General features: G+C 44.5%; 60 protein-coding genes, 1 tRNA gene and 1 riboswitch (1 of these 62 running past the window's edge). Of the genes, 37 read left to right on the forward strand and 24 right to left on the reverse strand.

Going from position 1 to position 56595, the window contains the following annotated elements:
• Positions 1 to 586, reverse strand: partial view of a sugar-binding transcriptional regulator gene (locus tag HC026_RS04240; RefSeq protein ID WP_168924746.1) — the 5' portion only. It extends 365 nt beyond the left edge of the window; the window shows 586 of its 951 coding nt (coding positions 1–586); it begins with the start codon at positions 584 to 586; its stop codon lies beyond the left edge, outside the window.
• 221 nt (positions 587 to 807) lie between these two features.
• Between HC026_RS04240 and HC026_RS04245 the strand changes: the two genes are divergently transcribed.
• Genes HC026_RS04245 through citG form a run of 7 tightly spaced genes read left to right on the forward strand, consistent with a single transcriptional unit; the run spans position 808 to position 7237 of the window.
• On the forward strand, positions 808 to 1998 hold the full coding sequence (locus HC026_RS04245) for an NAD(P)-dependent malic enzyme (protein ID WP_168924808.1): 1191 nt from the start codon (positions 808 to 810) through the stop codon (positions 1996 to 1998).
• 1 nt (position 1999) lies between these two features.
• Complete coding sequence (gene citC / locus HC026_RS04250; RefSeq protein ID WP_168924747.1) at positions 2000 to 3064, forward strand: [citrate (pro-3S)-lyase] ligase; 1065 nt, start codon at positions 2000 to 2002, stop codon at positions 3062 to 3064.
• Positions 3054 to 3347, forward strand: coding sequence for a citrate lyase acyl carrier protein (gene citD, locus HC026_RS04255; RefSeq protein WP_168924748.1), 294 nt, complete (start codon positions 3054 to 3056; stop codon positions 3345 to 3347). The genes citC and citD overlap by 11 nt, the downstream gene beginning before the upstream one ends.
• 1 nt (position 3348) lies before the next feature.
• Positions 3349 to 4263 carry a citrate (pro-3S)-lyase subunit beta gene (gene citE, locus HC026_RS04260; RefSeq protein ID WP_168924749.1) on the forward strand — a complete coding sequence of 305 codons (915 nt, stop codon included), beginning with the start codon at positions 3349 to 3351 and terminating at the stop codon, positions 4261 to 4263.
• Complete coding sequence (gene citF / locus HC026_RS04265) at positions 4253 to 5791, forward strand: citrate lyase subunit alpha (RefSeq protein ID WP_168924750.1); 1539 nt, start codon at positions 4253 to 4255, stop codon at positions 5789 to 5791. The genes citE and citF overlap by 11 nt, the downstream gene beginning before the upstream one ends.
• Positions 5792 to 5831: 40 nt before the next feature.
• Entirely contained in the window at positions 5832 to 6386 is a 555-nt protein-coding gene (citX, locus tag HC026_RS04270; RefSeq protein WP_168924751.1) for a citrate lyase holo-[acyl-carrier protein] synthase, read from the forward strand.
• A 2-nt stretch (positions 6387 to 6388) separates the two neighbouring features.
• Positions 6389 to 7237, forward strand: coding sequence for a triphosphoribosyl-dephospho-CoA synthase CitG (gene citG, locus HC026_RS04275; protein ID WP_168924752.1), 849 nt, complete (start codon positions 6389 to 6391; stop codon positions 7235 to 7237).
• A gap of 59 nt (positions 7238 to 7296) precedes the next feature.
• On the opposite strand, the gene HC026_RS04280 is transcribed toward citG, so the two are convergent.
• Both HC026_RS04280 and HC026_RS04285 read right to left on the reverse strand, forming a co-directional pair.
• On the reverse strand, positions 7297 to 9216 hold the full coding sequence (locus HC026_RS04280; protein ID WP_168924753.1) for a M13 family metallopeptidase: 1920 nt from the start codon (positions 9214 to 9216) through the stop codon (positions 7297 to 7299).
• A 441-nt stretch (positions 9217 to 9657) separates the two neighbouring features.
• Positions 9658 to 9882: a hypothetical protein gene (locus HC026_RS04285; RefSeq protein ID WP_168924754.1), complete on the reverse strand. Its 225-nt coding sequence runs from the start codon at positions 9880 to 9882 to the stop codon at positions 9658 to 9660.
• A 246-nt stretch (positions 9883 to 10128) separates the two neighbouring features.
• Between HC026_RS04285 and HC026_RS04290 the strand changes: the two genes are divergently transcribed.
• The 3 genes from HC026_RS04290 to HC026_RS04300 all read left to right on the forward strand — a co-directional run bounded on the left by HC026_RS04290 (position 10129) and on the right by HC026_RS04300 (position 14239).
• Positions 10129 to 10557, forward strand: a complete 429-nt coding sequence (locus HC026_RS04290) for a universal stress protein (protein ID WP_168924755.1) — start codon at positions 10129 to 10131, stop codon at positions 10555 to 10557.
• Between the two features lie 150 nt (positions 10558 to 10707).
• Positions 10708 to 12444, forward strand: a complete 1737-nt coding sequence (locus tag HC026_RS04295) for an ABC transporter ATP-binding protein (protein WP_168924756.1) — start codon at positions 10708 to 10710, stop codon at positions 12442 to 12444.
• On the forward strand, positions 12437 to 14239 hold the full coding sequence (locus HC026_RS04300) for an ABC transporter ATP-binding protein (RefSeq protein ID WP_168924757.1): 1803 nt from the start codon (positions 12437 to 12439) through the stop codon (positions 14237 to 14239). The genes HC026_RS04295 and HC026_RS04300 overlap by 8 nt, the downstream gene beginning before the upstream one ends.
• Before the next feature lie 78 nt (positions 14240 to 14317).
• Here HC026_RS04300 and HC026_RS12885 read toward each other — a convergent pair whose 3' ends face one another.
• The gene (locus tag HC026_RS12885) at positions 14318 to 14440 is read right to left on the reverse strand and encodes a hypothetical protein (RefSeq protein ID WP_263850118.1); all 123 of its coding nucleotides are present in this window, start codon (positions 14438 to 14440) and stop codon (positions 14318 to 14320) included.
• A gap of 183 nt (positions 14441 to 14623) precedes the next feature.
• Between HC026_RS12885 and HC026_RS04305 the strand changes: the two genes are divergently transcribed.
• Together HC026_RS04305 and HC026_RS04310 are read left to right on the forward strand one after the other, a co-directional pair.
• Entirely contained in the window at positions 14624 to 15760 is a 1137-nt protein-coding gene (locus HC026_RS04305) for a YibE/F family protein (protein WP_168924758.1), read from the forward strand.
• Positions 15739 to 16506: a YibE/F family protein gene (locus HC026_RS04310; protein ID WP_168924759.1), complete on the forward strand. Its 768-nt coding sequence runs from the start codon at positions 15739 to 15741 to the stop codon at positions 16504 to 16506. Before HC026_RS04305 ends, HC026_RS04310 begins: the two co-directional genes overlap by 22 nt.
• Before the next feature lie 47 nt (positions 16507 to 16553).
• Here the strand turns inward: HC026_RS04310 and HC026_RS04315 are convergent, their stop codons facing one another.
• From HC026_RS04315 to HC026_RS04325, 3 genes are all read right to left on the reverse strand, one after another.
• Positions 16554 to 17555, reverse strand: a complete 1002-nt coding sequence (locus HC026_RS04315; RefSeq protein ID WP_240891013.1) for a peptidoglycan recognition protein family protein — start codon at positions 17553 to 17555, stop codon at positions 16554 to 16556.
• Between the two features lie 290 nt (positions 17556 to 17845).
• A complete protein-coding gene (locus HC026_RS04320; RefSeq protein WP_168924761.1) occupies positions 17846 to 18310 on the reverse strand; it encodes a Fur family transcriptional regulator in 465 nt (154 codons plus the stop codon).
• Positions 18311 to 18390: 80 nt separating this feature from the next.
• Positions 18391 to 18780 (reverse strand): GNAT family N-acetyltransferase, encoded by a 390-nt coding sequence (locus HC026_RS04325; protein WP_168924762.1) that lies wholly within the window; start codon positions 18778 to 18780, stop codon positions 18391 to 18393.
• A gap of 178 nt (positions 18781 to 18958) precedes the next feature.
• Here HC026_RS04325 and HC026_RS04330 point away from each other — a divergent pair, with 178 nt between their 5' ends.
• The 3 genes from HC026_RS04330 (at position 18959) to HC026_RS04340 (ending at position 21492) form a co-directional block, all read left to right on the forward strand.
• Positions 18959 to 20002: a lactonase family protein gene (locus HC026_RS04330; protein ID WP_168924763.1), complete on the forward strand. Its 1044-nt coding sequence runs from the start codon at positions 18959 to 18961 to the stop codon at positions 20000 to 20002.
• 195 nt (positions 20003 to 20197) lie between these two features.
• The gene (locus HC026_RS04335; RefSeq protein ID WP_168924764.1) at positions 20198 to 20479 is read left to right on the forward strand and encodes a hypothetical protein; all 282 of its coding nucleotides are present in this window, start codon (positions 20198 to 20200) and stop codon (positions 20477 to 20479) included.
• Between the two features lie 314 nt (positions 20480 to 20793).
• Positions 20794 to 21492: an SGNH/GDSL hydrolase family protein gene (locus HC026_RS04340; RefSeq protein WP_168924765.1), complete on the forward strand. Its 699-nt coding sequence runs from the start codon at positions 20794 to 20796 to the stop codon at positions 21490 to 21492.
• A gap of 130 nt (positions 21493 to 21622) precedes the next feature.
• Here HC026_RS04340 and HC026_RS04345 read toward each other — a convergent pair whose 3' ends face one another.
• Genes HC026_RS04345 through HC026_RS04355 form a run of 3 tightly spaced genes read right to left on the reverse strand, consistent with a single transcriptional unit; the run spans position 21623 to position 25592 of the window.
• Complete coding sequence (locus HC026_RS04345; RefSeq protein ID WP_168924766.1) at positions 21623 to 22510, reverse strand: sce7725 family protein; 888 nt, start codon at positions 22508 to 22510, stop codon at positions 21623 to 21625.
• Positions 22507 to 23202, reverse strand: coding sequence for a hypothetical protein (locus tag HC026_RS04350; protein WP_168924767.1), 696 nt, complete (start codon positions 23200 to 23202; stop codon positions 22507 to 22509). The genes HC026_RS04345 and HC026_RS04350 overlap by 4 nt, the downstream gene beginning before the upstream one ends.
• Positions 23199 to 25592, reverse strand: coding sequence for an ATP-dependent DNA helicase (locus HC026_RS04355; RefSeq protein ID WP_168924768.1), 2394 nt, complete (start codon positions 25590 to 25592; stop codon positions 23199 to 23201). The genes HC026_RS04350 and HC026_RS04355 overlap by 4 nt, the downstream gene beginning before the upstream one ends.
• A gap of 349 nt (positions 25593 to 25941) precedes the next feature.
• Between HC026_RS04355 and HC026_RS04360 the strand changes: the two genes are divergently transcribed.
• The 4 genes from HC026_RS04360 to HC026_RS04375 all read left to right on the forward strand — a co-directional run bounded on the left by HC026_RS04360 (position 25942) and on the right by HC026_RS04375 (position 28969).
• Positions 25942 to 26886: an aspartate carbamoyltransferase catalytic subunit gene (locus tag HC026_RS04360; RefSeq protein ID WP_168924769.1), complete on the forward strand. Its 945-nt coding sequence runs from the start codon at positions 25942 to 25944 to the stop codon at positions 26884 to 26886.
• A gap of 2 nt (positions 26887 to 26888) precedes the next feature.
• Entirely contained in the window at positions 26889 to 28169 is a 1281-nt protein-coding gene (locus HC026_RS04365) for a dihydroorotase (protein WP_168924809.1), read from the forward strand.
• 67 nt (positions 28170 to 28236) lie between these two features.
• Positions 28237 to 28446, forward strand: a complete 210-nt coding sequence (locus HC026_RS04370; RefSeq protein WP_168924770.1) for a hypothetical protein — start codon at positions 28237 to 28239, stop codon at positions 28444 to 28446.
• A gap of 133 nt (positions 28447 to 28579) precedes the next feature.
• Positions 28580 to 28969 (forward strand): hypothetical protein, encoded by a 390-nt coding sequence (locus HC026_RS04375; RefSeq protein ID WP_168924771.1) that lies wholly within the window; start codon positions 28580 to 28582, stop codon positions 28967 to 28969.
• A 70-nt stretch (positions 28970 to 29039) separates the two neighbouring features.
• Here the strand turns inward: HC026_RS04375 and HC026_RS04380 are convergent, their stop codons facing one another.
• On the reverse strand, positions 29040 to 29378 hold the full coding sequence (locus HC026_RS04380; protein ID WP_168924772.1) for a hypothetical protein: 339 nt from the start codon (positions 29376 to 29378) through the stop codon (positions 29040 to 29042).
• 170 nt (positions 29379 to 29548) lie between these two features.
• On the opposite strand from HC026_RS04380, the gene HC026_RS04385 reads away from it, so the two are divergent.
• The 3 genes from HC026_RS04385 (at position 29549) to HC026_RS04395 (ending at position 31273) form a co-directional block, all read left to right on the forward strand.
• Positions 29549 to 30229, forward strand: coding sequence for a Crp/Fnr family transcriptional regulator (locus tag HC026_RS04385; RefSeq protein WP_168924773.1), 681 nt, complete (start codon positions 29549 to 29551; stop codon positions 30227 to 30229).
• Positions 30230 to 30283: 54 nt separating this feature from the next.
• Positions 30284 to 30356, forward strand: a tRNA-Ala gene (locus HC026_RS04390).
• A 104-nt stretch (positions 30357 to 30460) separates the two neighbouring features.
• Entirely contained in the window at positions 30461 to 31273 is an 813-nt protein-coding gene (locus HC026_RS04395) for a hypothetical protein (RefSeq protein ID WP_168924774.1), read from the forward strand.
• A gap of 74 nt (positions 31274 to 31347) precedes the next feature.
• Here HC026_RS04395 and HC026_RS04400 read toward each other — a convergent pair whose 3' ends face one another.
• Both HC026_RS04400 and HC026_RS04405 read right to left on the reverse strand, forming a co-directional pair.
• On the reverse strand, positions 31348 to 32055 hold the full coding sequence (locus tag HC026_RS04400) for an MIP/aquaporin family protein (RefSeq protein ID WP_168924775.1): 708 nt from the start codon (positions 32053 to 32055) through the stop codon (positions 31348 to 31350).
• Positions 32056 to 32146: 91 nt separating this feature from the next.
• Positions 32147 to 32515 carry a hypothetical protein gene (locus HC026_RS04405; protein ID WP_168924776.1) on the reverse strand — a complete coding sequence of 123 codons (369 nt, stop codon included), beginning with the start codon at positions 32513 to 32515 and terminating at the stop codon, positions 32147 to 32149.
• 159 nt (positions 32516 to 32674) lie between these two features.
• On the opposite strand from HC026_RS04405, the gene HC026_RS04410 reads away from it, so the two are divergent.
• Together HC026_RS04410 and HC026_RS04415 are read left to right on the forward strand one after the other, a co-directional pair.
• Positions 32675 to 34126 (forward strand): MFS transporter, encoded by a 1452-nt coding sequence (locus HC026_RS04410; RefSeq protein WP_240891011.1) that lies wholly within the window; start codon positions 32675 to 32677, stop codon positions 34124 to 34126.
• Positions 34127 to 34813 (forward strand): YjjG family noncanonical pyrimidine nucleotidase, encoded by a 687-nt coding sequence (locus HC026_RS04415; protein ID WP_168924777.1) that lies wholly within the window; start codon positions 34127 to 34129, stop codon positions 34811 to 34813. It abuts the gene before it with no gap.
• 125 nt (positions 34814 to 34938) lie between these two features.
• Here HC026_RS04415 and HC026_RS04420 read toward each other — a convergent pair whose 3' ends face one another.
• Both HC026_RS04420 and HC026_RS04425 read right to left on the reverse strand, forming a co-directional pair.
• Entirely contained in the window at positions 34939 to 36216 is a 1278-nt protein-coding gene (locus HC026_RS04420; RefSeq protein WP_168924778.1) for an O-acetylhomoserine aminocarboxypropyltransferase/cysteine synthase family protein, read from the reverse strand.
• A 369-nt stretch (positions 36217 to 36585) separates the two neighbouring features.
• Positions 36586 to 36738 carry a hypothetical protein gene (locus HC026_RS04425; RefSeq protein WP_168924779.1) on the reverse strand — a complete coding sequence of 51 codons (153 nt, stop codon included), beginning with the start codon at positions 36736 to 36738 and terminating at the stop codon, positions 36586 to 36588.
• A 131-nt stretch (positions 36739 to 36869) separates the two neighbouring features.
• On the opposite strand from HC026_RS04425, the gene HC026_RS04430 reads away from it, so the two are divergent.
• Together HC026_RS04430 and HC026_RS04435 are read left to right on the forward strand one after the other, a co-directional pair.
• On the forward strand, positions 36870 to 38036 hold the full coding sequence (locus HC026_RS04430; RefSeq protein WP_168924780.1) for a hypothetical protein: 1167 nt from the start codon (positions 36870 to 36872) through the stop codon (positions 38034 to 38036).
• Positions 38037 to 38055: 19 nt separating this feature from the next.
• Entirely contained in the window at positions 38056 to 38391 is a 336-nt protein-coding gene (locus tag HC026_RS04435; protein WP_168924781.1) for a hypothetical protein, read from the forward strand.
• Positions 38392 to 38478: 87 nt separating this feature from the next.
• On the opposite strand, the gene HC026_RS04440 is transcribed toward HC026_RS04435, so the two are convergent.
• Positions 38479 to 39318, reverse strand: coding sequence for a DegV family protein (locus tag HC026_RS04440; RefSeq protein WP_168924782.1), 840 nt, complete (start codon positions 39316 to 39318; stop codon positions 38479 to 38481).
• A gap of 142 nt (positions 39319 to 39460) precedes the next feature.
• Between HC026_RS04440 and HC026_RS04445 the strand changes: the two genes are divergently transcribed.
• The gene (locus tag HC026_RS04445; protein ID WP_168924783.1) at positions 39461 to 39637 is read left to right on the forward strand and encodes a hypothetical protein; all 177 of its coding nucleotides are present in this window, start codon (positions 39461 to 39463) and stop codon (positions 39635 to 39637) included.
• A 9-nt stretch (positions 39638 to 39646) separates the two neighbouring features.
• Positions 39647 to 40141, forward strand: a complete 495-nt coding sequence (locus HC026_RS04450; RefSeq protein ID WP_168924784.1) for an O-acetyl-ADP-ribose deacetylase — start codon at positions 39647 to 39649, stop codon at positions 40139 to 40141.
• Positions 40142 to 40217: 76 nt separating this feature from the next.
• On the opposite strand, the gene HC026_RS04455 is transcribed toward HC026_RS04450, so the two are convergent.
• Positions 40218 to 40406 (reverse strand): LBP_cg2779 family protein, encoded by a 189-nt coding sequence (locus tag HC026_RS04455; RefSeq protein ID WP_168924785.1) that lies wholly within the window; start codon positions 40404 to 40406, stop codon positions 40218 to 40220.
• 290 nt (positions 40407 to 40696) lie between these two features.
• Between HC026_RS04455 and HC026_RS04460 the strand changes: the two genes are divergently transcribed.
• Entirely contained in the window at positions 40697 to 41293 is a 597-nt protein-coding gene (locus HC026_RS04460; protein ID WP_232843620.1) for a C40 family peptidase, read from the forward strand.
• A 104-nt stretch (positions 41294 to 41397) separates the two neighbouring features.
• Positions 41398 to 41958 carry a hypothetical protein gene (locus tag HC026_RS04465; RefSeq protein WP_168924786.1) on the forward strand — a complete coding sequence of 187 codons (561 nt, stop codon included), beginning with the start codon at positions 41398 to 41400 and terminating at the stop codon, positions 41956 to 41958.
• 80 nt (positions 41959 to 42038) lie between these two features.
• Here HC026_RS04465 and HC026_RS04470 read toward each other — a convergent pair whose 3' ends face one another.
• The 5 genes from HC026_RS04470 to HC026_RS04490 all read right to left on the reverse strand — a co-directional run bounded on the left by HC026_RS04470 (position 42039) and on the right by HC026_RS04490 (position 46602).
• Positions 42039 to 42389 carry a hypothetical protein gene (locus tag HC026_RS04470; RefSeq protein ID WP_168924787.1) on the reverse strand — a complete coding sequence of 117 codons (351 nt, stop codon included), beginning with the start codon at positions 42387 to 42389 and terminating at the stop codon, positions 42039 to 42041.
• A gap of 58 nt (positions 42390 to 42447) precedes the next feature.
• Positions 42448 to 43104 (reverse strand): energy-coupling factor transporter transmembrane component T family protein, encoded by a 657-nt coding sequence (locus HC026_RS04475; RefSeq protein ID WP_168924788.1) that lies wholly within the window; start codon positions 43102 to 43104, stop codon positions 42448 to 42450.
• On the reverse strand, positions 43101 to 44540 hold the full coding sequence (locus HC026_RS04480) for an ABC transporter ATP-binding protein (RefSeq protein WP_168924789.1): 1440 nt from the start codon (positions 44538 to 44540) through the stop codon (positions 43101 to 43103). The genes HC026_RS04475 and HC026_RS04480 overlap by 4 nt, the downstream gene beginning before the upstream one ends.
• Before the next feature lie 15 nt (positions 44541 to 44555).
• Positions 44556 to 45128 (reverse strand): ECF transporter S component, encoded by a 573-nt coding sequence (locus tag HC026_RS04485; protein ID WP_168924790.1) that lies wholly within the window; start codon positions 45126 to 45128, stop codon positions 44556 to 44558.
• A gap of 103 nt (positions 45129 to 45231) precedes the next feature.
• Positions 45232 to 45322: riboswitch (TPP riboswitch) on the reverse strand.
• Between the two features lie 56 nt (positions 45323 to 45378).
• Positions 45379 to 46602, reverse strand: coding sequence for an MFS transporter (locus tag HC026_RS04490; RefSeq protein WP_168924791.1), 1224 nt, complete (start codon positions 46600 to 46602; stop codon positions 45379 to 45381).
• Between the two features lie 268 nt (positions 46603 to 46870).
• Here HC026_RS04490 and pyrF point away from each other — a divergent pair, with 268 nt between their 5' ends.
• From pyrF to HC026_RS04510, 4 genes are read left to right on the forward strand one after another with little or no spacing between them, the layout of a single operon-like run.
• A complete protein-coding gene (gene pyrF, locus HC026_RS04495; protein ID WP_168924792.1) occupies positions 46871 to 47581 on the forward strand; it encodes an orotidine-5'-phosphate decarboxylase in 711 nt (236 codons plus the stop codon).
• 2 nt (positions 47582 to 47583) lie between these two features.
• Positions 47584 to 48228, forward strand: a complete 645-nt coding sequence (gene pyrE, locus HC026_RS04500; protein WP_211089405.1) for an orotate phosphoribosyltransferase — start codon at positions 47584 to 47586, stop codon at positions 48226 to 48228.
• A 17-nt stretch (positions 48229 to 48245) separates the two neighbouring features.
• Positions 48246 to 49052, forward strand: coding sequence for a Cof-type HAD-IIB family hydrolase (locus tag HC026_RS04505; protein ID WP_168924793.1), 807 nt, complete (start codon positions 48246 to 48248; stop codon positions 49050 to 49052).
• Between the two features lie 52 nt (positions 49053 to 49104).
• Positions 49105 to 49908, forward strand: coding sequence for a Cof-type HAD-IIB family hydrolase (locus HC026_RS04510; RefSeq protein WP_168924813.1), 804 nt, complete (start codon positions 49105 to 49107; stop codon positions 49906 to 49908).
• Between the two features lie 117 nt (positions 49909 to 50025).
• On the opposite strand, the gene HC026_RS04515 is transcribed toward HC026_RS04510, so the two are convergent.
• The gene (locus HC026_RS04515; RefSeq protein WP_168924794.1) at positions 50026 to 50985 is read right to left on the reverse strand and encodes a nucleoside hydrolase; all 960 of its coding nucleotides are present in this window, start codon (positions 50983 to 50985) and stop codon (positions 50026 to 50028) included.
• A 253-nt stretch (positions 50986 to 51238) separates the two neighbouring features.
• On the opposite strand from HC026_RS04515, the gene HC026_RS04520 reads away from it, so the two are divergent.
• Both HC026_RS04520 and HC026_RS04525 read left to right on the forward strand, forming a co-directional pair.
• Positions 51239 to 52258, forward strand: a complete 1020-nt coding sequence (locus HC026_RS04520; protein WP_168924795.1) for a PrsW family intramembrane metalloprotease — start codon at positions 51239 to 51241, stop codon at positions 52256 to 52258.
• 1 nt (position 52259) lies between these two features.
• Entirely contained in the window at positions 52260 to 53273 is a 1014-nt protein-coding gene (locus HC026_RS04525; RefSeq protein ID WP_168924796.1) for an NAD(P)/FAD-dependent oxidoreductase, read from the forward strand.
• A gap of 229 nt (positions 53274 to 53502) precedes the next feature.
• Here the strand turns inward: HC026_RS04525 and HC026_RS04530 are convergent, their stop codons facing one another.
• Complete coding sequence (locus HC026_RS04530; protein WP_168924797.1) at positions 53503 to 55671, reverse strand: LTA synthase family protein; 2169 nt, start codon at positions 55669 to 55671, stop codon at positions 53503 to 53505.
• A gap of 168 nt (positions 55672 to 55839) precedes the next feature.
• On the opposite strand from HC026_RS04530, the gene HC026_RS04535 reads away from it, so the two are divergent.
• A complete protein-coding gene (locus HC026_RS04535) occupies positions 55840 to 56496 on the forward strand; it encodes a histidine phosphatase family protein (RefSeq protein ID WP_168924798.1) in 657 nt (218 codons plus the stop codon).
• The last annotated feature ends 99 nt before the right edge of the window (positions 56497 to 56595 follow it).

Below are 56595 nucleotides of genomic sequence, written 5' to 3' on the forward strand. Positions count from 1 at the left end.
AGGCTGATACCAATGCTGGTTCCTGTTTTAGGGCAGTCCGGGTGGAATCGTTGATGATGTATAAAGGTGCTGGAATCGTTCTGAAACTTGCACTGAACTTAGTCGCAGCCTTTTGAACTAACGGCGTCGCTCCAAGGGTTGAGTTGTATTTTAAATTATCACCCATGAACTGAGTAAAGACGAGATCATCCATGATTTCAGACTGGAAATGGTTGATGACGTTGGCTACGGTACCACCCCAACCAACGCCAATCACCGTACTGCGGTGCAGCATGTCCTGAATTTCTTCAGCGGCAAATTCGACAACGTTTTCATAGTCTTCATTGGTATTATCGGCGTCTTTGAGAATGAAGGCGTTTTGAAGGTCAAACTGTTTCTTAAACCGTGCTTCCATCTCCATGTTTCGGTCAATGGGAGCATTGATTGAGATTTTAACTAAGCCATTGTTTAAGGCGTCATCTAATGACTTAGTGATCAGATAACGGCTGAGATTGTATTTTTTAGATATTTGCGAAATGGTGAGTTTAGATAGGTAGTAATCACGGGCAATGTTCGCCAGTTGCTCGCGAGATTTCATGTTATCCAACGGGGTTCCTCCTTTAAAATCGGACATAAAAATCACTTCACCACTATCATATCATGTTCAAACCAAAATGCTCACTTTTTTAAACAGTTTTATCAGAACAGAAATTGTTATTTTAAAAATATAAAAAATCTGATTTATATTTGAAAAAGTTAAAAAGACGGAGTAAACTATAAGTGTAGTGGAGTTTGATAATAATATCACAAGTGTTTATTTTGGAAGGAATGGTGCGATTGACTGATAATAATGAAATTTTGAGAGTGCATGAGGATCATACTGGTGTCTTGGATATCCAATCCGACCTTGGTGTACATAATAAAACCGATTTAGGCAAAGCATATACGCCTGGAGTTGCAGTTCTTTCCAAGCTGATTGCCAAGCATCCGGAACTCAAAAACAAATATACGGTTAGCGGTAAATTAGTTGCGTTGATTACAGATGGTTCAGCTGTTTTGGGCTTAGGAAACATTGGCCCAGCTGGTGGTTTACCCGTTATCGAAGGTAAAGCCTTACTGTACAAGGATTTGGCTAATATTAATGCTATTCCAATTGCAGTTAACCAAGTATCGACTGACGAAATCGTCAAGACCATTCAGAATATGTCGCAGTCATTTGCAGGTATTCATTTGGAAGACATTGCGGCACCAAAGTGTTTTGAGATTGAAGAAGCACTGAGTCAATCTCTGGATATTCCCGTGTATCACGATGACCAAGAAGGCACAGCCATTGTTGTTCTAGCAGGGCTGATCAATGCTGCCAAAGTTGTCGCTAAAAAATTAGAATACCTCCACGTGGTTATTAATGGAATCGGTGCGTCCGGTTTAGCTACTGCTAAGTTATTGTATGCAGCTGGTATCACACACTTGACACTCGTTGATGTCTACGGGGTAGTTACACCTGATGACACTCGGTATAATAAGTACCAGCGCGAGTTTGCAGCCAAGATCAAGGCAAATAATGACCAAAAGAACCTGAAGCTGACAGACGTTATGGATGACCAGGATGTTTTCGTTGGTCTGTCTGATCAGCACTTGTTATCTGGTCATGATGTGCAACGGATGGCTAAGGATCCAATCGTCTTTGCGTTGGCTAATCCGGTACCCGAAATCGAACCTGATGAAGCTGCCAAAGCTGGTGCAAAGGTTATCGCTACTGGTTCAAGTCAGCACCCTAACCAAGTGAATAACATTTTGGCATTCCCTGGTTTATTTAAGGGCTTGCTTGCTAGCGGGATTACCCACGTTGATGCAAAGTTGCAGTTAGTGGTCGCTAAAGCATTAGCTAGCGTCGTTGAAACACCAACAGCTGAAGAAGTCGTTCCGGGTGTCTTCAATGAACGAGTAGTTGAAATGGTAAGCCAAGCTGTCGTTGATTACAGCGATGGTGAGAAAGAAGAATTGATTACGGAGGCCTGATATGGACAATCAAATTGTCGATCTGTATCTTAGCAACCCCAAAGTAAAAGCGGACTGGGAAGCTTTCTTAACGAGTTTGAATATCACTAATTTCTCAGCTAATGAGGTCGATCAAATCGACTATACGATTGGTATTTATAACGGTGATGACCTTGTTGCCACCGGCTCCGTTGCTGGCAATGTGCTGAAATACATTGGCGTCTGCAACAAGGGCGTGACCACGGGTTCCAGATTCAATGCGATTGTTTCGGAACTAGTGAACCGTCAATTTGCGCAGCACGTTTATCACTTATTTGTGTTCACCAAACTCAAATATAGTGAGAGCTTCCAGCACATTGGTTTCAGCGAGCTGGCACATTCAGACGAGGCGGCGTTCTTAGAAACGGGAAGTCCGGATGTTCACGACTTTCTGGCTGAGATTCCGCGCGTTGATGGTCAGGACGACAAACAAGTCGCTGGTATTGTCATGAACGCTAATCCGTTTACCCGCGGCCATCGTTACTTGGTGGAGCAGGCTGCAAGTCAAAACGACCTAGTCTACGTGTTCGTCGTGAATACGGATGCTTCGTTATTTACCACCGCAGAACGGTTCCAATTAGTAAAGGATGGTACGGCTGACTTGGACAACGTCATCGTGGTTAATGGTGGCGACTACATGGTTAGCTACGCCACGTTCCCAGCCTATTTCTTAGCGTCACCGAATCAGGCAGTGACATACCAAACGACCTTGGACGCCCGCATCTTTCGGAACGTCATCGCTCCGGCATTGAACATCAAGGCCCGTTACGTTGGTTCCGAGCCGTTATCGCGGACAACCAATATTTACAACGAAGTGCTGAAACGGGAATTACCACCTGCAGTTGAGGTGAAGGTAATTGATCGTAATCAGGCACTCACAAGTGATCAGCAAGTGATCACTGCAACACAAGTTAGACAGCTCATCAAAAATGGTGAGACAAGCAGTTTAGCGGCCCTTGTGCCGGAGACGACTGCTTCGTTTATCCAGCATCATTTAACAACCCTACAAAAACGGATTCAGGAAGGAATGAACATTGATGGAAATTAAGGATACAGCCGTTGCTGGTACTTTGGAGTCATCAGATATTCAGATTATGATCTCTAAAGCTGCCGACGGAATTCAGATTGATTTACAGTCCGATGTTGAAAAACAGTTCGGCGACCAAATTCGTCAGGTCATTACAACAACGCTTAATAACTTAGGCATTAACGCAGCTAAGGTAAAAGCGGTAGACAAAGGTGCGCTTGACTGTGTGATCAAGGCCCGTACGATTGCGGCAGCGCAACGTGCTAGTCAGACCACCGATCAACCAGCATGGGAGGTATTATAAAATGGCTGAAAATGAAGAACGTTTACGTCGGACAATGATGTTTGTTCCGGGTAATAACCCAGCAATGGTGAAGGATGCCGGTATCTATGGCGCCGACTCCATCATGTTTGACCTTGAAGATTCCGTTTCACTGTCAGAAAAGGATGCTGCGCGTGTCTTAGTATACGAAGCACTTCAGACCCAAGATTACGGCAATGCTGAATTAGTTGTCCGTGTTAACGGCCAAGATACTGAATTCTACGCCAACGATGTTAAGGCAATGGTTAAAGCCGGAATTGACGTTATTCGTCTCCCGAAGGCTGAATCTGCAGACATGGTAAAACAGCTTGAAGCTGATATTTTAGCTGCTGAAAAAGAATTTGGCAGAGAAGTCGGTTCAACTCATCTGATGGCGGCGATTGAAAGTGCAAAGGGTGTGCTTAATGCACCTCAAATTGCTGCAGCTTCAGACCGGATGATTGGGATCGCTTTATCAGCTGAAGATTACACCACTGATATGAAGACCCACCGTTATCCAGATGGCGCCGAACTTGAATTCGCCCGTAACATGGTGCTTCATGCTGCCCGTGCGGCAGGTGTGGCTGCTTTTGATACCGTCTTTACCAACATGGACGATACAGAAGGCTTCTACCGCGAGACAGAATACATTCACCAACTTGGTTTCGACGGCAAGTCACTGGTTAACCCTCGTCAAATCGAAATGGTTAACAAAGTCTACGAACCAACGCAAAAGGAAATTTTGAACGCTAAGAACGTGATCAACGCCATTGAAGAAGCCCGCCTTAAGGGTTCGGGTGTTATTTCAATGAACGGTCAAATGGTTGACCGGCCAGTTGTTCTACGTGCGCAACGTGTAATGGGGCTCGCTAAGGCGTCCAACCTAGTTGATGAGGAGGGTAATTACATTGAAAAATAGTGTTAATCGCGACTTACCAGAAGATGTTATGAAGGATTTAAATTATCAACCATTTGAATCCACCGAAATTGGTCACCCAGAGATTCAGCGGGTTGCCCCTAAAGTGCACGTTTCTACCGGAGACGACAAGGTTGTGACCTCAATCAAGCAAGTCATTAAGGATACGTTAAAAGATGGTATGACCATCTCTTTCCATCACCACTTCCGAAACGGTGACTTTGTATTCAATATGGTGATGCGTGAAATTATCGATGCTGGTTACAAGGACTTAACCTTAGCACCCTCATCACTGACTGGTGTCATGAATGATTTAGTGATTGAAGCCATTAAGGCTGGTACCATTACTCACATCACCAGTTCAGGGATGCGCGGTTCACTGGGTGATTTCGTGTCACACGGCGGTTTAAAGAACCCAGTTATTTTCCGTTCACACGGTAACCGTGCCCGGGCAATCGAACACGGCGACATTAAGATTGACGTTGCCTTCTTGGGTGTGCCTAACGCGGATGCACTTGGTAACGCTAACGGTATGGAAGGTGACGCTGTCTTTGGTTCATTGGGTTATGCTTTAATGGATGCCCAATACGCCGACAAAGTCGTTTTATTGACTGATAACATTGTGAGCTACCCAAACACACCAGCTTCAATCAAGCAGACCCAAGTGGACTACGTGGTTAAAGTTGATAAGGTCGGGGACCCTGATAAGATTGGTTCTGGCGCTACTCGTTTCACTAAGGACCCTAAGGAATTAAAGATCGCCGCTACGGTTAACGACGTCATTGTTAACTCACCATACTTCAAGGACGGCTTCTCGTTCCAAACTGGTTCAGGTGGTGCTGCCTTAGCTGTTACCCGTTACCTGCGTCAATCAATGATCGACAACCAGATCAAAGCATCATTTGCCTTGGGTGGGATTACTAAGCCAACTACCGATCTGTTAAAAGAAGGTTTGGTCGACAAGGTCATGGATGTGCAAGACTTTGACAAGGGCGCTGCCGATTCCATGCACACCAGTGCCAACCAACAAGAAATCGATGCTTCATGGTACGCTGATCCTGATAACAAGGGTGCCATGGTTGATCAATTGGACGTTGTGATCTTGAGTGCCTTAGAAATTGACACCAAGTTCAATGTCAACGTCATGTCTGGCTCCGATGGCGTGATTCGTGGTGCTATTGGTGGTCACCAAGATGCCGCAACGGCTAAATTGACCATCATTTCCGCACCACTAGTTCGTGGTCGGATCGCAACCATCGTGCCAGATGTCACGACTGTTGTGACACCAGGTGATTCTGTTGACGTTTTGGTTACTGAATACGGGATTGCAATCAACCCTAAGCGCAAAGATCTTCAAAAGGCGCTTGGCAACTTGCCTGGTGTGCCGGTTTACAAGATTGAAGACCTCCAAAAGTTGGCTGAACAAAAAGTGGGTAAGCCAAAGCCGCTTGAATTCACTGACCGTACCGTTGCTATGATTGAATACCGTGATGGCTCAATCATTGACACCATTAAAGAAGTTAAGGATTAATATCGTTTAAGAACTGTTATTCCCTGAAAGGACTGAGTTGATGACCGCCATTTTCCAAACTGGTCAGCCGCAAGAAATCACTGATGTGCTTGAGAACCGTGACGCACGGGTGGCACTGCAGCAGCAATTGCTGACACGTTACCCAGACGAAACGTTGCTTGCCATCAAACTGAATATTCCTGGGCCAATTAAAAACAACCAACAAATCAAGCGGTTATTTACCGCTGGTATGCAACGCTTTTATGACCAGCTAGGGGCGCAGACTCGCCACTTTCATACGTTGACGCAATGGGACAAGCCAACTGGAAATGAGCTATTCATTACCGTTGAGCTTGATCCAACGGCAGCCAAACAGTTAGCCGTTGATTTTGAAGATCACGATCATCTGGGGCGTCTATTCGACGTGGATGTTTTGCGAGCTGGTCGGGAGCGGGCATTATCCCGTTCGGATTTTAATTTGCCAGTGCGAAAGTGCTTAATCTGCAATCGTGAAGCAAAGGATTGTGCGCGCTCTAGACGTCATTCTGTAACTGAATTACAGGCTCGAATCAGTGAGATTTACACTACTGAATTTGAGCCTACAGGAGGACGTTAGGCATGAATGACACTGAAAAAGACACGTTGGTTGGCGATGCTTTACGTGCGTTACTGTATGAAGTTAGCGTCAATCCGAAACCGGGGCTAGTTGACCCGGTGTCTAGCGGCCCCCATCCCGATATGGATGTGTTTACCTTTATTGATAGTGCCATGAGTCTACGATTGTATTTCAACCAGTGCGTGACGCAGGGGACCACTTTTCAAGGCAATGATCTGAAAGAACTGTTCTTAGCTATTCGCCCCGCTGGAGTTGAGGCGGAAAAGACTATGTTCCAGGCTACTAAAGGCGTTAACACGCATAAGGGTGCAATCTTTTCTCTAGGTGTTCTAGTGACAGCTGATGCATATCAGAGTGCTCATAGCGAGTTCTCAACGCAGCAAATTGTTCAGTTAATGCTAAAGAATCTGACTGCTAACGACTTTAAGGGATTGGCTGATAAAGCGCCTGAAGCGTTAACAGCTGGTGAGAAAGAATATTTAACCTATGGTATTAAAGGTATTCGCGGTGAAGCTGAAGCGGGTTTTCCAACGGTCATGACCGTTGGGTTGCCAGCCTTGCGCAAACACCAAGGAACAATTAATCAGCGGCTGCTAGACACACTGATGACCATCGTGGGCAACAGTGTAGACACTAACTTAGTGAAGCGTGCTCAAACCAACGATATCGTCCACTGGGCGCATCAGCAGTCAGAACAGTACTTCGCTCTAGGTGGCAGTCGAACGGCTCAGGGAATGGTATTTCTTAACGAATTAAACGAGATTTTTACTGCCCGCAACCTCAGTTTGGGTGGGTCAGCGGATTTACTGATTCTCACCATTTTTATGGGATTACGTGAGGGCATCATCTGAAGACCGAAAAGAAGGGTCAACGTTCATCGTGAACGTTGACCCTTCTTTGTTGTCTTAAATTACCAAATTTTAACGCGGTCTTCAGGTGCTTTGTACATCTTATCTCCTGGTTGAATATCAAAAGTACTAAAGAAATCATCCAGGTTTTGGACTTGAACGTTGGCCCGCAGTTTAGCTGGGGCGTGAACGTCGATGGACAGTAGCAGCTGTTCGCGTTCCGGAGTAGCTTTTTGGCGCCAAATCTTGGCCCAGTTCAGGAAGAAGGCGTTCAGATCGACATCGGGTTCACCCTTAGCGGCCTCTAACGCACAGCTCAGACCACCACCGTCAGCAATGTTTTCGGATACAGTGAGCTTACCATTCACTTTTTGACCAGCGTATGGCAGACCATCAAACTCCTTGATCATGTTTTCGGCTAATTTGTGGAAATGTTCGTTATCTTCTTTGGTCCACCAGTTGTTCAGACTGCCGTTTTCATCAAATAACGATCCGTTGTTATCAAAGGCGTGCGAAATTTCGTGGGCGATAACTGCCCCGATGCCGCCAAAGTTTTCACTGGAAGACTGTTTGAGACTGTAGAATGGTGCTTGAAGAATTGCAGCTGGGAAGACGATGATGTTATAGAACGGATGGAAGTAGGCGTTCACGGTTGAGGCACTCATTTCCCAACGAGTACGATCGACTGGTTGGTTCCAGCGGGCAAAATCGTCCTCATTCCGGATGCGAGTAAAGGCCATCACGTTCGATAAGACACTGCCGCCTTCACTTGCAGGCGTTACTTTAAACTTACTGTAAAGCGGGTCAATTTTGTCTGGATAGCCAACTTGAATACCCAACTTGTCAAGCTTTAAGACGGCCTTTTCACGTGTGGCCTTGCCTAACCAAGTATTGTTAGCCAAACGCTTTTTGTAGACGTTGACCATTTTAACAACCATGTCATGAACATCTTGTTTAGCAGCTTCACCAAAGTATTTACGGCCATAATAGTCACCAACGACTTGATCGAAAACTCCGGTAGCTAAGTCGTAAGCAGCTTTTTCTTGACTACGGGCTTCTTTTCGGCCACTCATTGCTCTGCCATATATGGTACTGGTTTGCCGCTGTTCTTCAGTTAAGTAGCTAGAAAGTCCCATCACTGTTTTGAACAGTAACCAGCTCTTCATCATCTCGAAGTTGTCATCGGTTAATAAATCACCCAATGCGTCAAAATAGGCAGGTTCGGTTGCAATGATCTTTTCTGGGGTACCGTTGACCAAAGAGGTAATGGCGGTACGTAAGTCGAGCTTATCAGTGCTACCAGCGATTTGATCGAGTGTCCGAGGGTTGTACATTTTACTGTAATCGGCGCCCTCTTCCGCAGACTTAACGTGGGGTGCGATTAATTTATCAAATGCAGTTGCCTGTTCAATAATGGTTTGAGCTTCGGCTTCTTCATAACCAGCCTGCTGGAATAATTGAGCCATCATCTTTTGCAGGACGGGCATTAATTGTTTAGCAGCCTGATTGTCCTTATCATAATAGGTTTTATCGGGCAAGAACAGGCGCGGACCACTAGCAAATAAAGCGTACTTAGTGGAGTCTTTCATGTCAGAATCAATATCAAGTGAAAATGGGGTTGGCAGACCGCTTAAAATCCAATCAGCCAACTGATCACTAAGGTCATGATAGTTCTTGAGGGCTTCGATGCGGTCAAGGTAAGGCTTTAAAGGTGCGCTGCCATCTTTTTCACGCTTATTGAAGTCACTAACCAGTTCATAAAACTGCTTAAATTCGCTCATTTCAGCATTTTCAGGTTTTAACTTGCCGGCTAATAAGTCCTTAAAGTCAGCCATTAAGGTTTTCTCAATCCCGTCTGAAAGGTCAGTAAAACCACCAGTAGTGGAGTGATCACCAGGAATCGTAGCTGTTTTAAGCCACTCGCCATTTACCGCGTCGTATAGATCCGTTTTGATTAAACTCTGATCAATTTTATCTGCCATTTGATAACCTCCATCTTGTATGTAAACTGTTTTCATTATACTGCTACGCTGACTAGTTTGACACCAAATGTAATGGTGAATTACCCGCCGCTAAAGTCACCAGCGTTTAACTGCGATATTGCTTTTAGAATATCACTAGCAAACGTATGTTCTCATTATACTATATCTCAACCAGATTACCAGCTCACGATGCAAGAAAAAGCAATTCATGACTTCCTCGACTTCAATATAGCCTAATCGAGCGTCAAAACTCAGATTCCGGCCATGCAATACAAATAAGACTAATCCCGACAAAGTACAACGGGATTAGTCTTATTTGTGTTACACTCTGGAATCAACCGAGTTTTGTCACTCACTCTGCCAATTTATTATTCACGCGCGACTTCAGTTTGGTAACAACCCAACGAATCGTAAGTTGAGCTTCAGAAAGTTGGTTTCTGTTTAAATTTTCCACCAGTTTTTTTCGATCACAGTGACGTCGCTTAGTTCATCTAAGTCAAATTTTTCGATGTCCCCGTTGTGTGTCAGATAAAATACACCGTGATTTGGTGACGTGTTGACCATTCCAGTGATTGCTTTAGAAGGGCTTAAGCTCAGCTTGATGACCCAGTTATGGTGGTAGGCTTCTTTAATAGTTGATAATAAATTGTTAGTTGTTTCTTGCATTGATAATCCCCCCGATTTGAAAACTCATGATTCATTATAGGGAGCTAAAATTTGGAATTCAATCTTGACATTTCGACCAGGTAAAGTGACGTACTGTTGCGTTAGGATTTACAAGCAGAAAAAAATTTGACCACAATTTTCATGAAAACGGGGCTGAAAATTATTGGTTGATTTGAGTACGTATTTCTACGTTAGCGCTTTCAAATGTGGTAGCATAAAACTAAATAAGTAGTGGAGGTGTCGCTTATGTTTGAGAAAATTTTGGTGCCTGTTGATGGTAGTGAAAATGCTTACCGGGCACTTGATGCAGCGGTTGACATTGCTAAACATTATGAGTCCAAAATCACGGTAGTTGCAGTGGCCAATGACCAGAGCTACACCCAGTACGGCGCGATTTTTGGTGACGACATTATGGCACATATGAAGCAACAGGCTGAGGAGACGTTGAAGACTGCCAAGGCCCGAGCGAAGGATGCCGGCGTAGACGTTGAGACGGACTTCGAGGTTGGAATCCCCAAACAAGCCATTTCCGAAACATTACCAGACTTGCTTGATACCACTTTGACGGTGATTGGCAAGTCAGGTGTTCACGGCTTGAATCGAGCAATCATGGGCTCGACCACCGGGTATGTTGTTCGCCGCTCCATCACACCGGTACTGGTTGTGGGCGAGTAAACTTATTTAACAGTCAGATAAAGAAGCATGCACTTTGTGAGTTTAGACAGCGCATGCTTTTTGCTTGTAAATAGCAAGTGTTTCTACCATCAAATTAGTCGGACTCGTGATAAACTTACGGTAATTTCAATACGTGGGGGTGTGTCAGCAATGCTACACACGTTATTAAAATCGGTTCGTGAGTACCGGCTGCAAACAATTATATCGCCGTTGATCGTCGTGTCAGAGTCCGCCATTGAGACGCTGATTCCGTTTTTGATGGCCGCTATTATTGATCAGGGAATTCGCCCTGGTCATTTGTCAGTGGTCATTCGAGTTGGTGTTTTGCTATTATTGATGTCTTTACTCTCACTGACGTTAGGTGCCAGTGCAAGTTGGTTTTCAAGTCAGGCAGCTGCCGGTTTTGCTAAGAATCTTAGGCACGATATCTTCAGCAAAATTCAAACCTTTTCTTTTCAAAATCTGGATCACTTTGCTACTTCCAGTCTAGTGACCCGGCTGACCACTGATATTACTAACATCCAGACCGCATATCAAATGCTGATCCGGGTGGCGGTCCGGGCGCCTTCCATGCTGTTATTTTCAATCATCATGGCTTTTTTGGTAAGTCGTCAGGCCGGGTGGCTGTTCGTTTGCGTTGTACCAGTGCTCGCGATTGGGCTGTTCTTCATTGTAAAAAAATCGCGACCGTTATTTCGGCAGGTTTTTAGACAATACGACAAACTAAACAGGGTCGTTCGAGAAAACCTTCGGGGAATTCGAGTGGTCAAAACTTATGGTCAACAAGGGGCTGAAATTTCAAAGTTTCGTCAGTCGGCCAAAGAAATTGCCCAAGTTTTTGCTAAGGCACAACGGATCGTTGCCCTTAATATGCCCCTGATGCAGTTCGTCATTAGTACCACTATGCTGATTCTATCGTGGCTGGGCGCTAAACTGATTGTTGGGAAGGCCCTAGAGATTGGCCAGTTTGTGAGTTTATTTACCTATAGTATTTCCATTCTGTATAGTTTGAACATGCTGGCAATGATTTTCTCCCAACTTTCAGTTTCGCAGGCTTCCGCAGAGCGAGCAGTGGAGGTGCTAGAAACCGCCCCTGATATTGTGGCGGTAGCCAATGCTGAAACTGAAGTACCTGATGGCAACATTGATTTTGAGCATGTGAGCTTTAGTTACCCTGGGACGGATGATGATCAGCTTAGCGACGTTAATTTGCACATTAATAGCGGTGCAGTGGTTGGCATTATTGGTGAGACCGGTACCTCAAAAACCACTTTAGTTTCACTAATTCCACGGCTATACGACGCTGCCAGCGGTGTTGTTCGCGTTGGCGGTAAAAACGTCCGCCAGTATGCACTGAAAACCTTGCGTGACCAAGTGGCCATGGTACTGCAAAATACCATTTTGTTTTCCGGCACGATTCGCGAAAATCTCAAATGGGGCAATCCAACCGCAACGGATGAACAGTTAAATCACGTACTTGAACAAGCCCAAGCTAAGAGCTTTGTAGACGGGTTGCCAGATGGATTGGATACCCAAATTGAACAGACGGGTCAAAACGTTTCGGGTGGACAGCGACAGCGGCTGACGATTGCCCGAGCACTGCTGAAACAACCTAAAATCTTGATTTTAGATAATGCGACCAGTGCCACTGATACGCAGACTGAGGCGCGGATTCGACAAGCGTTTAAACGTGAGCTACCAAACGTCACTAAGCTGATGATCACACAACGGGTCGCCAGTATTATTGACGCGGATCAGATTATTATCATGAAGCGTGGTGGCATTGAGGCAGTTGGTACACACGCTGAACTGATGGCAAGTAACCAGTGGTACCGGCAACTCTACCAGGCACAGCAGAAGCAGACCGGGGGTGACCACCATGAATAAGCGACGTAGGACACTCTGGCGGCTTCTAAAATTACTTGTGAGAGATTATAAGGGTTGGCTAACGATCAGTCTAATAGCGATCATTTTAAGCGCTTTATCGGGTGTGGCAGGCTCGTTGTTCATTCAGCAACTGATTGATCATTATATTATGCCGCTGACCCGCGCGGCAAATCCAGACTTTAGATCCTTATTATTTGCAATTGGTGTGATGGCACTGATCTTCTATGCAGGGGTGATTGCCACTGTGATCTATTCGCAGATTATGGCGGTCATTGGTCAGCGAATTCAAGAAGCCATTCGAGACCAGATGTTTGAAAAAATGCAGACACTTTCGCTGCGTTACTTTGATCAAAATGACTATGGCAACGTGATGAGTCGCTATACTAACGATGTGGACACGCTGATGCAGCTGATCACACAAAGTTTTCCTCAGTTCGTGGTGGCACTTTTCAACGTAACCTTTGCGTTAGCCGCGATGTTACTGTTAAGTCCCGTTTTGACTGTGGTTTCACTGGTGATTTTTGCGACCAGTATTGTTATTGTTCGCTGGTTAACCCACCATAGTGCTAAGTATTTCCGTGCTCAGCAGGCTTCTTTGGGACAGTTGGACGCGTTTGTTGAAGAAATGCTGAACGGCGAGCGGGTCATCAAGGTATTTTCACACGAAAAGCAGGTGCAAGCAGAATTCGAGACGTACAATGAGACACTTCGTAATGATGCTCGATACGCTAATGGATTTGCCACCATGCTGTTTCCAATCATGGGTAATATGGGTAATCTCCTATATGTACTGATTGCTGTATTGGGTGGAGGTTTGGCCATTATGCACCCAACACTGATCACCTTGGGGACCATCGCAGCATTTCTGCAACTTAGTCGTTCTTTCAGCCAGCCAATCGCACAGATTTCTCAACAATTAAATTCAATCGTACAGGCCATGGCTGGTGCCGGTCGGATTTTCCAATTATTGGATGAGACACCGGAAGATGATCAGGGAACAACCACCTTGGTCAAGGAGGGTGAAAGTTGGTTCTGGCAGCCAGCTGATGCTTCGCGGCCACGGGTACCAGTAAAGGGTCATATTCAATTTACCCACGTTAACTTTACTTATCCGCAATCTCATGCAGGGTTACATGACTTAAATTTCGACGCACAGGCAGGTGCTAAAATTGCCCTAGTCGGCGAGACTGGGGCAGGGAAGACAACGACCACCAATATGTTAAATCGGTTCTACGATATTGATAGCGGTCAAATTATGTATGATGGTGTGGACATCTCAACGATTAAAAAGGCCGATTTACGTCGGGCGTTGGCGATTGTCTTACAGGATACGCATTTGTTTACAGGAACGATTAGAGACAACATTCGGTATGGGATTCCAGAGGCGGATGATTCGGCGGTGATTGCTGCAGCACAATTAGCTCGAGCAGACGTTTTTATTAAGGACTTACCAGCAGGTTATGATACTGAAATCTCTGGTGATGGTGAGGAATTGTCTTCCGGGCAGCGTCAGATGCTCGCCATAGCCCGGGCAGCCATTGTGGATCCACCGGTGATGATCTTAGATGAAGCGACTTCCAACATTGACACGCGAACAGAACGGTTGGTCCAAGCTGGGATGGACAATCTCATGGCCAACCGGACAACGTTTGTGATTGCTCATCGGTTGTCCACGGTCTTTAATGCTGATTTGATACTAGTCATCGATAACGGCCGAATCATTGAACGGGGGACTCACGAGGAATTGTTGAAACTTCATGGGCGGTACTATGAACTCTATCAAGGATTAGCATGAAAAAAGTCTCATTTAAGTGACCATGCATAGTCGCTTAAATGAGACTTTTTTACCTGCAATGCTTGCGATTAACAAGAATTACTTCTTGTTTTCGCTCTTAAGCCATTGTTGCAAGTTTGAAATTTCTTTTTGGCGCTTGGCGTCCTTCTTTTGGTTCACTGGACGGCGGCCTTGTACGCCATGTGGATGTGCTTTTCTCATGTGTCTAACCCTCACTTTTTGAATATGGTGTAATCAATCACTCGACCATTCTACCCTATATACCCACCCAATTGCAAGAATAGTTGTTAAAAAATAAAACTAACGGTTAGTTTAAATCTGCAAGGACAGTTAATTCAGTCATGGTCATTATGATATGATGGTTTGTGACAAGGTGGTAGTGAAATGATAGATGAAGCAGACAAGCAGCATTCATTTTGGCGGCGCTGGTGGCCCTATTTTGTGGTCATTTTAGGTGGCTTATTAGTATTGGGTGTCGCCCATGATGATGGATTGTACCAGACCCCGATTTTAAGCATCCAATCGGTGAAAAAAATGAGTTCGCAAAAGCAGTCCGATCAATTCAATAATGAAGATCAGCAAGTCGAACAACAACTCCGTGGTGTGATTACGAATGGTCAGCACAAAGGCCGACAGCTGACAATTGATAATACCTATTTAAAGTCACAGGCGACAACCTTAGGCTATCACACAGGGCAAAAAGTTTTTTTGACGGTTCACCACAATCACGGGAACCTTTCAGCGACTATCAGTAATCTTAAACGGGATACAGCTTTGGCATTTACCGCGTGGTTGACAGTTAGTCTACTATTAGTATTGATGCGCTTTAGTGGCTTAATGGCGCTGACCAGCGTGATTGTGAATGGCGTGCTTTTCTGGTTGGCTGTGAATTGGAATACGAACACTCAAGGCGGCATCGTACTCGTGATATTCGGTGGCTTGGCCATTGTCTTTGCGGCACTCACGTTATTGATTGTGATTGGTTTCAACCGGCAGATGCTCATGACGCTGTTGGCAACGATTGGTGGGACTGCGCTGTCAATCATTGTGGCGTTGGTCGTTTTTGCGTTAACGCATGAACGTGGCGTGTATTACGAATCAATGCAGTACGTGACACAGCTACCGCGACCGCTATTTTTAGCAGAAACGATTCTTGGCTCGTTAGGGGCCGTGATGGATGAATCCACCGATATCATTGCGTCGCTAATGGCGCTGAAAGCCGAAAAACCGGATATTTCAGCCAAACAAATTTTTAAGTCAGGCAGGCAAATTGGGGGCGAGATAATGGGGCCGTTAGTTAACGTGTTATTCTTTATCTTCGTCGCTGAAACGTTGCCCTTAGCGCTACTATTTCTGAAAAACGCCAATTCGTGGGGATATACCTTTAACATGACCATGTCTCTTGGCGTCGTTCAGAGTCTCATCAGTGGGATTGGGATCGTGTTAACGATTCCGCTGGCTTGTGGGATTACAAGTTTAATGATTGGAGGTCATCAGTCATGGGGACGATTACGGCATTAGGATTATTATTATTGATTTGCATGGTAGTTGTGGGCGGTACTCAGGGATTACAGGCGTGGATCAGTTTAATCTTTAATTTTGCGGCGCTGTTCTTTGCTATGGTGCTGATGGCCTTTCACTTGTCGCCGGTTTTGGTGACCTTAGTGACTGGAGTCATCGTACTTGCCATGACTATTTTTCTTGGTGGTAATGATTCAAATAGTACCATGGTGGCCTTCTATGCTTCCGTGGCAGTTTTGATTCTACTGGTGATTTTAATTATTCCAATTGAACACTGGGCTCAGATTCAAGGCTTCGGTCAGGAAGACAGTGAAGATCTTGAAGGGATGTCGACGATATTAGGTATCAGCTATTTAAACGTGGCGGTCTCCACGGCAATTCTAAGTACTTTAGGCGCGATTGCTGAAGCGGCGATTGCCATTGCAGCTGGACTAGCAGAAATTCTCGAACAGCACCCTAAAATTACGTTGAAGAACTTGCAAGGGGCTGGCTTCAAAGTTGGTTCGCAAATCATTGGGACCACTTTTAACACGTTGTTCTTCGGTTTCTTCGGTGGTTTCTTGGCATTATTCATTTGGTTCGCTGGGGTCCACTATTCGCTGGGTGAGATTTTAAATGATAAAATTCTGGTCGGTGAGGTTCTGATGGTCCTATTTTCAATGATGTCAGTGATTGCCACGATTCCACTAACGACTTGGGCCATGGTGGCCAGTGAGCGTCAGGCAAGAAAGAAGTTTGTGAAATAAAAAAACGGCAGCTCCGATTGGAGTTGCCGTTTTCGAATACTGATGAATTAGTTTAAATCCAGTGCGCCTGAATATGCCCAGTACTGTTTTGCGTTTGCATCAGTACTGAAGGTAAAACGATACCAAGTGGTACCGGCCTTATCTTTAACACCCTTATTGTTGATGTAGACTGTTTTACCAGTTGTGGCACCAACGGATGTCCAGCTGTATTTGGTCATATTAGCATAGGCATTTTTAACGTGATTGTAGAGGCGATAGCTTGCGTAATTACTTGATAACTTACCAGTTGCTGTCGTCTTAGTATAGGTCACCTTGTCCAGTGGGGTAGCGGATGAAGAACTGCTTGGTGTTGATGCAGAACCGCTAAAATCGCTGTAGTAGTAAGAGTGAACTAACTGATAGAAAGCAGCCATCGTGTAGCCTTGACCAAAGTATTTCTTACCAGTAGTTGAGTAATAGCCCACTGGATCGGTATGGTTAGATCCACCGAGGTACTTAGCTACTGCACCATGAGACCAAACAGTTCCCTTACCATCGTAAGCCGCATCGTTTGGCTTCAAACCATATTGGTGAAGCAGTGATGCAGTATACCAAGCAGCGTTGGCAACTTCGTGTGCGAAGGCGCTCTTGCTATGCACTTCGACTTGTTCAAACTGGACAAATCGCGCGTTACCAGGGAAACCAACTCCCCAAGCAAGGTAATTCGTGTTGGCAATGTTGATAATGCGTGATGCATCAACAAAGGAATGGACGAAAGCGTTGTTGTAGTGAGCTTTCATATAAGCGATTTCGTTGTAAATCGTAGAACTTGGGTTGGCAGTTTCATGCACAACCACACCTTCTGGCTTACCAGTACCATGACGGTAAGCATTCTTTGGAAAGCCACCCCAAATGCTTTTGGTCACTTTTGCAGGTGTAATATTTTGACTTGAAATATAGTTATTTACGGCTGAACTAGCGGCATGAGCAGTAGTTGTACTGGTAGCACCCACTGTGAATAAAGTCAGCATCCCAGTAACTAATAACGAAAATTTTGGAAACTTCTTCACATTTATCATCTCTCTATAAACAAATTTTTAATGAACGGTCGATTCATTCTCTGAAGCTATACTACCGAGAAAAAAGTGCATTGACAAGTTAGCTATTACCGTGAAAGCCTAATATTACAGTTATAGACGTTGCTTTGGTAGGCTAAAACGAGCTTATTTTCATTCTTGTTAAAAACAGGTAACAAAACTCTTAAGGCTCAAGTATTTACACCATTATCAGCAGATTATAAAAGCCGAATCAACTTAATGTTCAAGTTAATTCGGCTTTTATAGTTGTAGGTTACCGTTGATTACGAGGCGAGTGTCACACCTTTTGCTTGGCATTCAGGGCAAAGACCGTAAAGCTCGATATGGCAGGCATTGAAGCTGTAGCCAGATTGTTTCTTGGCGGTATTTTGTAGCATACCGTCAATCTGTGGCAAGTTTGGATCATAGATATCCGTTACTTTTCCGCAATTCTCACAAATTGCGTGATAGTGAGGACGACCGAAGAAGTCATACCGAACACCACCGTTCTCGTTAGGAATTTCAATGACAATTCCCAGTTCAACAAAGAGGTTTAACGTGTTATAAACAGTGGCTAAGCTGAGCGTTGCCATTTGAGGTGCCAGTTCCTTGTAGATTTCTTCGACTGGCGGATGATTTTCATGAGTCATTAAGTAGTCTAGAATTAGTTTACGCTGAGGGGTGATACGAACGTGCTGTTCACGAAGCTTATCAAGTGCAGTACTCAGTGTTGCGTCCGGTTCTTTCATGACTATGGTCTCCTTTCAGATTAGAGTAATTATTAGTTACCCTTATTAAAACACTTTTGTTAGAAAGATTCCAGAGAACCTTATTTTAATTTAAGGGTCAATTGGCTACTTTGAAGCTGATTTTTTGAAAATTCAGTTAAATAGGTTTGAATTTCTTCTATCAGTGTCTGATCATCATTGTTGACCCTGGTGATCGTGAGCTCAGCTGACTTAAAGCTTCCGTTGACCGGTGCAAGGTGAACGATGCCGATAAAGTTATCCTTTTGCTTGTCGCCAATTCCCCAGGTCAAGGCTTGGTCGTTCATGACAGTGCTCATTTCTCTGTTAATGTAGTTGGCTGTTTCAATCATTGTTTCACTAGGGTTCATGGTACGGCGTAAAGTATTGACATCCTTTACTTTAAAATTAGTCAGCCAATTAAGCTGGTAATGCGGGGTTAATATTGGGTGATAAAGTTCGAATTTTGACATGCTACGCTTCCTTTATAAAAGTAGATGTGATTGAGTGTAACACAAAATGCGGGTGAGTCGTAAATCCTTAACCTCATAGAAAAATTCTGATAAGCGTCAAGTCGTGACTAAAGCCGGACTAGACCTGTGCTATAATTGAAACGTTGAAATTCATATCAAGCATAGTGGAGGATTGAACATGATCGAAACATTTTTAATCGGTACCTATACGCATAAAAGCAGTGAAGGTGTCTATGAATTACAGCTGGACACTGAGAAGCAGCAGTTACAAAACCTTGAATTAGTTGGACGTGCTGGCAACCCAACCTATGTTGCTGAATCAAAAGCACACCGGGTTTATGCCATTGATGCAGAATCTGAAGACGGCAAGAAAATTGGTGGACTGAAAGTTTTTGATGCCAGCGAAAAGCCGTTTAAGGAACTGAGTAAATCATTGGTTGCTGGACCTAATCCGGCATATGTAGCGGTTGATGAGGATCGTCAGTTGGTTTTCACAGCTAACTATCACACTGGTGTTATCACCGTTTATAAGATTAACGCAGATGGCACATTGACCACCACGGATACTGTGAAACATACTGGTGCAGTTGGCCCCGCCCCCGAGCAGCAGGATGGTCCTCACCCACACTATACGGATTTAACGCCAGATAACCGGTTAGTTTGCTGTGACTTAGGTGAAGATCGGGTTTATCTCTATGACGTAAGTGATGCTGGCAAATTAACTGAGAAGTCACAGTTCAAGTGTGCTGCTGGCTTCGGACCACGGCACATCGTCTTCAACACGGCCCAAAATGTCGCTTACTTAGTCGGCGAACTTGGCAGTGGTATTGAGGTTCTGGACTACATTTCGCAAGCTGGTGAATTTACTTTACGTCAAGAATTAAGCACTATCCCAGAAGATTGGACAGCACACAATGGCGCAGCTGCCATTCGCTTGTCCAGCGACAACAAGTTCGTGTACGTTTCAAATCGCGGGTACAACTCAATTGCGACGTTCAAAGTTGAAGATAACGGTGAATTATCACTAGTCGACCAGATTTCTTCCGAAGGTGATTTTCCTCGTGATTTCAACTTTAACGCTGATGAAAGTTTTATTATCCTTGTTAACCAAAATACGGATAACGCAACGTTATATAGCCGTGATAGCGCGACTGGTAAATTGACTCAAGTTCAAAAGGACTTTAAAGTTCCAGAAGGCGTTTGCGTTGCTTTCGTTAAATAAGCAAAATAAGACAAGTAAATAAGATTCATCTAAGCATTCTCATTTTGAAAAGCCCGTGTCTATCACCTTTAGGACATGGGCTTTTTGGTTGGATTAGAACTTGCTAAAACCGTCCCGAAATCCTTATAAATCGCCAATGAAAGCGTTACAATATTCTTGGTTAGAAAAATGACTTAGGATAGGAGTGAGTTAGACATGATGAATCGGATTAATCTTCAGTTGGTGGCTATGGGACGAGAGGTAACATGGGGCAGAGTCCTGATATTGGCCCTGAATTTTGTTACTTTCATCAGCCTGATTCTGGGGTCATCGGAATTCTTATTTGCTTTTCTTTTATTTGCAAGTTTAGTGCTATTTAGTGGCCACTTTATCGTCTTCGACACGACGAAGCAGGCACGGGGATTACAAGAGCTTGATTTATGGCTGATTGGCTTAACCTTAGCTGCAGGCTATCTGAAACTTGTCTTGGGACTTTAAAATAGTTGCTCGTCAAAAGTTCGTTTAATTAAATCATTGATCGAGAAGGTGTGACACAACTCGGTAGATTCCAGAATATAACATAAACGAGCACCATTCCGATGTCCTTTATCGGGATGGCGCTCGTTTGTGTTATATGGCCGGAATCTGAGTTGTGGAGCAGGTTAAGACTACCTTCAAGTAGCAAAGCAAGGTCAATCATAAGTCGTCGTAATCAAAATACTTACCAATATCGACTTAAGGCACAGCCTCTTTTATTACACATGCACTATAAATGTTAAAATGAAAGGTAGTAACGACAAGGGAGAAAAAACATGAAGCGACATGCAGCACCAGCAAAGCCAATATTAAAGCGTCCCATCTTCTGGGTGATCTTGATTGTGATCATAGTGATTGGAGGCTTCACTGTTGGTCGTAAACCGATTATTAATCTATTCAATCAAGCTACGGTCACTAAGCCGAAACCTAAACCAGTGAAATTAACTCGTCATGAGAAGAAAATCGCCAAAAAGTATCATCTAAGCCCAAAAGCGACTGCCAATGCTCACAGTGCCAAAGTAACGGCAATCGGTGACTCCGTTATGGTTGATATTGTGCCAGAAATGAAGCAGGTTTTTCCACGTGCCATAGTTGACGGAGAAGTGGGGCGACAGTTTTATGATTTGCCGACCATTGCTCAAAATCTAAAGGCTCAGCATAAATTAGCTGATAACGTAGTGGTTAATCTGGGGACAAATGGGCCACCAGAAAAAACTGATATTTCTCGATTCCTGAAAGTGGTTGGGAGTAAACGCCAGGTCTATTGGATCAATACCCACGTACCAACTCAAAAGTGGGAGAGCCAAACCAATCAGCTGATCACGTCAACAGCTAAGCACAACCGAAATGTCCATGTGGTTGATTGGCATGGGCGCAGTGAAAATCAGCCCAATTGGTTTGCCGATGATGAGGTTCATCTGCAGACTAAGGGTGCAATTGCATACGTCGGCTTGCTGGCTAATACAATGGCGTGAGTGATAAAGCTCGGTAGATTCCAGAACGAAACGCAAATAAGACTAATTCCGGCATATCTTGTCGGGATTAGTCTTATTTGCGTGACATGGCCGGAAACTGAGCTTTGACGCTCCTCTAGGGCCAGGAATGTTAATTCGATTCTAAATATCTAGTCATAATTTCCAAATGGTGCTCAATCGTCAGCGCCTTCAAGACGCCCATGCCCGGGAAATGGTGTTTTTCAGCTAAGGTGACTAACTTGGCAGTAGCCGTTGTTTGGTTTTCAGCAGGTTGGGTTTTGATCCAGCCAACTGCCTTGGTCAATGCTTCAAAGTATTTCTCTCGTTGATGTTTGAAGTCCTCGTGCTGATCAGAAACGAAATGGCAGATGCGGACTTGATTATCCTTCAAATAAATCAGATGCAGAGTGACTGTTCGGCTGGGATGACCACGCTCGAAGTAGGCGGCACCTTGCGTTAAGTAATCGCTGAAACCAATTTCGCCATATTGGGTGGCAAAGGTGATGTCATCAGACCAAAAGCTATCAGGCATTTGTGCAAAATCAAAACTGTGTTCTGGAACGGTATAATGATCAAAAAGATGACCGAACATTCTCCCACTAAGTAACTGACGAATTCGGGCCTCAGGTGGCACTAAGAGCGTAGCTGAGTCTGGCAACCAATCATGCTCTAGGAATAGCTTCAAATCCGCGTAGTGTTGGACAATCACTAAACTGTTGCCTAGCAAATCAGGCGGCAGCAGTGGTGTTAAAATATAGGCTCGCTGAATTTCTGGTGATTGCATCAAGTCATCGATTGGATAGCGTTTGGCAGCCTGGTAATGGTCTACCTGTGGATTTTGAATGATGGCTAAGCGTTGGTGATGCTGGCTGAAAGCAGTAATCGTTTTGGGCAATGCAGGCGCGTCACGTACCGGTTCGATAATCGGTACGATCTGAGGTGTAGCTGCGTGTTCAGCAAATTCCGTCAGTGCTCGGAGATCGAATTGACGACCACGAAAATAAGGATAGTAGATCATTTTTGTTTCGCCTCATAGAGTTGCTGCTGTAGTTTGGCAATTTCAAAGTTTAACGCATCCACTTCTTCTTGCAACGCGGTCACGGCATTAGCACGCGTTTCATCGATGAAACGGTCATAAAAATTATTTTCTGGGTCATAAATATCATAATGCTGATGCCGTTTCTTTAATTCCTTAAACAGCCGATCAGTAGAATATTGACTGATTCCCGTTTCCACCCGCTTCGCTTTGCGGACTTCACGAGCCAGCGAGTAAAGAAAATGGCGCATCAAGTCACCTTGATCAAGGGCGATTTCTTGATACCGTGGTTTCTTTTCAACCGTTAAATAACCTGGTGTGAGCACCGGCTCAGTGGCAGCAGCTAACTGTTCTGGGTCATATTTCTGGTAGCTTAACACACCAATTTCAGCTGGAATTTCATCCTTGATTTCAAGGTAAAGTGAGAGTGGCAGGACAAAATAGTTGTAGTTGCCGATGAAGGAAAGCTTTGCATGGGAATGAAAGTCGCTTTTAGTCACTTTCAATTCGTAACAGCGCCACTCGTCTTCGCCAGTTGGTAAATGTTGGTAGCTCAGAGTGTCCACGATGCCCTGATCGTCAGGCATGGTGACTTCTTCCACGGCAATGCTGCCAGCCTCCAGACAGGTTTCGTACAGTGTTTTTTCTAATTCCAATGTGAGTTTAGTTTTCACGATACATTCGGCTCCTTGTCGGTCATTTGCCAGAACTGTTCAATGGTGGGAGCTAACTCGTCTGCACTGTGCAGGATGCGATGATACTGCCAATGCGGCGGAAAATAGCGGGTGTAGCGCTGGCTAGCAAAACGCTGATCCATTAACAGGATAACGCCTTCATCTGAGGTGCTACGAATCAACCGACCGGCAGCCTGAAAGACGTGGTTTAACCCCGGGATTTGATAAGCATATTCAAAGCCTGGTTCACCCTGTGAATCAAAGTAGTCTCGCAGGAGATTATTTTCGGTACTAATTCCCGGTAAGCCAACACTGACAATAGCCACTCCAATCAGTCGATCGGCTGTTAAATCTATCCCTTCAGAAAATAAGCCGCCCAGAATAGCAAAGCCCACCAGTGATTGATCAGGGTTGGGTTGGAAAGCCCCCAAAAAATCCGAGCGATCAGACTCACTCATATTAGGGGCTTGGATGACCGTTGCCACTTCGGGATAAGCTGTTTTGAAAGCTAAACTCACCGTACTTAAAAAACTGTAGGAAGGCAAAAAGACTAAGTAATTACCCGTTTTTCCGTTGACCAGCGTTTTGATTCCGGTAATAATTTTGGCTAAGTTGGCTTCGCGACTCCGATAAGTTGTGCTGATGTAGTCGGTAATCAGAATGCTCTGGTGCTTTGGCGGGAAAGGTGAGGGCAATTGGTAACACAAGCTATCATTGTTTCCACCAAGTACTCTCTGATAGTAATCCAGTGGAGAGAGGGTGGCTGAGAATAGGACGGCACCGCGCCCCTTATCTAGACAATCACGAAGAAACAAGCTGGGATCAAGGCAGAGTTGTTTGAAGACGATTTCCCGGTCATGATCTTCCCCCAGGGTAATTTTAGTTCGGTAGGTTTCATCGTAGAAATCAGCAATTTTAAGGTAACTCAGACAGGCAAAGTAAAAGTCCAGCACCGCTTTTGTGTAATCGGTTTGCGGCCGTTGCTCATCTCCAAGCCAGTCGCTGATGTGGTCACTTAATTTTGTGACGGCTTTGTTAAACTCGTCAGCGGGGCTGTTGAAGACACTTTCCTCTTCGCCGCTTTCTAGTAGTGGGCCAGCGACTTTAAAAAAGGCTCGGCGCATGGCACGAAAAGCCCTTAATAATGCAGGGGTACCTTCTGCTGAGTCCTTGGTGGTGGCAATTAAGTCGGTCAGTGGTGCTAAAGATAATTCTGTCGAATACATATCCCGTGAGCGACTGACTAGATTATGGGCTTCATCCACTAAAAAGAAGTTGTCATCGTCGTGGTCGACGGCGAAGAACCGCTGCAAATAAACTTGCGGGTCAAACAGATAGTTGTAGTCACAAATAATGACATCACAAAAGAGACTGATATCCAATGAAAATTCAAAGGAATCCAGTTGGTGTTTGCGGGCATAGGCCTCCACGGTTTCACGCGTAATGGCAGTTTCGTTAGTCAAAATATCTTTTAGACCGGGTTTCAATCGATCATAGTAGCCCACCATAAAGGGATTCTCCTCCGGTGGTAGATCTGCTTCTTCTGGGAAAGTGATTGTGTCTTTAGCGGTGAGGGTGATGCTGCGAAGGGTCAATCCCTGTTGTGCCATTAGTCCCAGTGCTTGTTCAGCAACCCGTCGTGTGCTCTGCTTAGCCGTTAAGTAAAAGAGCCGCTGAATCTGATTTTCACCCATAGCTTTAATACAGGGGAACACGGTTGAAATGGTTTTACCCGTGCCGGTTGGCGCTTCTATGAAAAGCTGTTTTTTTAGGCGCAAGGCTTTGTAAACTGATACGGCCAGTTCACGTTGCCCGGTTCGGTAATGATCAAATGGAAACGCCAAATCCTTGATGGAAGCGTTACGGCTTTCCCGTAGATCAGCTTGCAGTTTCAGCCAAGTCTCGTATTCGGCGATAACTGAATTGAAGAATTCAGTGGCTTTAGCTAAGGTATAAGTGATTTTCCGCGTGGTCACTTCTTCGGTTGTCCGACGATAGTAGGTTAACTGCAGTGTCAGCTGGTTGAGGTCTTCATCGGTCATTAAGATGTAGGCGTACATTTTCGCTTGACCCCAATATAGCGTCAAAGTGTTATCCGTGAGATCCTCAAAAGCGACGTCGGACGTTTTGATTTCTTCAATCAACGTGTCATTCCCATTTAAGATGACCCCGTCAGCGCGCCCGTGAACGAGGTAAGGGTTACCTGCCAGCTGTACTTCGCGTTCAAGGCTATATTCTTTTTGATAATTTTCGCCACGAGACTTTTGCAGCATGCGGTGAATCTGAGCACCCTCTAAAGCCGTATTCATGCTGTTCATGCTGGCGTTGAGATCCCCAGAGCGTAGCGTAAACTCAACGAGCTCGCGGATTCCTAATTTGGTAATTGTCATTTTACGTTCCTCTTTGTTCATAGCTGAAACCCATTATAGCATGATACCAGTACTGAAAACGCATCAGGAAATGAGCCAAAATTCAAAAAAAGCTTGTGTCAGACAAACAAACGGGTTATGATATCAGCAATGAAACCTTTAACAATTAGTCCTGTGAGGCTAAGAAGGTCCGGCGAAACTAGGCACATAGTCTAGATTTGTGAACCTCTCTACCCACAGGCGGTAGAGAGGTTTTTGTTTACTGACGATTTAATTGTCTCCCGTGAGAGCAAAACGTCCAAAGGTTAATCCCCTAAAAGGCGCGCTTTGCAAACACGGCAAGGCGCGTTTATTTTAGGAGGAAAAAACTATGATTGAAACGACCAAGCCGTTAAGTTACGCAAACGTACTCAGTATGCAAGATTTAGAAGCCGATGAAGTGATGGCCTTCATTAAAGAAGCCCAGCAGTTTAAGGCTGGTAAGCAGATTCACCTGACACGGCCAGTCTACGCTGCCAACTTATTTTTCGAAAACAGTACTCGTACCCACACCAGTTTTGAAATGGCTGAACGTAAATTAGGCTTGCAAGTCGTTGATTTCAACCCAGCGGTCAGCTCAGTTAATAAAGGCGAGACGATGGGCGACACCGTGAAAGCACTCCAGGCGATTGGTGTTGACGTCATGGCTATTCGTGATAAGCATAACGAGTATTACAATCAGCTGGTTAACGACCGCAACATCCACCTGGGTATTGCTAACGGTGGTGACGGTTCTGGTGAACACCCTTCACAGTCATTGCTGGATATGATGACAATCTACGAAGAATTTGGGACTTTCGCAGGCTTAAAAGTTGCCATAATCGGTGACTTGACTCACTCAAGGGTTGCTCGATCTGACATGGAAGTGTTGAACAAACTGGGTGCTGAAGTCTTCTTCGGCGGGCCTAAGAAGTGGTTTAATGCCCGCTTTGACGCCTATGGAACCTGGCTGCCAGTGGACGATTTAGTGGATCAGATGGATGTGTTAATGTTTCTGCGGGTGCAGCACGAACGGCTGGATACGACGGAGAACAAGACCTTTACAGCTGCTAAGTACAACGCTGAATACGGGTTAACATCAGCTCGTAAAGCACGGATGCAGGAGCACGCCATCATTATGCACCCGGCACCTGTGAACCGCGGTGTCGAAATCGCCGATGAATTAGTCGAATGTGATAACTCTAGGATTTTCCAGCAAATGGCCAATGGCGTGTTCGTTCGCATGGCGGTCATGGCTAGTTTGTTGCGTTACCAGGGACTGGTGGATGAGGATTAATGATGAAAAGATTAATTAAAAACGGTCAGTGTTTAGTTGATGGTCACTTACAGGTTCGAGATCTTTTGATCGTGGATGGTAAAATTGCCAAAATTAGTCAGCACATCACTGCTGCTACGCCGGTTGACCAGATCGTCGATGCACAGGGGTTATTCATGAGTCCCGGGTTGGTTGATCTGCACGTTCATTTACGGGAACCAGGACAAACTGATAAGGAAACCGTTAAGACTGGGAGTTTAGCCGCTGCTCATGGTGGTTACACGACGATTGCCGCGATGCCTAACGTCATTCCAGCGCCTGACACGCCGGAACGGATGCGCGACATGTTGGTGTTGAATCAGCGAGATGGCGCAGTCCATCTGGTTCAGTATGCGACTATTACAACGGCCCGTGGTGGTGATGAACTGGTTGATATGCCGGGGTTAAAGGACGCCGGGGCGTTTGCTTTCAGTAATGATGGTAACGGGGTTCAAACAGCAGGGACGATGTATCAGGCAATGATTCAAGCAGCCCGCTTGAACATGGCAGTGGTTGCGCACGCCGAAGATGACAGTTTGACTTACGGTGGCGTGATGCACGAAGGTAGTGTGTCGAAACGACTGGGACTCCCTGGTATTCCAAGTGTATCCGAAACAGCTCAGGTGGCTAGAGACGTTGCGCTTGCAGCTGCGACCGGTGCCCATTATCACGTCTGCCACGTGTCGTCTGCTGCCACTGTGCAAGTGATTCGAGCCGCCAAGGCAGCGGGGGTTAACGTGACCTGTGAAGTGTCACCGCATCATTTACTATTGAGTGATGAGAAGATCACAAGAGATAATGCCATGTTGAAAATGAATCCACCTTTGGGGAGTGAGCAGGATCGCCAAGCTCTGATCGCGGGGTTACTGGACGGCACTATCGATGTGATTGCGACGGATCACGCTCCCCACACGGATGCGGAAAAGGCACAGTCGATGCTGAAGGCACCCTTTGGTATTACCGGAAGTGAGACGGCATTTGCCATGCTGTACACCAAGTTTGTTAAATCAGGGCTGTTTAGTCTGGCACAGCTGATCAATTGGATGTCGGTTTCGCCAGCTGAGTTGTTTGGGTTAAACGCTGGAAAACTCACTGAAGGGCAGTCCGCAGACATTGCATTGTTTGACCTAACAACACCGTTTACAATCCATTCAGACGACTTCTTATCAAAGGGACATAACTCGCCGTTTATTGGTGAACAAGTGCTCGGAAAGACGGTAAGAACAATTGTTTCTGGTACTGATGCCTATCTGAGTAAAGATTAACTGAATCAGCTTGAAATGGCATCACTCCAATTACTATAATTAATGAGTAGAGATTGGAGGATACAAGATGACTGAAGCTGAGTTAGCAGCGTTAAAACCATTATTGGCGGAATATAACGTGAATCTAGTAACTGATGGTGCGACCATCACCCGTGTGAATGGGCATGAAGCTCAATTGGATGTGACGGGCTATATGCCGGATCAGTTGATTGACCTGGTTTTAAAAATCATTGGTACCGATTTAAGAGCTGCGTTATTTAAAAAAATGCACGAGTAATGTAACAGCCAGATGACAAATGTTTCAAAATACTGACAAACATTAATTTGAATGAGACACCAGCGTAATTTTCTTTGGATATACTAGTTGCAGTCGCTTTTAGTACGAACTAGTTTTTCGAGGAGAATAAAATTTGTCAATTAAACAAAGAATTGCGAGCCTGTTACTCGCGTTATTAATGCTTGTAGGCGTTGCTGGTATGACCGGAACGACTGCCGCAGCCCAAACTAAATATAACCCTAAGGCGGATGCTGTTATGAGTATTTCCGCATTTAAACGAATGGGAAGAGTGCACTACCATAAGCGGGTCTTTACATACTATTCGCCAAATGGCTCGCATATTTTTGGGATGGGCGCTTACACCTCTGATGGCACGTATACGTTAAACGGCCATGATAAGAATGGTTATTTAATTTTGGCTAATAACAAAAAATTCGGGACCAAAATCAAGACGCCTTTAGGCATGGGTGTTGTGCATGATCGCGGAACGTACGGTGGACATTACGATATTGTTGTCAAATAATCATTAGATAAAAAGCAACGGCTAGACTCCCAAGTTAGGGGCTAGCCGTTGCTTTTTTATATTGTTTAGATCAGTTAAACTTCCAATCATCCAATTGTTTCTCGTGTTTACCAAGATAATTAATGGCTTCATGGACAAGTGACTCTGATTCCTTATCCAGTTGTTCGGCAGATTTACTGGCATCGAAGTCTGAAAGAAACCCCTCACCGATAGCTTTGTAAATCCGTTCGCGGGCTTCACCGTTGTCTTTAAACAATGAATCTAAACCTTTAACGTCCTTTTTGGCTGCGTTATAGATCACTTCGGCAAGATCTTCACGGTTGCCTAATTTTTTGGCACCGTACTCCAATAAGAAGTCGTTCATGTCGACGATAACACTCTCTTTACGTTCTCTCTCAGATTTTTTCAAGACTAATCACCTCTCATTTCATTCTAAAGCTTTATGAGGCTAAAATTCAACGTGTATGCGTGAGTAAATTTAAATAAATGAACTTGATTTACGTCAAGTTCATTTATTGTCTTATCCACTATAATCAGGTTAAAATATAGTTGGATGTCATCTTGATTGGAGGATACACTATGTTAGCGCATCATGATGCAATAGCATGTGTCAGGCTGGTACCAATCTTTCAGCAGTTGAATCACGATACGATTTCTGCTGTGGCTGAACTGGTCCAGGAACGGCACGTGAAGAAGGGTGAATTTGTTTTTATGGCTGGCGACCACGCTGATTCATTGATCATCATGGCCCATGGGCAGGTGAAGGTGATACAAAGTTCTGCTAGTGGCCGCGAACAGATGATTAGGCTACTGCAAACCGGTGATTTTGATGGTGAGTCAGTTTTGTTTGAAGATGCTGAACGTCAGACCAGCGCGGAAGCCTTGACTGATACGCAGATTTGTTTGATTACGCGGCAAGATTTTCAAAAATTGCTTACACAATCTCCTGCCGTTGCGATTAACATGTTAAACGCCTTAGGTAAGCGGGTGTCGCAACTCGAAGCCCAGGCAGCAGCGACGTTAACCACTAGTGTTGGCGAACGGTTGGCGAATTATTTAGTTGAGACCAGTTCCGAACTGGAGACCGATGACTTTGACTTACCCCTGCAGAAAAAGGATCTAGCGTTATATTTAGGAACTTCACCTGAAACGATTAGCCGAAAATTAAAACAGTTTTCTACTGATGGCTTAATCTCTCAGCATGGTCGTAACCACATTAAGCTTACTGATGTTGACGGATTGATGATGGTCGAGAATTAAATGTTTTAACTAGTTAACAGACTACCCAATTAGTGGTAGTCTTTTTAGTGTATTGGGTCCATAGCTCAGTTGGGAGAGCGCCTGCTTCGCATGTAGGAGGTCGACGGTTCAAGTCCGTTTGGATCCATTGTTTCAATTAATTAATATGGGTTAATAATTGTATTGCAGTTTTGTGCATGATATCATTTGTGTAAGGTTCTGGGTTTATTTTTTAAAGGGGGAAACGCAATAATGAAGAAATTAAGAACAAAATTACTTATTGTATTAACTGCAGCTTTTGGTGGGTTTGCATTGGCACAACAGCCTACAACGGCGCAGGCTTCAAGCAAAATCTCATCAATCCCAAGTGGTAACTTCCAAGTTTCACAGGCTTACTACACATTCCGCTGGCAAACATTTAAGAGCGGTAAAAAAACGGGCAAAATTCTTGTTTTTGGCGATTTTAAGAATGCTGCCGTTCGGTATGCGGTGCCAACTAAGTACAAGTTAAGCAAGAGTCACCGTACCCTGACGACATACTACCGCTTGATGGATAACAACAAGTTAGCTAAGACGACTTACCGGATGGATGTTTACAAGTACAGTAGCAGCAAGTACAAAGTTAAACTTAACCAGTACAAGGCTGGTTTGCTACCAAGTTATAAAGGTAAATCATACACGGCCAAAGTAACTAAGAGTTCACCGGCGCAGAGTTTTGCGACAAGTTATACGAAGTCTAAATTGTTCAATGAAGAATATAAGAAATCTTATAATGCAAACTACGACTCAAACTATAAAGCAGCGTATGATGCCTATCTCAAACAGGTAACCGATGCTTACAACAAGCAAGCTGAACAAAACTTTAAAGATGGTAAAAGTGCTGATCCAAGTACACCTGAGGCTCAACAGGAAATCAATGCCGCAGCACTTAAATATGTTAACGACAATACTGACAAGATTACCCAAAGCCTCACCGATAATCTTGGCAAAGCCGTGACCGAACAAGTTAACAAAGATGTCAACAAGGTGCTTCAAAGTTTAGTTTCTGCCTATAACTCAAAGTAATGATTAAATAGCGACATCAAAAAATCTGATTGCCAGTGAAAACTGGTAATCAGATTTTTTTAATCTATGTTTAATTATTTAACCGCAACCTCAATTGCCGTGGCAATAATCCCGCCCAGCAATGGGCCAAACATCGGCACCCAAGCGTAATCCCAATGGGCAGAGCCCTTATTGGGTACCGGGATAATCGTGTAGGCAAATCGTGGTGCCCAATCACGGGCTGGGTTTATAGCGAACCCCGTGGTGGTCCCTAAACCGGTACCAACAACTAAGATCAGTGTCCCAACAATGAAGGGCTTTAAGCCGGTTGTGAAGTCGCCTAAATTCAACAAGGTGAATACAAAAGCGAAGGTTGCAATGACTTCTGAGAGGAAGTTAAACAGAGGTGAGTGAATTGCGGGTTTAGTGGCAAAAATGCCCACTGTGTTACCAGCGGACTCACCCTTGGTGGCCCTGAAGTGCGGTGTGAATTGGATCATGACCAAAACTGCCCCCACAAAGGCCCCTGAGAATTGCCCTAAAATATAGGGTAAGACATCGTGCCATGGGAAAAGGCCAAACAATGCATATGGAATGGTTACCGCAGGGTTTAAATGACCATCTGACCCTAGCATCCCAGCAACGTAGACACCCATGGTAACCGCCAGTCCCCAAGACAAACTGATAAAAGTCCAGTCTGAGCCGGTTCCGTAAGTCTTCTTAAGATTGACACTGGCACAAGAGCCAGTCCCAAACAAGATTAAGATAGCGGTTCCAAAAAATTCCCCTATAAATCCGTGCATAAAGACACACCCACCTTTATAAAATTATATTGTCATCAGAAACATCTTAATTTTAGCAGGTTAGAAGCTCGATTACAAAACTTGGCATTGTTTAATGGCAGACAGAGCGGTGCCCGCCACTTCGACGGCCTTTAAGTACCTTGCGTTTAAACTTTGGTTTGGCGTTATCCGCTTCAAACTTAAAGTGACGCATTTTGCCGGCAAAGGGCTGGCCACTCATCCGAATTCGCAGCCAAGACTGCATGGTTGAAAGCATCTGCTTCGCGTTTTCCACTTGGGTTGTCTGGCCGTCTCGTTCTGCGGTGGGAATTACGTCTTCTTGAATCTGTTTGACTAGCTTTTGATGATAAGCTACAAGTTCGACAGTTAATGGGGCTTGCACATACTGGTTAAATAACTCCTCGATGTAGCGTAGGGCATCTTTGGCGTCTTTTGGTTGATAATAACGATCATCTGTCATGTTTTACACCTCGAATATATAGAATAGCAGTCCGGAATCGGTTAAGCAAGAATGACCATTAATTATCACTGTAAGCAGGTTAAGTATTTGATTAACCCTGTAAAATAGCGTAAATTTAAAACTTGTAAATAACTAGTTTTAAGAGTGAGAAGGTGCAACGTGACAAGCAACGATTATGTAACCGACCAGCGAGTTCAGAAGCATCGCTGGTGGATTCTAGCTGCAGTAGGTCTATTTACTTTCATGTCGACCTTGGACGCTAGTATTGTTAATATTGCCTTACCTGTGATTTCCAGGGATTTAAGCATACCCATGAATCAAGCAGAATGGGTCGTCTCAATTTATTTGATCGTCATCTGTGCGCTATTGCTGTTATTTGGTAAACTTGGCGATTCGTTGGGGAAAATTAACGTTTTTCGAACGGGCACGTTGCTCTTCGTTCTTGGTTCGTTGCTAGCTGGGTTTAACGGTAATCTTTACCTGCTTTTGTCGGCTCGGGTCGTTCAGGCGCTGGGTGCGTCCATGACGATGGCAAATAACAACGGCATTATCACGGAAATTTTCCCTTTGAATGAACGGGGACGAGCTTTAGGTATGATCGGGTCATTCGTGGCGTTGGGTGCCATCGCTGGGCCAGGATTGGGCGGTATGATGCTGTCTCATTTACCCTGGGGCTATATTTTCTGGCTGAACGTTCCAATTGGCGTGATTACCATTATTGTTGGTCAGGTGATTTTACCGGCGGATAAGATTAAGACCCGTGAAAAAATTGACCGTTTCGGTTCACTGACAATGGCCTTATTCATGGCGTCAATGTTTGTAGGAATCTTTTTAGGGCAGGAGATTGGCTTCACAAAACCGTTGATTCTTGGATTAATTGCTTTTGCGCTTATTATGGGGCTGACATTTATTCACATCGAAAATCACGTCGCTAATCCGCTGCTGCAATTTAGTTTATTCCAAAATGGCGACTTCACGCTAAGCTTGTTATGTGGGTTTTTGATTTTTGTCACCAACTTCTTCTTTAACGTGATTTCACCGTTCTACCTTGAAAATGCCCGCGGCCTAAAGCCAAATTTAGCTGGCTTAATCTTAATGGCTTATCCCATTGTGCAAGTGATTATAGCGCCGATTGCCGGAACGATTTCGGATCGGGTAGGGCCAGAACTGATTACCTTTTGTGGCTTGATCTTGATTCTCATGAGCCAACTTGGCTACATGCTCACTGACTTGACCACATCGCTGTGGCTCTTTACCGCAATTGTGGGTTTCGTGGGCTTTGGTAACGGCATCTTTCAGGCACCTAACAACACCATTGTTATGAGTGCTGTTGAGCCTGAGAATCTGGGAATCGCCGGTGGTATGAACGCACTAGTTCGTAATCTGGGCATGGTAGTTGGTGTTTCGTTTTCAACCACGGTCCTTTTCAGTGCCATGAGTCATTACAAGGGGGCCAAGGTCACCACTTATATTAATGGGCAGCCGGATGTTTTCATCTATGGCATGCATGTTTCGTTCTTAATTGCGACCATTATTTGTGCTATCGCGGCTTTGATAACAGGCTATCGACTAATTAAACGGCCAACTAGGCCAATGAAAGGTGAATCATAAATGGCATACCGGACACTACTTTTTGATATTGATGATACATTATTGAACTTCCAGGCAGCTGAAAAGCAGGCACTCGAAAGTTTATTTAAGAAGTTGAAATTACCACTCACCAGTCAAACTTACGACTTTTACCATGACGAAAATTTGGCCTTGTGGCAGCAGTTTGAGTTAGGCAAGATTAGCAAGTCAAAACTACTCGTTAAGCGATTTACAACCCTATTTGACCATCTTGGCATTAGTGGTATTGACGGCCAAAAAATGGAGGAGCTTTACCGCGACTATCTAGGTGAGGGCCATCAGCCCATGCCGCAAGCGCCCGAAGTGTTGTCTGATCTGTGTCAGAGTCACGATTTATACGTGGTAACGAACGGTGTCGCTAAAACGCAGCAAAGACGACTGTCAGAGGCTCACTTTGACCATTACTTTAAGGACGTTTTTATTTCTGAATTGGTAGGTGCTCAAAAACCAGCACCGGAATTTTTCCAGCGGGTCACCGCTGATATTCAGCCTTACGAACCGACCCAGACGTTAGTGATTGGGGATTCCTTAACCTCCGATATTAAAGGCGCAGCCAGTTTTGGTTTGGATTCCGTCTGGTATAATCCAAATCACGCGGCCAATCAAACCAAAATCAAGCCAACCTACGAAATCGATCAGCTTGATGCACTAGAAACGATTGTCGCTTAATTAGATGGATGCAACTCAAAAAGCCGACTGTTGAAGTCGGCTTTTCATATACAGGTATTATTGGTGTTTCCAGTCGTTTAGAAATGAGTAAAAGCTGAGAAATTTGCAGGTCATTTTTTACTCAATTAAATCTTGTCTAATGCCTGCGATAAATCGGCAATTAAATCGTCTGCGTTTTCAATCCCAACTGAGATCCGAATCAAATCAGGCGTGATGCCAGTTGCCTTCAGTTCTTCTTCATTCAGCTGAGCGTGAGTGGTTGAAGCCGGATGAATGATCAGTGAGTGAGCGTCACCAACGTTAGCCAGTAACGAAAACAGTTCAAGGTTTTCAATCAGTTGTTTCCCCGCTGCTTCGCCACCCTTAAGCCCAAGGGTAAAGATTGACCCCACACCCTTAGGGAAGTACTTCTCAGCTAATGCGTGGTATTTGCTTTCTGGTAGATTAGGATAGTTGACCCAAGCGACCTTGGGATGATCGTTTAAGAAGACAGTGATCTTCTCCGCGTTAGCAACGTGGCGTTCCACTCTCAGAGATAGGTCTTCTAAACCTTGAAGGAGTAAGAACGAATTAAAGGGACTGATGGCAGCACCAGTATCACGCAATGTTTGGGCGCGAACCTTCGTAGTGAAAGCGGCTGGGGCTAAATCACTCCAGACGATGCCGTTATAAGTTGGGTCTGGGGTGGTAAAGTCTGGATACTTGCCGGAAGCGGCATAATCGAATTTGCCGTTTTCAACGATGACACCACCCATGGATGTTCCGTGACCGCCGATGAATTTGGTAGCGGAATGGACAACCACATCGACACCATGATCCAGTGGCTGAATCAGGTAAGGGGTGCCAAAAGTATTGTCGGCAATTAAAATAATACCGTGGTCGTGGGCCACTTTTGCGACAGCCTCAATATCGATTAAATTAATCCCTGGATTGCCGATGGTTTCGATGTAAAGTGCCTTGGTGTGGTCGTCGATGGCTGCGGCGAAGTTCTGAGGGTCATCCGGATCAACGAAGGTGGTGGTGATACCTAATTTGGGCAGCGTCACACTAAATAGATCGTAAGTTCCACCATAAAGCGTACTGGCAGAAACGATGTTATCACCGGCATTAGCGACGTTTAGAACGGCAGCTGTCACCGCTGCTGCACCAGTTGCCAGTGCCACGCCGGCAGTCCCGTTTTCTAGTGTAGCAACTCGCTGCTCCACAACGGAAGTCGTCGGGTTAGTCAGTCGGGTGTAAATGTTACCTGGGTCAGTTAATGCGAAACGACCGGCAGCCTGAGCCGCATCTTTGAATACGTAAGAGGTGGTTTGATAAATTGGAACTGCCCGAGCACCGGTTTCGTCGACCGTCTGTCCTGCTTGTACCTGTTTGGTTTCGAAATGTAAGTTATTTTCAGTCATATTTATCTCTCCTTATTTTTAATGAACGATTGTGTGCACTGAGATATGTGTATCAGAAAACGAAAAAAGCGTTCGTTCCATACCAGCCTAAAGCCAGTATGGGACGAACGCCGTGTTACCACCCATTTTCACGATTCATTTGCATGAATCGCCTCAACGACACCTTTTGATGTCTGGGATGGTAACGCATCCTTGCGGGTCAGTTGCGTGAACAGCTTACCGTCAATACGGGTTCATTCGCCAAATCGGACTATTCCTGCCTTTCACTAAATGCAGGTCGCTGTAGAGAGCCTCATCGGGTACTATTCCCATCAGAATTTCATTATCTAATTGTAATCTAATATAGTCGGTTGGAAATTATAAGTCAATCTATTTCTTAGACTTTTTCGAAAATAAGCCTTTGAACCAGGAAAAAATCGGGCCCCAGTCCATCATACCGCCTGAGTTGGGTGGTGTTTTGACGTCGACTTTAATTTCTGGCAGGCTATGCTGTGAGGCACCTTTTCGCGATTTGTCGGGCATGGTAGATTCTCCTTATTGATGAAATGAATTTTAACTATATTTTAACGCAAATTAATTGTTTTCAGGCTCAAAATAGCGTAAAGTTTCAGTGTTGTCCTAGATTAATGACCCAACAGAGAGGTGGTGCAGCAATGAATTCGATCATGAATGATCTGCAATATGCGTTGCAACGAAAAGCTTTAGTAAATGTTTATCAGGCTAATCAAGATATTGTTTACACAGGATACGTGGATAACGTTGATGATGCAGGCATTATTTTAACCACTTTTGACGATAGTGGCAGCGAAGACGGCGCCGTTTATCTGACGTTTGCTGTGATTGAATTTGTTGAATTCGAAAGCGACGACCTCGATAATATGCGGTATCGAATCGAAAACGCATCAGCTGAGCACTTTTTTACGTTTGGTCGGCTGACGACTAGTTTTAACATGGATCGGTCACTGATTCGCCAGGTATTAGAATCGGCAATGGTCGATGAAGCAACTGTGATGGTACTGGATACTAGCAATACGCAGTTGCAAGAGGGCGAAGTGACCCGGATCTCGGCCCACGATTTTGATTTCCAAGTGTTTAACAAATTTCACTTGGATCAACACCCGTTGCTGACCATTGATTTTAAAGATGTGGGTTTAATTGAATTTGAGGGTAAAGAGCTTACCTTACAAACCGCTGCTATGGGTTATTTACAAACGTTGACACCAGTTAAAAAGGTATCGGTGTCAAGCTTAACCAATATTGCCGCAGCCCTCCATGAAGCGGAGAAAACGCAGCAGTTGCTTTCCATTAAACCGGTTGCGGACGAGGGCATGTTCTTTGTTGGCCGGGTGAATACAGTCAATGAAAATAGTGCCATTATTAATCTGGTGGATATGACCGGCCAGTTTGGCGGCTATTGGCTGGTGAAGCTGACCGCCATCGCAAAGGTAACGACACAATCTGATTATTTGGCAGTGATGAAAACTTATATCACTCTGGATAAAACGCTGGGTGTGACCGCACAACCAGGAATCAACGATGAGCGTTTGTTTGACGGCAACGATGATTTATTCCAAGAAGTCTTGAGCCAAGCGACGAAGTTCCAGCGAGTCATCCGCATTCAACTGAACGATGACGACAACGTTACCGGCTACATCAGTAAATTTGGTGGGAATGAAATTATCTTTCATCTTATTGAGCAAGGGACGGTTGTTGATAAGGTCGGGACACTTATTGACTTAAGCGACATTGATGAGGTTGCGTTTGATTACATGGACGCGATGTTAACCGAAAAACAGTTGCGTAATCAAGGTGAACTATAGGGGGGGAGGATCTCCGTTGATGAAAAAATGGCAGCAAATGCCCAAGTGGTTCAAAGATACCATGGCAATCATTGTGCCGATGGTAATTTTGCTGATTTTATATGACCTTCTGTCACCACAGTTTACGCATCAGCCCTATTCAATCATGACCCTAGTCGCGTTTCCGTTTCAGGTACTGATTGCGTTTGCGCTATTAGGCTTCTATAACTATCATAAAATTAAGGTAAACGAAAAAGATAAAGCCAAAAAGGCTGAAGCAGCACGGATAGAGCAACTTAAAAAAGAACAGCAGGAACGCCAGCACGAAGAAAATACTCAGCGTAATAAGGCTGTAAAGCAAAATCGGTCAGAGTGACACGATTCGGTAGTTTCCAGAATATAACGTTAAATGGCGCCATCCCCATGGTTTTATCGGGATGGCGCCATTTAATGTGATCAAGTATTAGTCAGTGTAGAATTCAATCGCTAAAGCACCGACACTGGTGTAAGTACTGATGACGGGACCAGCTTCGTGAATGGTGACCAGTGTGTTGGGTAAAGCCGCTTTAATTTGATTGGCGACCTCACTTGCCTGAGTTAAATTATCCACGTGAGTTAGGCCAACTTTAGCTGGCGCGAGCAACTTGATTCGCTCCACTAAGTCGGCGATCTCTTTGCGGATGAACCGTTTACCACGGCCCTTAGCGGCGACTCTAAGTTCGCCGTCTTTGACTTCAGCCATCACCTTGATGTTCAACAGGTTGGCGATTCCACCAGCAGCTTTACTGATTCGCCCGCCCCTGATGAGATTTTCCAGGGTGTTAAGGAACACATAAATTTCGGTGTTTGAGCGGTGCAAGTCAATGGCATTGATGATCGTATCCATCGGTGCACCATTTTTAGCTAATTTGGCAGCGGTAATCACTTGAAAGGCTAATCCTCGGTCAATTGACAATGAGTCAACAACGGTGACCTTAGTTGAAGACATTTCAGCGGCCTGTCGAGCTGCATTCACGGTACCGCTTAGAAAATGGGTAAGATCAAGGCACAAGACTTCATCGCCGTTTTTTCCAAGTTCATCGAAGACTTCCAGAAATTGGCCGATGGAAGGCTGGCTGGTTTTAGGAAGCTCTTCATCGTTCACCAAGTGACTGAGAAATTGCGCGTTGGTGATTTGAACACCATCATTTAAAAATTCTTGTTTGCCTAAACGGACGACTAGCGGCACCACAGTAATCGGCAGCGTAGCCAGTTCTTCAGCTGTTAACTGAACGGTTGAATCCGTTACGATTTGAATAGACATAAGTCCACCTCTTTAACAAAATCAATGCCATGAATCAAAGGCATCGTCATTCACCAATCTCAAGTTTGGCAGTATACTTATTATGCGTACTACGCATATTATACCGTAAAATCAACGTAATATATGAAAGATGGGTTTAAAAATGAGCGATTCAACAAAACATGATGATTCAGATGAGAATCAACCCAAGCAGACGCCATTGAATCTAAACGATTTAGCGTCAAATCCAATGCGGGTTGGAATGGCTAGATTAGGAAAAGACAAACGACCCAAATCAGCACAGCCCAAAAAGCATTGGTGGACACGGAGAAAGAAGTGAGGGACTTATATGGCAGATTTACGATTGATCAAAGGTGATATTACCACTTTTAATGGCGATGCCATCGTTAATGCCGCCAACACGGGCTTAGTTGGTGGCGGCGGAGTGGATGGCGCCATTCACCGCGCGGCAGGGCCGGAACTTGATCTTGCCTGCCGTAAGCTTCACGGCTGCCCAACAGGAGAAGCAAAGGTGACACCTGGCTTTAATTTACCAGCTCGGCTCATTATTCATACCCCAGGGCCGATTTGGCGTGATGGTTCCTTTGAAGAACCCAAGTTATTGCGAAGTTGTTATGAGAATAGCTTGAAACGGGCGGTAGAAAACAACTGCCAAACGGTGGCTTTTCCGTCTATTAGCACGGGAATTTATGGGTACCCATTGGCCGATGCTTGTCAGATCGCAGTTTCATCGATCCGTGGGTTTGACGCACCTCTAGAAGTAACCATGGTAGCCTTTGATGAAAGGACCTATCAGGCGTTTAAACTGGCAATGGCTGACTAGAAAAGTCGCTAATTTATCAGACTTAATCTGGTAATTAGCGACTTCTTTAATTCATTCTTGAGTTGAATACATTGCTCTAGTTAACACCGATAAAATGATTGAGAACTGCAGTTTCTTCAGTGGTTGGGCTGCTTTCCATTGACTTAATATTGTGCAACCGTTCAACTGTAATGTGAAGATTTAAGGCCAGTTCAGTATCCGTAAGATTATGTTTCTTTTGATATTGAATAATTTTTTCTGCAATACCGCTAACTTCTTGCTCCATAATATACCTCCACCTGATATGACTTAAAACTAAACACAACTTTATCTACATCTTATTATATACGATTTTCGGGAGTCCGCCAAAGAATTCGAGTTCTGTTGGTTGTTGAAACAGTTTTGAATTAACGTCTGTTATATTGTGAAATGATTCAACACTGCGGTATAGCAAGGAAACGAGCACTACGGACACCATCAAACATGACTGTTACACAAAGACAATTCAGCTGTAATCTTTTCGTGATGTTGTAACGGTATGATTAACACAATTAATCATTATATGAGGTGAAAAATTTGAAATTAACAAACAGTTTAATCGTTCTGACGGCTGCAGTTTCATTGTTTGGTGCAACCATGACCACAGCATCCGCTGCAACAATCCAAGCATTACCTAACCAAGAAGCCACACAGGCGGCTCATGATGCCGTTGAAGGTAGCAGTACGACCAGCTATTCAACAGACTCGGCTCAATCAACTCAGAGCAATTCCAGTGCGGTCATTGCCGGTGGTCAAACCGCTTCGACTTCACGTGCGAAGGCAGTAGTGAATTTAGCTAAAAAGCTTGCTACCATGAATATTCCTTATGTCTGGGGCGGGGAATCCTTAAAGGGGATGGACTGCTCAGGCTTAACTGATTATGTTTATGCCCACGCCGCCAACGTGCAACTTGGACATTATACGGTCACTCAAGAAAGTAAAGTAACATCAAAGCCAGTATCACAAGCAAAACCAGGCGATCTGCTGTTCTGGGGCGCTGCTGGCGCCACGTATCACGTTGCTATTTATATCGGAAACAATCAGTTTGTTGCGGCTCCTCAACCAGGTCAAAACGTCGATGTGGAAACAATCAACAGCTACTTTATGCCCGATTTTGCGGGGACAGTCAAGTAAGCATTGTTTTAACCTCGTATCTATTTGCACTCATGGTATAATGGGCGTAAATGAATAAGGGGGAGAGGCGGACTCTGTGGGATGAGTTTGCCGAATAATAAGTTATGAAGCAATTAATTAAAGTCGTATTACCATTAGCTGTTTTAGGGTTACTTGGCGGTTGCGGTTCACAGTCTAAGTCAAGCTCAGATGCCTCTAAACCCAAAACTGCCAAAGTTGCCAAAAGTAATAATAATACCAGTGAAACTAGCGACTCATCAGCAAAACAGGGTTCTTCTGAATCTGATTCGGCTTCAGATGGTGCTAACGGTTCAAGCGGCAGCAATCAGAATGCCAATCAGCAGACGAAGGCTAAAAACGGTAAAACTACTGCTACCAGCCAGTCACATCCTACGGTGACGCAGCAGTCGGTTGCCAATCGCATTTCACAGTCACTGAGCAGTCAATACACGCCTCAGGACTTAGCCTTTCAATTTAGTCAATCTGGTGCCGGTATCTATACTGTGCAGGTGCAGGAGAATCATCAGTCTCCTAACATGAAGGCTAGGGGGGCAGATCCGACAACCAGCCCAACTATCGCCTGGTATAAGACCAATGCCAACGGTCAATTACTTAAGTCCGTTGATGGTGGCGTGAGCTACGTGCTAGTGGGTAACGCTTATTAATTTTAAAACCATATCAAAAAGCAATCTGATTACAGTTAACTTTAGCTGTAATCAGATTGCTTTTTTAAGCTGGTATGCTGCTACCACATACCGTGCTTTTTTCGAATCGATGATCGGAATCCAAACAGCGCCACGATGAAGGCAAAAAATGCAATTGCTGCAATGATTGCCCATAGCCAGCTGCTGGTTTGAACTAACACAAAGTAGCCTACCCCAATCGAACTGAAAAAGGTTAGTAGTAAGGATAAGAAGAGGTTGTCGGTGCCGTAAAATGCTTGACCAATCGTCAAAACAATAGCGCCCGTAAAGACGGTCTCGCCACTGACTGGACTTCCTGCATGATAGAAAAAGGCACCCAATTCCAATAGTGTACCTAGTACCATTACAGTTACACCGAACGCCGTCGTGAATTTAAGTGGTTTTCGAGCCATAATGATCACCTTCTTTATACTATATTATAATTCTTTTAGGTGAAATAGGGTAATCATATTATTGCAGGTGGAGGCCAAATAGTGCAATTTGTAACAGAAGTAGACTGCTAATCATAATGCACCAGTCCCACCAGTGAACCCGAATTTGCTTGAAGTATGTTCGTGGAGCACCCTCGGAAAAACCATGAGAAGTCATGGCTTCTGCCAAATTTTCTGACCAGTCCAAGGAGGCCAAGATGGCTTTAAAGTACAACTGGGGCGACCAGATATGAAGCGCCTGACCGCGCATGTTGCCGGCAGCTCGAATAACGTTGACCTCGCTGACAATTTTAGGGAGTAGGTCAAACGCACCTAAAAAGCCGTAAGCAAACTTACTTGGGATGTGGGCGTTCTGCTCCAATGACATGACTAAATCACTCACTGAAGTGGTTAAAGTTGCGGCTGAACCCACGAAAACATAGGCGTAGATACGGGTGAACAATACCAGGGCGAAATGCATCCCGGCGTTTGATTGCAACAAGATGGCTACCGCTAGTGCTACGGCTGGAATCAGAGGAACGAAGAATAAGAGTACCAACCGTTTTAGCGGTGGTCGACTGGTCAAAATGATCAATAGGCCAATGATTGCTAATGCTAGGTTAACCATCCAAGTACTGGTGAACGAGATTTCTAGCGCAATCAGGACGGCTAACAAGAATTTTAAACTTGGGTTCACGCTAATCCCTCCACATATTGTAATTGATTGTTTGCTAGTGTGACGTGGTAGTCGACTAAGGCATCGAGACCAAAGAGCTGATGGCTGACAATGAGCATCGTTTGGTGACAATCGTGGGCAACCTGTTTCATGATTGCCATGATCGTTTGCAGTGAGCTGAAGTCTAATCCGGTAAACGGTTCGTCAAACAGTAGAACGGGTGTGGCCATAATCAACATTTCTAGAATCTGTAATTTTTTCTTTTGCCCGCCACTCAGCGTATAGACGACATGATCTTGCAAATGGTCTAACTGCAGTTTTTCTAAAAATCCGGGCAGCCGTTCTTTAAAGTACGCCGCTGCTTGACTATTTTTTAGTGAGAGGGCTAATTCTTCTGCGACTGATACGTTTAGAAATTGCTGGTCGGCATCTTGAAAAACCAGTGCAACTTGCCGGTAAAGCTGATTGTTGCGAATTTTGGCAATTTCTTTTTGGTTAAGTAATAATGTGCCATCGTATTGATGCAATTTTGAGAGTGCCATCAGCAAAGTTGACTTTCCGGTACCGTTGGCGCCAGTGAGTAAGGTAATGTGATGCTTAAAAAAGTTGATTTCAGGTTGTTTTAGCAGAGTTGACGTACCCGCAGTTAAAGATAAATCATGCGCTGTGATCACGGGTTGATCAACTTTTGTTGGTAATGATAATTGTTGATCAGACGTATCTTGACGTTGGAAGGCCGCCATTTTTTCTTGGGCATCAGTTTCATTGAGTAGTGTCAGCGAGTTCCCCGTACCATTCAGGACGAATAGATGATCAATATAAGCATCATAGTCTTCCAGGTCGTGATCGGAAATGATGATCGTTTTGTGCTCTTCATGTTGCAGCTTTGCTAGTTTTGATAACAGTAGCTGACGCGCAACAGGATCCACGCTAGCAAAGGGTTCATCCAGCAGAATCGTATCGGCTTTCATAGCGATGATGACAGCCAAGGCAACCTTTTGTTTTTCCCCACCAGAAAGGCTGTTGAGCTGACGATGACGCAATGCAGTAATCTCTACGTATTCCAATGCGCGATCAACTCTCGACATCATTTCCGACGGTGGCACACACTGATTTTCCAATGTGAAGAGTAATTCACGTTCGACTGTGTCCATGGCGAATTGTTGATTAGGGTTTTGGAACATCATGGCAATCAGCTGCCCCCGATCAGTTTCGGGTATCTCACTGATTGGAGTGTGATTTAACTGGATTTCGCCATGTGTGATGACACCACCAAACTTAGGGTATAGGCCACTCATAATTTTCATTAAAGTGGATTTACCGGAGCCGGAGGGACCGGTGAGCAGTGAAAAACCGCCATCCGGAAAAGTCGCCGAAACATCAGCTAACGTGAGTGGCTTTTGCCCATCTTCAGTGGGATAGGAAAATGATAAGTGATTGATCGAAATCGTTGCCATGGTTATCCCTCAATTCTAGCGAGACTGAGTTTGCATCAAATGGGTGCGGTCGAGTAATTTGACAATTGCTTTAACCAGCAAGCCGGAAAAGATCCAAGTTGAAATTAAACGGATGATGAATAATGCAATCAACAGGCCAATGTGATACTTGGAATAGCCATTCCGGATCATGTCCCAACCAAAGGTGACAATGGTGGTGGTTAACACACTCAGATTCAAGCTGAACCAGTCATAGCGCTTGTAGCCGGTAAAGGTAAAGCCCAGTTCTGAAGCAACACCTTGAACGACACCAGAGATCATTGTACTTGCGCCCCATTGGCCACCCAAAAACATTTCGACAACGGAACCCAGGAATTCGCCTAAGGTAGCGGAACCAACTTTTTTAAAGATGTAGCCAGATAGTGGTCCAGCCATGACCCAAATTCCCATCACAACATCGTTAGCACCCGGTCCAAGACCAACGGGGGTTAAAGCAACCGTTAAAACGTTGTACAGCGGGCCGATGACCCAGTAGATCACGCCAAAGAAGATCGCAATTAAAGTTAAAAGAATAATGTCTCGTAAATGCCAAGCATTTGAATATTTCATCTTGTAAAGCCTCCATGTATTTGATGACTAAACGTTTTTCTGCACGAAAAAGCGTCAAAGATAAACGATTATCTTTGACGCTCCTTTTGGCTTTTATATCAGAAAAATAAATGCATTATGCTCCCTTCGCTGGTATTAACCAGATCAGGTTCAATGGGTGGTATCTCAGCCAAAAGGCACCCCAGATAACGTTTAGTTCAGTTGATAGTCTACACGGACTGGTCCGTATTTGCAAGCGAGCGAACGCGAGTTAAGCGCGACTCAACTTCTTTAGGTTCGGAATTGTTAGCATTGTGCAAAGACTGATGATGTAAAGAATTGACAGGAAGCCCATAACTACGAACAGGCTATAGTGATCCATCAAAAAGCCGATGACAACACTTGAGAAACCGCCGATCGCACGACCGATATTGACGATGACATTATTAGCGGTTGAACGAATCTCAGTGGGGTAAAGACGGGAAATGACCGCGCCGTAACCACCGAACATCCCGTTCGAGAAGAAACCAAGTACAGCACCGGCGATTAGCAAAGTAATCTCATTAATTGCCAAGGTGATACTAAACACGGCTGCTGCGGAGCAAACCAGAAAGATGCCAAATGCTAATCGGGGACCGAAGTAGTCCAGAATGCTGCCGAAAGTCATCATGCCAATGCTCATACCGACAATGGTGGCAATCATCCAGATTGAAGAACCGGAAACGCTCAAATGTAGTTTTTGCTGCATGATGGATGGCAACCAGTTCATTAAACCAAAGTAACCAGCGATTTGGACGATGACCATAACGCTAAGCGCAATCGTTTGATATGCTAGTTTTGGTGTTTTGAACAGGGCACTGATTCGGACCCGTTTGCTGGGATCAGTTTCGGCTTTGCTAGCTGCTAGAAATTCATCGCTTTCGTGCAGATGGCGACGGATGAAGTAGGTCAACCCCACTGGAATCAAGCCAAATAAGAACAGTGCCCGCCAACCTAATGCGGGAATGATAAAGGCAGCAGCAATGGCAGCTAAAATTGCACCAATTTGACCACCAATAGCTGCGATCGAAGTCATCTTACCGATTTTGTGATGGTTGAAGTTTTCCGCAATCAATGTAATACCAACGCCATATTCGCCACCAGCTCCGACGCCGGCAATAAAGCGGCAGAGGTAAATTAACGTAATGTTGTTGGCGAAATACATTGCAGCGGTGGCAAAAGCGAAAATAAATACGGTGTGGGAGAAAGTTCGAACTCTACCGAAACGGTCAGCAACGACGCCAAAAAAAATACCGCCCACTAGCATGCCCAAATTAGTGATTGATGAAATCAGTCCTGCCTGAGCACCGTTGATATGTAAATCAGCGATGATCGAAGAAAGCGCAAAGGAGAGAAATAAAACGTCCATATTCTCCAATGCGAATCCTGCCGAGGTAGAAGCAATCGTCCACTTTTGGTTCTTGCTTAGCGCGTGGTGTTGTACAGTAGTTTCCATATTCAGTTTCCTCCAAAATAAGTGCTCACAGGCACTTGTTATTTTTGCGGTTACAGTCGAACCGTTGCACGTATTGTGACATAGTTTGTTGACGAATACAAGTACTTCTTGACGCTGGCTGGTCGACTGATGTAAACTCAATTCAAGATATCTTTAACTTAGCCCAGTGAGACTAACAAGTTTACGGAAGAAGTCCATCTTCTTGATGGAACCAGTGAACCGTTTAGCGCTCGAGCTAAACGGTTTTTTGTGTAGAAAGGAGATTGTCATGCGTCCCATTATTATTGCGTTAGACTTTGAAGATCGTGATCAGGTATTCAATTTTCTAGATCAGTTTGACCATCAAGACCAATTATTTGTGAAGGTTGGTATGGAACTCTTTTACTTTGAAGGACCGAAGATTTTACTGGAATTGCGTAAGCGCGGCATTCAGGTTTTCCTTGATTTGAAATTGTACGATATTCCCAATACCGTTGAACAAGCGATGTATCAATTGGGACAGCAGGAAGTTTCCATGGTGACGGTTCACGCTGCTGGTGGAGCTGAAATGATCAGCAGGGCTAAGCAGGGGTTACTGCGAGGGAGTCAAAAAGCGGGTGTAAAACCCGCCAAGTTACTCGCTATTACTCAACTAACGTCAACCTCTGAGGAACAGATGCGAACCGAACAGCTGGTCAATGCAAGTTTAACGGAGTCGGTACGGCATTATGCGCAGCTAGCAGAGGCGAGTGGTGCGGATGGCGTCATTTCATCAGCCCTTGAAGACCCGATGATTCACCGCTCGACTAGTGATGATTTCTTATGTATCAATCCCGGAATTCGGTTAGCCTCGGACAGCGCGGACGATCAAAAACGGGTCGTGACGCCGGCCCAGGCTGCTGAATTAGGAAGTAACGGTCTGGTAGTTGGCCGTTCAATTACTAAAGCGGCTGATCCAGTTGCGGCTTATCAAAAAATTGCTGAAGAATGGGAGCTCTAATCATGAAAGAAATTGCACGACAAATTGCAGCCGATTTATTAGGAATTAATGCTGTCACGCTATCACCAAAAGAACCCTTCACCTGGGCTAGTGGAATTCAAGCACCAATTTACACGGATAACCGGCGGACGATTGCTTTTCCAGCTGTTCGGACCCACATTGCTGATGGTTTGGCAGAGTACATCAAGCAGAATTTTCCGTCTGCAACGGTGATTGCGGGGGTAGCAACCGCTGGGATTCCACATGCTGCGATCGTTGCAGATAAGCTGGAATTACCAATGAGCTATGTGCGTTCAAAGCCTAAAGATCACGGCACTGGCCAGCAGATTGAAGGGCAAATATTGGCGGCTGATAAAGTCGTCTTGATTGATGATTTGATTTCAACTGGCGGCAGCGTGTTAGGCGCTGCGAAAGCCGTTGAGCGGTCAGGAGCAGAAGTGTTGGGAGTACTGGGCATTTTCTCATATGAGTTACCAGATAGTACGGAAAACTTTGCCAAAGCAGAACTGTCCTTGCATACGCTGACCAATTACAGTACGCTGATTCAGTTGGCTAATGAGAACCAGGACATCGATCAAGCAGAACTTAATTCGCTGCAACAGTGGCGGCAAGACCCATGGCATTGGTTACCAACGCAAACTAAGTAAGCAACTGAGGTGATTAAATGACCATCAGATTAATTGCCACTGATATGGACGGGACCTTTTTGAATGATCAAAGTGATTATGATCACTCACACTTTCAACGACTCCTGACGAAGATGCAGGAACAGGGCGTTCGTTTTGTCGTCGCTAGTGGCAATCAGTATCCCCATTTACCCCAATATTTTAATGGTTTAACCGGCGAAATTACCTACTTAACCGAAGATGGAGCACACATAGTCTCAAACGGTGAGACAATCAGCGAAGATGTGATTCCACCGACCGTGTTAACAGCGTTTTTAAAGTGGATGCAGGACCAACCCCTATTCGAGCAAGCTTGGGTGTTACTTTCAGGCCGTCAAGCAGCGTGGACAGAAATGCTAGCCAGCTCAAAAAGATTCAAGCAATCCAGTTATTTTTACGGTAACCTCACACACGTGATGGATTTAACGGAAGTGACCGATGCCATTTATAAGGTCGATATTACTTGGCCATCGTTTGACGTTTCAAAGCAGGAAGCGTTAGTCAATCAGGCCTTCGCAGGTCAATTGCGAGCAACCTCCAGTGGTCTGGGTGGAATCGATGTCATTTTGCCCCACGTTAATAAAGCTTACGGTTTAGCTAAATTACAGCGAAAATGGCAGATTAGTCATGATGAAACCCTAGCTTTTGGCGATAGTGGTAACGATTTAGAAATGCTCCAGCAGGCTAAGTACGGTTACGTCATGAAGAATGCACCTGAGTTTGTTAAACAGCAGGTGGATTTAATCACACCACTGACGAACAACGATAGCGGCGTTCTTGCGGTGATTGAAGATTTCCTCAAATAGAATCAATGGGTTATACTAAAACTATTGTGAAGAAATCAATGAGGTGGATATGATGATCAAATTAGTAGCCCTGGATCTGGATAATACGTTACTGACCAATGATAAAAAAATTAGTCAAGTTAACGAACTGACTTTAAAAAAATTAGCAACAACCGGCGTCAAGATCGTTTTATGTACTGGGCGACCAATCAACGCCATTTGGCACTATATTGAACAACTTGGCTTGACGGGTGCTGACGATTATACGATTACCTTTAACGGTGCGCTGGTGATCAATAACACCAGCCGCGATGTTTTAGCTAAGCAGGGTTTGAGCAAGACGGATTTAGTACCGTTGCATGATTTTTGCAAAGCCAACGGGTTTCCCATGGACATCTTAGATTTTGAACAAGTTTATCCAGTGACTGATTTAGTCAAATCAATTTACACGTTGGGTGGCGGCATCAAGTTTAATCCCATGACCTTTGATGAATTGCCTGATCACTTATATGCCAAAGTCGTTGCTGCCCAAAAGCCCGCAGAGTTGGATCAAATGATTGCGGCGTTAACACCTGAGCTTCATGAAAAGTATCATATTGCCCGGTCACAACCGCACATTTTGGAATTTCTCAGCCCCACTACTGATAAGGCAGCTGGGTTACACGCACTATTGCAGCACTTTGGTTGGGATGAGAGCAATCTCATGGCCTTTGGTGACGCTGAAAATGATGCGGGAATGTTGAAAGCAGCTTCAGTAGGGGTGGCGATGGCCAATGCGATTCCTGAAATTACCGCGTTGACTCAATACCACACTGGTACCAACGAGGAAGACGGTGTGGCTGAGTTCGTGAACCAGTATTTTAAACTGAACGAGTAAATGAGATGTAAGCCCTGATTTCAACATCGAAATCAGTGGCTTTTTTGATATGGGAGAAGAAAACAAAAAGTACCCCCACAACTGTTTTCAGTTGTGGGGGTACTGCCGTTTATAAGTTTAGTTCTTAGCAAATAATCCTGTCAGATATTTCATGAAGGTTGCTAAATAACGATCGGCGTCAACGTTGATACCAACATTGACGTTAGTTTCAGGTTGATCCAAACGAGCTTGGTCACCGATTGTTCGACCATAAGTTTCCTTATCTGTGGAGACAAACATGTTGAGTCCAAGGGTGGTGATAAAACTTGGGTCTAGTGCAACACCAACGGCCAGTGGATCGTGCAGTGCACAACCAGGAACTTGTGGATTGGTTTCTTCGTAGGCTTCGATATAGTAGTCAACGATGTCAGCAAAGGCTGCACCAGCCTTGGTATTAAGCTCACGCCATTGTGAGGTTTCCTTACGGGTCAATAATGTCCGCAAAGTAACATCTAGGCCGACCATGGTTAACTGCATCGGGCTGGTGAAGACGGCGTTGGCAGCCTCAGCATCTTGGTTGATGTTGGCTTCTGCGTAAGCATTAACATTGCCTTCAACGGTTAATGCACCGCCCATAAAAGTAACGTTACCGATTTCAGTCGCGATTTCTGGGGCCTTTTCTAAGGCCTTGGCTAGGTTCGTCATTGGACCAGTTGGGACCAGTGTCAAGTCTTTACCGTACTTCTTAACTGAATCAATCAAGAAGTCGACACCTGAAGTCTTCTCTAATTGGCGCTTAGGTTCTGGCAGTTCAACTTGACCAATCCCATTTTCACCATGAATTCGGGCACTGACTTGCATCCGGTCGAAATGATCACTTGTAAGGGAGTGACTTTCGCCCAAATAAACGGGCACGTCGGGAGCACCCAGTAATTCCAAAATCTTCAGCGAGTTAATCCCGCCATCCTTCACGTAGACGTTACCATATGAGCCAATGATACCGATTAAATCAACATCTGGGGCTGCTAATGCGTAGGCAATTGCCAGTGAATCATCAATCCCAGTATCCAGATCCAAAATCATTTTTTTTGTAGCCATCAAAAAACCTCCATCGAACGATTTATACCCAACCGCTCTTTGATATTGTTGAAAGCGCTGCACTATACTCTTTAATGATAAGTGATGCGGCTTTGAAATACAAGAAATTTAAGGAGAATTCAACGTTACATCGCTGCTGTATTAAGGATTGATTGTCCATTGTGTAACGAGTCGGTTGCTACTTGAAAACGGACACATGTGGTACAATATTTTGTGTTCAGCTGTATGAGAAATCATAGACTTGGAGGAAAACATGACCCAGAATTTATCAGAAGAACAATTAAAGAAGAAGCACCGAGAAAACCTTCTGGACGATGCAACCAAGGAGCTGAACGAGTGGACGGGTGATGATACTGCAGTTGAAATTCACCTGTTTCGGATGTTTTCAGAGGTTTTCAAACGGCATAATAAGGATGAAGCGGATGCCTTATTTATTGTCGGTACCAAGAGGACAACGCCGAGTCTGGATGAAGTTTCTTCTGCGCCAGTAAAACCCTGGGTATTTTCGCGGGTGTTAGCTTTGCTAGGCTTGAGCTTTGCATTGTTAACGCTGCTTTTTCTTGTTTTTCACAGTGATAAAGCCGTGCCTGGGATGGTTTTTATTGGTTCGCTGGCGGTGCCATTTTCACTTGCAATTATGTTTTTTGAGATTAACGTGTATAAAAATATTTCCGTTTTTCAGGCGACTGAAGTTTTTCTGATTGGTGGTATCGCTTCGCTAGTGGCTACAATGGTGCTGTACCAAATCATTCCTTCAGGTAATGGAACAGATCTTGGATCGGCGTTAGCCATTGGTTTTATTGAAGAGACCGCCAAATTACTGATAATTGGTTACTTTATCAATAGTTTTAGGGTTAACTATATTTTTAATGGTATGTTGATTGGGGCTTGCGTCGGTGCTGGTTTTGCCGTTTTCGAGACCTCGGGATATACTGGTGAATTTGGCTTAGTTACTCTGTTTGTGCGGAGCTGGCAAGCAATCGGTACTCATACCATCTGGTCAGCTATTATCGGTGCTGCTATCATCCTCGCTAAGGTGCGTCACAAGCCAGTGAAGGGGAAAACGATGGTCAGACCAAAATTCTTGCGATTTTACCTACTAGCCGTATTACTTCATGCTTGTTGGGACTGGCAAGCGCCCGCACCATTTTTAGCGGCGTTTGACATTCAAAAATGGTTGATCATCATCGCGGGCTGGATTGCTGTTTTCGTTCTGATTGACGCTGGTTTGCGTGAAGTTCGAACTTTACAGGGACAACGGATTATTAATTAAAATGCTGAGAGAGGTGTCAAAGTTGGATAAACAATACGATTTAACGATTGTTGGCGGCGGTCCCGCCGGAATTTTTGCTGGATTTTATGCTGGTTTACGGGAAGCCTCCGCACAGCTGATTGAAAGCTTACCGGTTCTAGGTGGTCAGGTCAGTGCTTTATATCCAGAGAAACGGATTTTGGATGTTGCTGGAATTCCCGACATTCAGGCACAGCACTTAATCGATCAACAATTAGAACAATTTAAAGGCTTCCCAATTGATGTTAAGACTAATCAAACCGTTACCAATATCGAACCAACAGACGACGGGTTTACCATTACGACTTCCAGTGATAAGACTTATTCAAAGAATGTTGTGATTGCAGTTGGAAACGGTTCGTTTTCACCCCGGCCGTTAGCAATTGATAACGTCAAAGAATTTGAAGGTAAAAGCTTGTTTTACGCGATTACTGATTTAAGTCATTTCAAAAACCACCGTGTTCTTATCGCTGGTGGGGGTGATTCAGCTTTAGATGAAGCCTTGATGTTAGAACCAGTTGCCAAAGAGGTTCACTTAGTTCACCGGCGTAACGAGTTCCGGGCTCTGGAACACACCGTTGGACAGGTTAAAGACTCAACTATTGATGTCCAAACGCCATACATGATTAAAGCAATTGAGAAGAGTGATGACGGCATGCTAGTCACGATCAAGAAAATGCGTTCTGATGATGAAACCGAGACGTTAGAGGTGGATGATGTGATTGTCAGCTATGGATTCACCTCTGATCATAAAACGGTGGACGGTTGGAATCTGGATCTGGCAACGGATCACCGGCTGTTTTCCGTCAATACCCAAATGGAAACCAGTGTACCTGGAATCTATGCCATTGGTGATAGTGTGACTTATCCTGGTAAGCAGGCGCTGATTGCTACTGCTTATGGTGAAGCACCGATTGCAATCAATTCGATTATGGCTAAGTTATATCCTGATCGTCGAGGACCAATGCATTCATCGTCGATTATTAAGCAAAAATAATTAAAAACGGGTTGTGCCATAAGTCGATACTGGTAAGTATGTCGGTTAGCTTCGTTAATAACCGCTGCTTTATAATTGACTTTAGTTTGCGACTTGAATGTAGTCTTAACCTGTTCCACAACTCAGATTCCGGCCATATAAAACAAACTAGCACCATTCCGATAAAAACCAACGGAATGGTGCTAGTTTGTCTTATATTCTGGAATCTACCGAGTTGTGTCACACCTTGTTATTTGTCACCACTATTTGCGTCCGGGTTCGTAATCTTGATTCGGTTAGTATCCGTTGACTTATGGTGCAGTTCAGGTGCGTCGGTCTTATAATCTGACTGAGTTGATCGATTGCCATTTTCACTATACAAACTCGTTGATTTGCCCTTCAAGCGACGTTCAATATTAATTTCTTTGCTCAATCCATTAGCGTAGTTATACTTTGCTGGATCAACCGCTTTAAGTCCCTTGGGGTGATAGAACCGCAACAAGTTTTTCTGATTAAGTGAATCCGACAAGTTCAGTTCAAGTTTAACTTTCGCTTGTACTTGATTAATTTTGGCCTGTAATTTTTTATTTGGGTGGAGTTCTTGCCCAGTTTTGTTGTCATAAAGAACGTCGGATAAACAAGTATACTTATCGTTGACCCAATCCTCATTTCGGAAGGCCACAACTGGATCATGCGCTTTAGAAAATAGATCAGTTCCGAACTGAATATACTGCTTGGTACTGATACCTAATAGATGCAACAGTGTAGGCAGAACGTCAATTTCACCGCCGTACGTGTGGTCGACGTAACCACCCTTTGTACCCGGCATATTAAACATCAGGGGTACACGTTGCAGTTGAGCGTTGTCAAAGTCGGTCCAGTCACTGGGGTTCTTACCGAGGGCCTTAGCTAAACTGGTATTTTCAGAGTTGGAGATACCATAGTGATCACCATACAACACAACAATACTCTTTTTATCCAATCCAGTTCGATGCAAGTAAGCGTAAAACTCTTTGATGGATTCGTCCAAATAATGGGCGGTCTTGAAGTAGTTGTTAACCGTTTTATCCCCAGTGTTTGGCGCTTTAAAACCGTCGTCTTGATCCTCTTTATCTAGTGAGAATGGGAAGTGGTTGGTGACTGTTAAATACTTCACGTAAAATGGCTGTTGGAGACGCTGCAAGTACTTCACTGAGTCGTTGAACAAGAGCTTATCTTTCAGTCCAAACCCAAGCGACTTATCACCGGAAGTGTCGTAGTAACTAGCGTCAAAGAAGTACTGATAGCCGAGGTTCTTATAGGTGTTATTTCGGTTCCAGAAACTGGCAACATTACCGTGAAAAACGGCGGAGGTGTAGCCAGCTTTTTGTTTCAGAATTGATGGGGCACCCTGGAAGGTATTATCACTACCGAGCTGTGCGAATAGTGACCCTTGAGGTAAGCCATAAGTGCTGGTTTCTAGCATGTTTTCAGCATCACTAGTTTTACCTTGACCGACTTGATGAAAGACATTATCAAAGGCATAGGTTGATTGACTGTGGTAGAGCTTATTCAAGAAGGGGGTAACTTCTTTACCATTCACTTTTTTATCAATCATGAACTGTTGGAAACTCTCTAAGTGCAACACAATGACGTTTTTACCCTTAGCTTTGCCATAGTACGATTTATTCGGTTTGGCGTAATGACTATGGACAAACTTTAAAATGTCAGTTAGCTGTGATTTTTTGGCGGTCGCTCGGACATCGCTATTGTGTTGCGTTTTGGCACCGTCATACATGGTGAAGGTGTCTAAACCCAAGTATTTGACAACATAAGACCGGTCAAACGTTTTAGTTAATAACTGTGGCCGGTTCATTTCACTGATTGCCATATTGAACCCAAAGGCTAAGAAGCCTAATGAAGTGACGGCGAAACCGGCCCGCCAGTTTAGCTTCTGGTTGTCGGTTTTGATTCGTCTGGTGAACAGTAATGCCGCGATGACAACTAGATCGATCCAGAAGAAAACGTCGTGAAAGTTAGCCAAGGCAACAGAACTGCCACTAAGCCCCTGATTGACTTTGTTGTATCCCAGCATGGTGGAAACCGTCATGAAATCAGTAAACTCACGGTAGTAAATGACGTTTAGGTAAAGTAACACGGTATTTAGGATATCCAGCACAATGATTGACGTATAAAACAGCCGGGTGCGCTTGATATATAGCGCCAGGCTGTAGAAAATGATTGCAGTAGGAATTGAATTTAGAATATACAGAATGAACTGCAGCGGATCGTTGAGTCCAATGTGAAAATCAACGAAGTAAGCCAGCAGAGTTTTTAGCCAAAAACAGATGAGCAGCAACGTAGCAAAGCCCAGTCGCGTATCCGTTTTTTGCCATAAGCGCTTTAAAAACAGCAAAATAATGACTCCTTTTAACGACATATTGATGTTCATAAGTTTAGCAGACTTTTGGCAGTTGTGCCGGATTAGAGGGAAAATTTAGCAAAATATAAGAAGTGTTTTTTGCAAGTCAGCGCTTTCATTTTAACGTTTTGGTTACATTCGGATGGTGATATACTGGGATTAACTAAAGAAATGAGGTGTCAAGTTATGACAAAACTCAATTTATACGTTGTTCGTCATGGGCAAACTTACTTTAATATTTACAATAAATTACAAGGCTGGAGCAACTCGCCTTTGACACAAAAGGGGATTGATGGCGCTGTGGCTACGGGGAAGCGGTTAGCCGATATTCATTTTGACGCCGCTTATTGCAGTGACACCACTCGAGCCATGGATACGGCTAAACTCATTTTAAAAGAAAATCAGGCGTCAAAAGTAACCGAACCGCAGACGGCGATGTTCTTCCGCGAAGAGTTTTATGGCTACTACGAAGGTAACGATATGGCGCAGGCCTGGTATTTAGCTGGTGCTCCCCATGGGCTACCAACCTTTAAAGATATTGTGACCAAGTATTCGATTGGCAAGGCCAAGGATTACTTGAAGGAGGCGGATCCTTTCCACCAAGCCGAGAATAACGAGGAGTATTGGGCACGGGTAGATCAAGGTTTTGATCTTATTAGGCGTAATCCAGAGCTTAAAGACGGCGACAACGTGCTACTGATCAGTCACGGGAATACGTTGCTAAGCCTGATGGAACGTTATGGCGGTGGTAAGTATGATTTAACGGTCCGTCCGGCAAATGGCAGTTTGACGAATTTAACCCTGACGGATGATGATGTGATAGTGGAAAGTTATAATAAATAGCAAGGTGCGCAGCCAAGCGGTTAAAGACCGAAGCACAAGATAAGGCCACCGGAATTCCCCGAACTTGGGAATTTTGGTGGGCTTGTGTTGTGAGCAGGT

The sequence above is a fragment of the Secundilactobacillus angelensis genome, from assembly GCF_012641075.1.
Classification (GTDB): Bacteria; Bacillota; Bacilli; order Lactobacillales; family Lactobacillaceae; genus Secundilactobacillus; species Secundilactobacillus angelensis.

Coding starts and splice junctions, on each gene's coding strand:
- HC026_RS04245 (WP_168924808.1), top strand. CDS start 808: ATGGTGCGATTGACTGATAATAATGAAATTTTGAGAGTGCATGAGGAT.
- citC (WP_168924747.1), top strand. CDS start 2,000: ATGGACAATCAAATTGTCGATCTGTATCTTAGCAACCCCAAAGTAAAA.
- citD (WP_168924748.1), top strand. CDS start 3,054: ATGGAAATTAAGGATACAGCCGTTGCTGGTACTTTGGAGTCATCAGAT.
- citE (WP_168924749.1), top strand. CDS start 3,349: ATGGCTGAAAATGAAGAACGTTTACGTCGGACAATGATGTTTGTTCCG.
- citX (WP_168924751.1), top strand. CDS start 5,832: ATGACCGCCATTTTCCAAACTGGTCAGCCGCAAGAAATCACTGATGTG.
- citG (WP_168924752.1), top strand. CDS start 6,389: ATGAATGACACTGAAAAAGACACGTTGGTTGGCGATGCTTTACGTGCG.
- HC026_RS04280 (WP_168924753.1), bottom strand. CDS start 9,216: ATGGCAGATAAAATTGATCAGAGTTTAATCAAAACGGATCTATACGAC.
- HC026_RS04285 (WP_168924754.1), bottom strand. CDS start 9,882: ATGCAAGAAACAACTAACAATTTATTATCAACTATTAAAGAAGCCTAC.
- HC026_RS04290 (WP_168924755.1), top strand. CDS start 10,129: ATGTTTGAGAAAATTTTGGTGCCTGTTGATGGTAGTGAAAATGCTTAC.
- HC026_RS04295 (WP_168924756.1), top strand. CDS start 10,708: ATGCTACACACGTTATTAAAATCGGTTCGTGAGTACCGGCTGCAAACA.
- HC026_RS04300 (WP_168924757.1), top strand. CDS start 12,437: ATGAATAAGCGACGTAGGACACTCTGGCGGCTTCTAAAATTACTTGTG.
- HC026_RS12885 (WP_263850118.1), bottom strand. CDS start 14,440: ATGAGAAAAGCACATCCACATGGCGTACAAGGCCGCCGTCCAGTGAAC.
- HC026_RS04305 (WP_168924758.1), top strand. CDS start 14,624: ATGATAGATGAAGCAGACAAGCAGCATTCATTTTGGCGGCGCTGGTGG.
- HC026_RS04310 (WP_168924759.1), top strand. CDS start 15,739: ATGGGGACGATTACGGCATTAGGATTATTATTATTGATTTGCATGGTA.
- HC026_RS04320 (WP_168924761.1), bottom strand. CDS start 18,310: ATGAAAGAACCGGACGCAACACTGAGTACTGCACTTGATAAGCTTCGT.
- HC026_RS04325 (WP_168924762.1), bottom strand. CDS start 18,780: ATGTCAAAATTCGAACTTTATCACCCAATATTAACCCCGCATTACCAG.
- HC026_RS04330 (WP_168924763.1), top strand. CDS start 18,959: ATGATCGAAACATTTTTAATCGGTACCTATACGCATAAAAGCAGTGAA.
- HC026_RS04335 (WP_168924764.1), top strand. CDS start 20,198: ATGATGAATCGGATTAATCTTCAGTTGGTGGCTATGGGACGAGAGGTA.
- HC026_RS04340 (WP_168924765.1), top strand. CDS start 20,794: ATGAAGCGACATGCAGCACCAGCAAAGCCAATATTAAAGCGTCCCATC.
- HC026_RS04345 (WP_168924766.1), bottom strand. CDS start 22,510: ATGATCTACTATCCTTATTTTCGTGGTCGTCAATTCGATCTCCGAGCA.
- HC026_RS04355 (WP_168924768.1), bottom strand. CDS start 25,592: ATGACAATTACCAAATTAGGAATCCGCGAGCTCGTTGAGTTTACGCTA.
- HC026_RS04360 (WP_168924769.1), top strand. CDS start 25,942: ATGATTGAAACGACCAAGCCGTTAAGTTACGCAAACGTACTCAGTATG.
- HC026_RS04365 (WP_168924809.1), top strand. CDS start 26,889: ATGAAAAGATTAATTAAAAACGGTCAGTGTTTAGTTGATGGTCACTTA.
- HC026_RS04370 (WP_168924770.1), top strand. CDS start 28,237: ATGACTGAAGCTGAGTTAGCAGCGTTAAAACCATTATTGGCGGAATAT.
- HC026_RS04385 (WP_168924773.1), top strand. CDS start 29,549: ATGTTAGCGCATCATGATGCAATAGCATGTGTCAGGCTGGTACCAATC.
- HC026_RS04395 (WP_168924774.1), top strand. CDS start 30,461: ATGAAGAAATTAAGAACAAAATTACTTATTGTATTAACTGCAGCTTTT.
- HC026_RS04400 (WP_168924775.1), bottom strand. CDS start 32,055: ATGCACGGATTTATAGGGGAATTTTTTGGAACCGCTATCTTAATCTTG.
- HC026_RS04405 (WP_168924776.1), bottom strand. CDS start 32,515: ATGACAGATGATCGTTATTATCAACCAAAAGACGCCAAAGATGCCCTA.
- HC026_RS04415 (WP_168924777.1), top strand. CDS start 34,127: ATGGCATACCGGACACTACTTTTTGATATTGATGATACATTATTGAAC.
- HC026_RS04420 (WP_168924778.1), bottom strand. CDS start 36,216: ATGACTGAAAATAACTTACATTTCGAAACCAAACAGGTACAAGCAGGA.
- HC026_RS04425 (WP_168924779.1), bottom strand. CDS start 36,738: ATGCCCGACAAATCGCGAAAAGGTGCCTCACAGCATAGCCTGCCAGAA.
- HC026_RS04430 (WP_168924780.1), top strand. CDS start 36,870: ATGAATTCGATCATGAATGATCTGCAATATGCGTTGCAACGAAAAGCT.
- HC026_RS04435 (WP_168924781.1), top strand. CDS start 38,056: ATGAAAAAATGGCAGCAAATGCCCAAGTGGTTCAAAGATACCATGGCA.
- HC026_RS04440 (WP_168924782.1), bottom strand. CDS start 39,318: ATGTCTATTCAAATCGTAACGGATTCAACCGTTCAGTTAACAGCTGAA.
- HC026_RS04445 (WP_168924783.1), top strand. CDS start 39,461: ATGAGCGATTCAACAAAACATGATGATTCAGATGAGAATCAACCCAAG.
- HC026_RS04450 (WP_168924784.1), top strand. CDS start 39,647: ATGGCAGATTTACGATTGATCAAAGGTGATATTACCACTTTTAATGGC.
- HC026_RS04455 (WP_168924785.1), bottom strand. CDS start 40,406: ATGGAGCAAGAAGTTAGCGGTATTGCAGAAAAAATTATTCAATATCAA.
- HC026_RS04465 (WP_168924786.1), top strand. CDS start 41,398: ATGAAGCAATTAATTAAAGTCGTATTACCATTAGCTGTTTTAGGGTTA.
- HC026_RS04470 (WP_168924787.1), bottom strand. CDS start 42,389: ATGGCTCGAAAACCACTTAAATTCACGACGGCGTTCGGTGTAACTGTA.
- HC026_RS04480 (WP_168924789.1), bottom strand. CDS start 44,540: ATGGCAACGATTTCGATCAATCACTTATCATTTTCCTATCCCACTGAA.
- HC026_RS04485 (WP_168924790.1), bottom strand. CDS start 45,128: ATGAAATATTCAAATGCTTGGCATTTACGAGACATTATTCTTTTAACT.
- HC026_RS04490 (WP_168924791.1), bottom strand. CDS start 46,602: ATGGAAACTACTGTACAACACCACGCGCTAAGCAAGAACCAAAAGTGG.
- pyrF (WP_168924792.1), top strand. CDS start 46,871: ATGCGTCCCATTATTATTGCGTTAGACTTTGAAGATCGTGATCAGGTA.
- pyrE (WP_211089405.1), top strand. CDS start 47,584: ATGAAAGAAATTGCACGACAAATTGCAGCCGATTTATTAGGAATTAAT.
- HC026_RS04505 (WP_168924793.1), top strand. CDS start 48,246: ATGACCATCAGATTAATTGCCACTGATATGGACGGGACCTTTTTGAAT.
- HC026_RS04510 (WP_168924813.1), top strand. CDS start 49,105: ATGATCAAATTAGTAGCCCTGGATCTGGATAATACGTTACTGACCAAT.
- HC026_RS04515 (WP_168924794.1), bottom strand. CDS start 50,985: ATGGCTACAAAAAAAATGATTTTGGATCTGGATACTGGGATTGATGAT.
- HC026_RS04520 (WP_168924795.1), top strand. CDS start 51,239: ATGACCCAGAATTTATCAGAAGAACAATTAAAGAAGAAGCACCGAGAA.
- HC026_RS04525 (WP_168924796.1), top strand. CDS start 52,260: ATGCTGAGAGAGGTGTCAAAGTTGGATAAACAATACGATTTAACGATT.
- HC026_RS04530 (WP_168924797.1), bottom strand. CDS start 55,671: ATGTCGTTAAAAGGAGTCATTATTTTGCTGTTTTTAAAGCGCTTATGG.
- HC026_RS04535 (WP_168924798.1), top strand. CDS start 55,840: ATGACAAAACTCAATTTATACGTTGTTCGTCATGGGCAAACTTACTTT.